50 protein-coding genes and 4 tRNA genes (2 of these 54 cut by a window edge) are annotated in these 56,729 nt (G+C 70.5%); 29 read left to right on the top strand and 25 right to left on the bottom strand.

Annotation, left to right across the window (positions count from 1 at the left end; translation table 11 throughout):
• The 7 genes in view from F0U44_RS23690 to F0U44_RS04455 are tightly spaced (at most 13 nt apart) and all read right to left on the bottom strand, a layout consistent with a single transcriptional unit that may run on beyond the window.
• Positions 1-1,292, bottom strand: partial view of an FHA domain-containing protein gene (locus tag F0U44_RS23690; RefSeq protein ID WP_149727009.1) — the 5' portion only. It extends 331 nt beyond the left edge of the window; only the first 1,292 of its 1,623 coding nucleotides appear in the window; the start codon lies at positions 1,290-1,292; its stop codon lies off the left edge, out of view.
• Complete coding sequence (locus F0U44_RS04480) at positions 1,289-2,128, bottom strand: PP2C family protein-serine/threonine phosphatase (protein WP_149727008.1); 840 nt, start codon at positions 2,126-2,128, stop codon at positions 1,289-1,291. Before F0U44_RS04480 ends, F0U44_RS23690 begins: the two co-directional genes overlap by 4 nt.
• Positions 2,125-2,667, bottom strand: coding sequence for an FHA domain-containing protein (locus tag F0U44_RS04475; RefSeq protein ID WP_149727007.1), 543 nt, complete (start codon positions 2,665-2,667; stop codon positions 2,125-2,127). The genes F0U44_RS04480 and F0U44_RS04475 overlap by 4 nt, the downstream gene beginning before the upstream one ends.
• Complete coding sequence (locus F0U44_RS04470; protein ID WP_149727006.1) at positions 2,664-5,051, bottom strand: transglutaminase-like domain-containing protein; 2,388 nt, start codon at positions 5,049-5,051, stop codon at positions 2,664-2,666. The genes F0U44_RS04475 and F0U44_RS04470 overlap by 4 nt, the downstream gene beginning before the upstream one ends.
• Entirely contained in the window at positions 5,048-6,331 is a 1,284-nt protein-coding gene (locus F0U44_RS04465; RefSeq protein WP_149727005.1) for a DUF58 domain-containing protein, read from the bottom strand. The genes F0U44_RS04470 and F0U44_RS04465 overlap by 4 nt, the downstream gene beginning before the upstream one ends.
• A gap of 11 nt (positions 6,332-6,342) precedes the next feature.
• Entirely contained in the window at positions 6,343-7,314 is a 972-nt protein-coding gene (locus F0U44_RS04460) for an AAA family ATPase (RefSeq protein WP_149727004.1), read from the bottom strand.
• Positions 7,315-7,327: 13 nt separating this feature from the next.
• Entirely contained in the window at positions 7,328-13,474 is a 6,147-nt protein-coding gene (locus tag F0U44_RS04455; protein WP_149727003.1) for an Ig-like domain-containing protein, read from the bottom strand.
• Between the two features lie 213 nt (positions 13,475-13,687).
• Here F0U44_RS04455 and F0U44_RS04450 point away from each other — a divergent pair, with 213 nt between their 5' ends.
• Positions 13,688-14,662, top strand: a complete 975-nt coding sequence (locus F0U44_RS04450; protein WP_149727002.1) for a hypothetical protein — start codon at positions 13,688-13,690, stop codon at positions 14,660-14,662.
• Between the two features lie 2 nt (positions 14,663-14,664).
• Here the strand turns inward: F0U44_RS04450 and F0U44_RS04445 are convergent, their stop codons facing one another.
• On the bottom strand, positions 14,665-15,819 hold the full coding sequence (locus F0U44_RS04445) for an alkaline phosphatase family protein (protein ID WP_149727001.1): 1,155 nt from the start codon (positions 15,817-15,819) through the stop codon (positions 14,665-14,667).
• Positions 15,820-15,962: 143 nt separating this feature from the next.
• Between F0U44_RS04445 and F0U44_RS04440 the strand changes: the two genes are divergently transcribed.
• The gene (locus F0U44_RS04440) at positions 15,963-18,128 is read left to right on the top strand and encodes a serine/threonine-protein kinase (protein ID WP_149727000.1); all 2,166 of its coding nucleotides are present in this window, start codon (positions 15,963-15,965) and stop codon (positions 18,126-18,128) included.
• A gap of 11 nt (positions 18,129-18,139) precedes the next feature.
• Here F0U44_RS04440 and F0U44_RS04435 read toward each other — a convergent pair whose 3' ends face one another.
• Positions 18,140-19,552 (bottom strand): hypothetical protein, encoded by a 1,413-nt coding sequence (locus tag F0U44_RS04435; protein WP_149726999.1) that lies wholly within the window; start codon positions 19,550-19,552, stop codon positions 18,140-18,142.
• A 156-nt stretch (positions 19,553-19,708) separates the two neighbouring features.
• Here F0U44_RS04435 and F0U44_RS04430 point away from each other — a divergent pair, with 156 nt between their 5' ends.
• Entirely contained in the window at positions 19,709-21,460 is a 1,752-nt protein-coding gene (locus F0U44_RS04430) for a serine/threonine-protein kinase (protein WP_188113316.1), read from the top strand.
• Between the two features lies 1 nt (position 21,461).
• Here F0U44_RS04430 and F0U44_RS04425 read toward each other — a convergent pair whose 3' ends face one another.
• Positions 21,462-22,355, bottom strand: coding sequence for a glycerophosphodiester phosphodiesterase (locus F0U44_RS04425; protein WP_149726997.1), 894 nt, complete (start codon positions 22,353-22,355; stop codon positions 21,462-21,464).
• Between the two features lie 70 nt (positions 22,356-22,425).
• Here F0U44_RS04425 and purL point away from each other — a divergent pair, with 70 nt between their 5' ends.
• From purL to F0U44_RS04405, 4 genes are read left to right on the top strand one after another with little or no spacing between them, the layout of a single operon-like run.
• Positions 22,426-24,678 carry a phosphoribosylformylglycinamidine synthase subunit PurL gene (gene purL, locus F0U44_RS04420; protein WP_149726996.1) on the top strand — a complete coding sequence of 751 codons (2,253 nt, stop codon included), beginning with the start codon at positions 22,426-22,428 and terminating at the stop codon, positions 24,676-24,678.
• A 5-nt stretch (positions 24,679-24,683) separates the two neighbouring features.
• Positions 24,684-25,538 carry an alpha/beta hydrolase gene (locus tag F0U44_RS04415; RefSeq protein WP_223163571.1) on the top strand — a complete coding sequence of 285 codons (855 nt, stop codon included), beginning with the start codon at positions 24,684-24,686 and terminating at the stop codon, positions 25,536-25,538.
• 33 nt (positions 25,539-25,571) lie between these two features.
• On the top strand, positions 25,572-26,429 hold the full coding sequence (locus tag F0U44_RS04410; protein WP_246160298.1) for a tryptophan 2,3-dioxygenase: 858 nt from the start codon (positions 25,572-25,574) through the stop codon (positions 26,427-26,429).
• On the top strand, positions 26,426-27,676 hold the full coding sequence (locus F0U44_RS04405) for a kynureninase (protein WP_149726995.1): 1,251 nt from the start codon (positions 26,426-26,428) through the stop codon (positions 27,674-27,676). The genes F0U44_RS04410 and F0U44_RS04405 overlap by 4 nt, the downstream gene beginning before the upstream one ends.
• Here the strand turns inward: F0U44_RS04405 and F0U44_RS04400 are convergent.
• Positions 27,661-28,761, bottom strand: coding sequence for a hypothetical protein (locus F0U44_RS04400; protein WP_149726994.1), 1,101 nt, complete (start codon positions 28,759-28,761; stop codon positions 27,661-27,663). The two genes, F0U44_RS04405 and F0U44_RS04400, sit on opposite strands and share 16 nt — an antisense overlap.
• 39 nt (positions 28,762-28,800) lie before the next feature.
• On the opposite strand from F0U44_RS04400, the gene F0U44_RS04395 reads away from it, so the two are divergent.
• From F0U44_RS04395 to F0U44_RS04375, 5 genes are all read left to right on the top strand, one after another.
• Positions 28,801-29,166: a sterol carrier family protein gene (locus F0U44_RS04395; protein ID WP_149726993.1), complete on the top strand. Its 366-nt coding sequence runs from the start codon at positions 28,801-28,803 to the stop codon at positions 29,164-29,166.
• Positions 29,167-29,199: 33 nt separating this feature from the next.
• Positions 29,200-30,543, top strand: coding sequence for a dipeptidase (locus F0U44_RS04390; protein ID WP_149726992.1), 1,344 nt, complete (start codon positions 29,200-29,202; stop codon positions 30,541-30,543).
• A gap of 122 nt (positions 30,544-30,665) precedes the next feature.
• Entirely contained in the window at positions 30,666-32,162 is a 1,497-nt protein-coding gene (purF, locus tag F0U44_RS04385) for an amidophosphoribosyltransferase (RefSeq protein ID WP_246160343.1), read from the top strand.
• A 12-nt stretch (positions 32,163-32,174) separates the two neighbouring features.
• Positions 32,175-33,257, top strand: a complete 1,083-nt coding sequence (gene purM, locus F0U44_RS04380) for a phosphoribosylformylglycinamidine cyclo-ligase (protein WP_149726991.1) — start codon at positions 32,175-32,177, stop codon at positions 33,255-33,257.
• A gap of 141 nt (positions 33,258-33,398) precedes the next feature.
• Positions 33,399-33,584 carry a DUF3073 domain-containing protein gene (locus F0U44_RS04375; RefSeq protein WP_149726990.1) on the top strand — a complete coding sequence of 62 codons (186 nt, stop codon included), beginning with the start codon at positions 33,399-33,401 and terminating at the stop codon, positions 33,582-33,584.
• Between the two features lie 72 nt (positions 33,585-33,656).
• On the opposite strand, the gene F0U44_RS04370 is transcribed toward F0U44_RS04375, so the two are convergent.
• From F0U44_RS04370 to F0U44_RS04360, 3 genes are all read right to left on the bottom strand, one after another.
• Complete coding sequence (locus F0U44_RS04370) at positions 33,657-34,772, bottom strand: Glu/Leu/Phe/Val family dehydrogenase (RefSeq protein WP_149726989.1); 1,116 nt, start codon at positions 34,770-34,772, stop codon at positions 33,657-33,659.
• 234 nt (positions 34,773-35,006) lie between these two features.
• Positions 35,007-35,381 carry a nuclear transport factor 2 family protein gene (locus F0U44_RS04365; protein WP_149726988.1) on the bottom strand — a complete coding sequence of 125 codons (375 nt, stop codon included), beginning with the start codon at positions 35,379-35,381 and terminating at the stop codon, positions 35,007-35,009.
• Between the two features lie 15 nt (positions 35,382-35,396).
• A complete protein-coding gene (locus F0U44_RS04360) occupies positions 35,397-36,146 on the bottom strand; it encodes a DUF8692 domain-containing protein (protein WP_149726987.1) in 750 nt (249 codons plus the stop codon).
• A gap of 211 nt (positions 36,147-36,357) precedes the next feature.
• Here F0U44_RS04360 and F0U44_RS04355 point away from each other — a divergent pair, with 211 nt between their 5' ends.
• Positions 36,358-37,878 (top strand): DUF1800 domain-containing protein, encoded by a 1,521-nt coding sequence (locus F0U44_RS04355; protein ID WP_188113315.1) that lies wholly within the window; start codon positions 36,358-36,360, stop codon positions 37,876-37,878.
• Positions 37,879-37,892: 14 nt separating this feature from the next.
• Positions 37,893-39,167, top strand: a complete 1,275-nt coding sequence (locus F0U44_RS04350) for a DUF1501 domain-containing protein (protein WP_149726985.1) — start codon at positions 37,893-37,895, stop codon at positions 39,165-39,167.
• 18 nt (positions 39,168-39,185) lie between these two features.
• Here the strand turns inward: F0U44_RS04350 and F0U44_RS04345 are convergent, their stop codons facing one another.
• Together F0U44_RS04345 and F0U44_RS04340 are read right to left on the bottom strand one after the other, a co-directional pair.
• A complete protein-coding gene (locus F0U44_RS04345; protein WP_149726984.1) occupies positions 39,186-39,389 on the bottom strand; it encodes a hypothetical protein in 204 nt (67 codons plus the stop codon).
• 119 nt (positions 39,390-39,508) lie between these two features.
• Positions 39,509-40,291 carry a calcium-binding protein gene (locus F0U44_RS04340; protein WP_149726983.1) on the bottom strand — a complete coding sequence of 261 codons (783 nt, stop codon included), beginning with the start codon at positions 40,289-40,291 and terminating at the stop codon, positions 39,509-39,511.
• 89 nt (positions 40,292-40,380) lie between these two features.
• On the opposite strand from F0U44_RS04340, the gene F0U44_RS04335 reads away from it, so the two are divergent.
• Complete coding sequence (locus F0U44_RS04335; protein WP_149726982.1) at positions 40,381-41,139, top strand: hypothetical protein; 759 nt, start codon at positions 40,381-40,383, stop codon at positions 41,137-41,139.
• A 74-nt stretch (positions 41,140-41,213) separates the two neighbouring features.
• Here the strand turns inward: F0U44_RS04335 and F0U44_RS04330 are convergent.
• Positions 41,214-41,287, bottom strand: a tRNA-Phe gene (locus F0U44_RS04330).
• Positions 41,288-41,399: 112 nt separating this feature from the next.
• Here F0U44_RS04330 and F0U44_RS04325 point away from each other — a divergent pair.
• The 3 genes from F0U44_RS04325 to F0U44_RS04315 all read left to right on the top strand — a co-directional run bounded on the left by F0U44_RS04325 (position 41,400) and on the right by F0U44_RS04315 (position 42,938).
• A complete protein-coding gene (locus tag F0U44_RS04325; RefSeq protein ID WP_149726981.1) occupies positions 41,400-42,611 on the top strand; it encodes an MCE family protein in 1,212 nt (403 codons plus the stop codon).
• 63 nt (positions 42,612-42,674) lie between these two features.
• Positions 42,675-42,747: transfer RNA gene (locus F0U44_RS04320), tRNA-Glu, on the top strand.
• Positions 42,748-42,864: 117 nt separating this feature from the next.
• Positions 42,865-42,938: transfer RNA gene (locus F0U44_RS04315), tRNA-Asp, on the top strand.
• A 66-nt stretch (positions 42,939-43,004) separates the two neighbouring features.
• Here F0U44_RS04315 and F0U44_RS04310 read toward each other — a convergent pair.
• Positions 43,005-44,432, bottom strand: a complete 1,428-nt coding sequence (locus tag F0U44_RS04310; protein ID WP_149726980.1) for an NAD(P)/FAD-dependent oxidoreductase — start codon at positions 44,430-44,432, stop codon at positions 43,005-43,007.
• 139 nt (positions 44,433-44,571) lie between these two features.
• Here F0U44_RS04310 and F0U44_RS04305 point away from each other — a divergent pair, with 139 nt between their 5' ends.
• The gene (locus tag F0U44_RS04305; protein ID WP_223163570.1) at positions 44,572-44,916 is read left to right on the top strand and encodes a metallopeptidase family protein; all 345 of its coding nucleotides are present in this window, start codon (positions 44,572-44,574) and stop codon (positions 44,914-44,916) included.
• On the opposite strand, the gene F0U44_RS04300 is transcribed toward F0U44_RS04305, so the two are convergent.
• From F0U44_RS04300 to F0U44_RS04290, 3 genes are read right to left on the bottom strand one after another with little or no spacing between them, the layout of a single operon-like run.
• Positions 44,907-45,236: a fluoride efflux transporter FluC gene (locus tag F0U44_RS04300; RefSeq protein WP_149726978.1), complete on the bottom strand. Its 330-nt coding sequence runs from the start codon at positions 45,234-45,236 to the stop codon at positions 44,907-44,909. The two genes, F0U44_RS04305 and F0U44_RS04300, sit on opposite strands and share 10 nt — an antisense overlap.
• Positions 45,233-45,628, bottom strand: coding sequence for a FluC/FEX family fluoride channel (locus F0U44_RS04295; protein ID WP_149726977.1), 396 nt, complete (start codon positions 45,626-45,628; stop codon positions 45,233-45,235). The genes F0U44_RS04300 and F0U44_RS04295 overlap by 4 nt, the downstream gene beginning before the upstream one ends.
• The gene (locus F0U44_RS04290) at positions 45,625-46,536 is read right to left on the bottom strand and encodes an ATP-binding protein (protein ID WP_246160297.1); all 912 of its coding nucleotides are present in this window, start codon (positions 46,534-46,536) and stop codon (positions 45,625-45,627) included. The genes F0U44_RS04295 and F0U44_RS04290 overlap by 4 nt, the downstream gene beginning before the upstream one ends.
• 286 nt (positions 46,537-46,822) lie before the next feature.
• Between F0U44_RS04290 and F0U44_RS04285 the strand changes: the two genes are divergently transcribed.
• Positions 46,823-48,307 (top strand): NAD(P)/FAD-dependent oxidoreductase, encoded by a 1,485-nt coding sequence (locus tag F0U44_RS04285; RefSeq protein ID WP_149726975.1) that lies wholly within the window; start codon positions 46,823-46,825, stop codon positions 48,305-48,307.
• 1 nt (position 48,308) lies between these two features.
• On the opposite strand, the gene F0U44_RS04280 is transcribed toward F0U44_RS04285, so the two are convergent.
• Positions 48,309-48,980: a PaaI family thioesterase gene (locus tag F0U44_RS04280; protein ID WP_149726974.1), complete on the bottom strand. Its 672-nt coding sequence runs from the start codon at positions 48,978-48,980 to the stop codon at positions 48,309-48,311.
• 24 nt (positions 48,981-49,004) lie between these two features.
• Between F0U44_RS04280 and F0U44_RS04275 the strand changes: the two genes are divergently transcribed.
• The gene (locus F0U44_RS04275; protein ID WP_149726973.1) at positions 49,005-49,547 is read left to right on the top strand and encodes a GNAT family N-acetyltransferase; all 543 of its coding nucleotides are present in this window, start codon (positions 49,005-49,007) and stop codon (positions 49,545-49,547) included.
• Here the strand turns inward: F0U44_RS04275 and F0U44_RS04270 are convergent.
• Positions 49,525-50,385 (bottom strand): hypothetical protein, encoded by an 861-nt coding sequence (locus F0U44_RS04270; RefSeq protein WP_149726972.1) that lies wholly within the window; start codon positions 50,383-50,385, stop codon positions 49,525-49,527. The genes F0U44_RS04275 and F0U44_RS04270 overlap by 23 nt on opposite strands.
• A gap of 124 nt (positions 50,386-50,509) precedes the next feature.
• Here F0U44_RS04270 and F0U44_RS04265 point away from each other — a divergent pair, with 124 nt between their 5' ends.
• Complete coding sequence (locus F0U44_RS04265) at positions 50,510-50,908, top strand: Fur family transcriptional regulator (RefSeq protein ID WP_246160296.1); 399 nt, start codon at positions 50,510-50,512, stop codon at positions 50,906-50,908.
• 3 nt (positions 50,909-50,911) lie between these two features.
• On the opposite strand, the gene F0U44_RS04260 is transcribed toward F0U44_RS04265, so the two are convergent.
• Together F0U44_RS04260 and F0U44_RS04255 are read right to left on the bottom strand one after the other, a co-directional pair.
• The gene (locus F0U44_RS04260) at positions 50,912-51,679 is read right to left on the bottom strand and encodes an endo alpha-1,4 polygalactosaminidase (RefSeq protein WP_149726970.1); all 768 of its coding nucleotides are present in this window, start codon (positions 51,677-51,679) and stop codon (positions 50,912-50,914) included.
• A gap of 21 nt (positions 51,680-51,700) precedes the next feature.
• Positions 51,701-51,773: transfer RNA gene (locus F0U44_RS04255), tRNA-Lys, on the bottom strand.
• A 214-nt stretch (positions 51,774-51,987) separates the two neighbouring features.
• Here F0U44_RS04255 and F0U44_RS04250 point away from each other — a divergent pair.
• The 7 genes from F0U44_RS04250 to F0U44_RS04225 form a co-directional block, all read left to right on the top strand.
• On the top strand, positions 51,988-54,531 hold the full coding sequence (locus F0U44_RS04250) for a glycosyl hydrolase family 18 protein (RefSeq protein ID WP_149726969.1): 2,544 nt from the start codon (positions 51,988-51,990) through the stop codon (positions 54,529-54,531).
• 158 nt (positions 54,532-54,689) lie between these two features.
• Positions 54,690-54,893, top strand: a complete 204-nt coding sequence (locus tag F0U44_RS04245) for a cold-shock protein (RefSeq protein WP_038681651.1) — start codon at positions 54,690-54,692, stop codon at positions 54,891-54,893.
• Between the two features lie 180 nt (positions 54,894-55,073).
• Positions 55,074-55,226 (top strand): hypothetical protein, encoded by a 153-nt coding sequence (locus F0U44_RS22910; RefSeq protein WP_188113314.1) that lies wholly within the window; start codon positions 55,074-55,076, stop codon positions 55,224-55,226.
• A 36-nt stretch (positions 55,227-55,262) separates the two neighbouring features.
• Positions 55,263-55,577 carry a metal-sensitive transcriptional regulator gene (locus F0U44_RS04240; RefSeq protein ID WP_149726968.1) on the top strand — a complete coding sequence of 105 codons (315 nt, stop codon included), beginning with the start codon at positions 55,263-55,265 and terminating at the stop codon, positions 55,575-55,577.
• The gene (locus tag F0U44_RS04235; RefSeq protein WP_149726967.1) at positions 55,574-55,780 is read left to right on the top strand and encodes a heavy-metal-associated domain-containing protein; all 207 of its coding nucleotides are present in this window, start codon (positions 55,574-55,576) and stop codon (positions 55,778-55,780) included. Before F0U44_RS04240 ends, F0U44_RS04235 begins: the two co-directional genes overlap by 4 nt.
• A gap of 13 nt (positions 55,781-55,793) precedes the next feature.
• A complete protein-coding gene (locus tag F0U44_RS04230; protein WP_149726966.1) occupies positions 55,794-56,651 on the top strand; it encodes a DUF8832 domain-containing protein in 858 nt (285 codons plus the stop codon).
• A protein-coding gene (locus F0U44_RS04225) for a heavy metal translocating P-type ATPase (RefSeq protein ID WP_149726965.1) crosses the window boundary here: on the top strand, positions 56,648-56,729 show its beginning. It continues 2,147 nt past the right edge of the window; the window shows 82 of its 2,229 coding nt (coding positions 1-82); the start codon lies at positions 56,648-56,650; its stop codon lies beyond the right edge, outside the window. The genes F0U44_RS04230 and F0U44_RS04225 overlap by 4 nt, the downstream gene beginning before the upstream one ends.

Here is a 56,729-nt window from a genome sequence, read left to right as displayed (position 1 = left end):
GATGGTGGCGGGATGCGCGTGGGTGCTCCCGTGAGCGCGGACCCGCAGACCCGGCAGCGGGCACGCTGCGGAGGGTTGCCGTGGCCTGACGGGCACAGCACACCGAGGACGCCGTCCTCGGGACCAAGGCCCGGCGCCCCTGCGAGAGCGGCCGGCTGGGCGGGGCCGGCGATCGTGTCGCCGTCGTGGTCGCCGAAGGAAGGTGGCGCGACCTGGGGCGGGAAGGCCGACGACGGCACCGGCGGTGCCTGGGTCGGCGGCGGGGCGGCCGGCGGAGGGATCGGCGGCATCCCGGGCACCGAGCTGATGAAGTCGCCCGGCGGGGGCAAGGTCGGCGGGGGCAAGGTTGGCGGGGTCGGCGGCAGGCCCGCGGCGGGCAGGGGCGGCGGGGCGTCGGGTGCCACCGGTTCGTCGACGACGCGGCTCTCGTCCTCGAGCCAGGTGACCTCGGCAGAGGCCGGTGCCCGGACGTCGGGGGAAGGGGGAGGCGGCGGAGACGCCGGGACCTCGGCGCCGGGGCGTACGGCGGCCCCCTCGACGGAGCCCGCCAACGTGTAGTCGGACCAGACGTCGTCGAAGCCGTTCGGTGCAGGCTCGGGCGGCGGTGCCGCTGCCGCTGCCGGGGCCGGGATCGGCTCGGGGATCGGCTCGGGGATCGGCTCGGCGATGGGCTCGGGCTCCGCGGCGGGCGCGTCGGCCGCGAGGCCGTCGGCGAGGTTGACCCAGTGGCCGGAGTCATCGGCGCGACTGGTGCGGTCGGGATCCTTCGGGTCGCCGAACTCGTCCAGCTCGTCGGCCGGGGCAGGTGACGCTGCTGCAGCAGCGGTCGCCTCGGCGACCACGACGACCTGAGCGCCGACGACGGCGGAGCCGACCGGCAGCTCGTCGCCCTGGGCTGTTGCTCCGCCCGCGGAGATGCGCATCCGCACGACGGACATGAGCTGGCGCTCGCTCCAGGTGGCAACGCCGGTCCCGGTGACGCGAGCCGTGCTGAGGTCAGCCGACGTCGCCTCGATCTCGAAGTGACCGCGGGTCGCCACGTGCGCTGCGGCGGGCCCCGTGGTGACGGCGATCGCGAAGGGGGGCAGGTCGAGCAGTCGCGCGCCGATGGCCTCGGCGACCTCGGTCAGGACGGCGTCCAAGGTGGACGGGACCTGCAGGTTGCGGAGACGCTCCCACGTCGCGGTCGCGACGGCGGCCGACACCGACGAGTCGAGGAGGACGACACCGCCGGGCCAGACGACCGCTCGCAGGTCGCCGGGGACGTAGCGCACGGTGGGGATCGTGGTCACGGCACGACCTCCAGGTCCGGCTGGGTGTCGCCGCTCAGCCGGGCCGTCGTCTCGTCGACCGTGTCGTCGGTCGCCCACTCCCGCTGGTCCGAGCGGTGTCCTTCGACCAGTACGGCGTCCACGACTACCGCGGTCACGTTGTCCCGTCCGGCGCCGGCCACTGCGGCGGCGACGAGAGCGGCGGCCGCGGCCTGTGGATCAGGCGTCGAGAGCAAGGTGACGGCGATCAGCGGGTCGCTGACCTCGCCGCTCAGGCCGTCGGAGCAGAGCAGCACGCGGTCGCCCGGCCGCGCCGGCAGCATCCACAGGTCGAGCTCGGGGTCGGTCGCGAGCCCGCCGCCGATGGCCTGGGTGATCACGTTGCGCTTGGCGGAGGCAGCGGCCGCGGTCGACGTCAGGCCCGCGTCCATCAGGGCCTGTCGCTGGGAGTGGTCGACGGTGACCTGCTCGAGCTCCTCGTCGCGCAGCAGGTAGGTGCGCGAGTCGCCGATGTTGAAGATCAACCAGCAGGGCTCGTCGTCGTGGACCGCGAGGCCCGCACCCGTGAGCGTCGATCCGGGAGCGCCGCTGACCCGTCGGCCCAGGTCGCCGACGGCGGCCGCAGCGGCGGCCGTCGCGTCCTTCAGCGTCGTCGGTGTCACCCACTGCCCCCATCGACGGTGGTCGAACGCCATCGCGACGAGCTCGGAGGCTTCCCGTCCCGACGCGTGCCCGCCCATCCCGTCGGCGACGAGGAAGACGGGCGGGTTGATCAGGTGGGCGTCCTGGTTCTCCGAGCGGAGGTTGCCCGCGTGCGTCGCCGCGCCGGCGCGCACCTCGATGCGGAGTGGGCTCATCCTTGGATCACGATCGAGCGCTCGCCGTAGGTGACCTTGGTGGCGTAGGGGACCGTGACGGCCTGGCCCGGCGTGAGCCGTTGGGGTGCCGCGCCTGGCGTCTCGACGGACACGCCGTTGGTGGAGTGCAGGTCGATGACCCAGGCGCCGCCGGTGGCGGGTCCGAGCGCCAGGTGGGTCTTCGAGACCGACCTCGTGGCATCGACGAGGGCGAACGGAACGGCGTCGCGGTGACCGGCCGGCGCGACGGGGTCGCGCCCGATCACCCAGCTCCGGTCGAGCCGCAGCTCCGAGCCCTGGTCGAACCGGAGGATGCCGACCGGGAGCTCACCGGCCAGGGGTCCTCGCGTCGTCAGGTCGGCGGGCTCGTCCTGGTGCAGGGCAGGGGGCGGAGCGAGCGACATGCCGGGTGGGACCGGCGGAGGCGCAGGTATCGGGGAGGCCGTGCTCGAAGGAGCGAGGAAGGCCGCCGACGGCGGCAGCACGGACGGTGGCGGCAGGGGCGCCGGCACGCGCCGAGTACGCCGGAACAAGCTCATCGACTACCCCCTGACGTTGCTCGGAGCTCTGCCCTCGCCAGCCACTCCGGCCGCCGGACGAGCGACCGCAGGGAGAATCGTTGCCGAATCCGGTCGCGGAAGGAGGCCGATTCCCGGAACTCGGACCGCAGGTTCTCCACGGCGCTCCACACCGCCTCGACATCGACCTCGGTCGGATCCCCGGCCCCGAAGACATGGCCGTCGACGCGGTGGGCGATCGACAGTGTCGTGGCCAACGGCATCCGGTCCTCGAGCATGACCGCTGACTCGAACCGGGTCGCCGGTGCCGGCACCTTCGCCCCGATGTCGGTCGCCAGGTCCATCACCTCGGCCCAGCCCCCGCTGATCCGGTCAGCCAGGTCGCCGGTCGTACGACGCTTGCGCCGGCGCCGGTTCTTGAGCGCTGCGATGAGGAGGAAGGGGCTGACCAGAATGGCGATCGTCCCGGCGGTGATCACCGCGAGCTTCAGGAACCGCCAGACCGTGCCAGCGCCGTCCTCGTCCTTGTCGATGTCGGAATCCGCCGGCGGCGGTGCCTTGGCGTCCCGGTCGTCGGGGATGTCCGGAGGCGGGAGCACCTGCGGGTCCTTGCGGTCCTGCGGTTCGGGCTGCTGGACGTTGGGCTTGTTGTCGTCGTCGGGGGTCGGGTCGAACGGCACCCATCCGAGTCCCTCGAACCGCACCTCGGTCCAGACGTGCGCATCGTCTCCCGTGATCGCCACCTCGTCGCCCGAACCTGCCGTCGGGTCGGGGTAGAACCCCATGACCACGCGAGCCGGCCAGCCGAGGTCGCGTGCCATCAGCGTCATCGCGACGGCGTACTGCTCGTCGTCACCGACCATCTGGCCGCTGTCGTCAGCGAGAAGCCGGGTGATCCGCCCATTCGTGTGCCCGGGGAGCGACGGGAAGGGTTCGCCGTCGGCGAACCGGCCGTCGGTGCTGAGTGCGGAGCGGATGGCGCGCAACTGGTCCATCGGCGTCGCCTTGTCGCCCGCCAGGTCAGGTAGCGCTGCACCGACCGCCTCGACGGTCGCGGTGTTGACGGCGATCGGGAACGTCGCGTCGGGCTGGGCGTCCGAGGGAAGGTCGTCGAGTTCCTCGGGCGTGTAGCTCGGCGCCAGCGCCACGTCGAGGGCGTATTCGTCGCCGTCGCCGAGGCCGTTCGTCGCAAGCGCAGTTCCGGTGGCGTCGTTGTAGTAGACGGTACCGAGCGTGTCGGGCACGGCGAGCCCGCGCAGGTCGCCGCCTCCCGGGATCCACACGCCTTCGTAGGCGCCGATGTGGAAGCTGAGCTCGGTCACGTCGGCGGCGGGGTCGGAGTACCGCGAGGGTTCGACGGACGTGCCGACCCGGGCGAACTCCGCCGAGTCCTCGGAGACGTTGTAGACGTTGCCGTCGTAGACGTCCATCGCGGCGAGCCGGACCCTTGCGCCGGCCGGAAGGCCGCTGACCGTGAAGAGGACGTCGTCGTCGAGCTCGGACTCGAGGTAGCGGTACATCGTCAACGGGCTGGCGTACTGCTGCGGGTCGAACGGTGGGTCGACCTCGTCGCGCAGCACGTGCCGGTCGGGTGACGGAGCGACGACGAGCCAGGCGCCGACGCCGAATCCAGCGGCCAGCGCGAGGGCGAGCCCGGCGCTGACCGCCTGGTGCGTGCGGGCGCTGCGCGGGGTGGAGGCCGAGCGCAAGAAGACGACGTGCGTGTCGATCGCACCGAGCTGCGAGCGCCACGAGGTCCAGGCGAGCGCCGCGACGACGAAGACGGCGCCTTGTCCAGCGGCGGCCGGTGCGCTGTGCGAGCCCCACAGGATCCCGACGACCAGGAGGGTTGCTGCGGGGCTGATCCCGAGGGCGACGGTCAGGCCGAGCCGCCGCAAGCGGAGGACCGCGCAGCCGGCGAGCGTCGAGCACAACAGCGCCGCCAGGAACGGGAGCACAGCCGGGCCGTCGAAGTCGCCGGCAGGAAGCGGCACGGTGAGCAGGTCGCGCCACGACTGCCACGAGAGCAGGGTCAGGCGGCGGATCGTCTCGAGCCGAGGCAGGATCCCGCCGACCGTGGTGTCGGGCAGGGCGAGGGCACCACCCAGCGCGAGATAGACGAGGATCGTGGCGAGAAGGGTGCCGAGCCGGGTCCAGCCACGCCACGTCGACACGAGGGCGAGTCCGAGACCGGCGACAGCGCCGCCTGCCGCTGCGACGTAGCCGACGCTCCCGCCGAAGACGGGCCCGAAGGCCAGGACGCCAGTGCTGAGCAGCAGGGCGACGCAAGCGAGGTCGACGGCGCCGCGGCGAACCGTGGGGGACTGCCAGAACCCGGCGCGGCGGGTCGTGCTGCCCGACGTCGCCTGGGGGAGTCCTGTGCCCGTCACGGGTGCGGCCGTCACCGGATGCTCCTCAGGGCGCGGGGCAGGGCCTGGACGTCGGGCAGGTCGACCAACGTCAGGTCGCCGATCCGGCGCTGGGCGAGAGTCAGGGTGGCATCGCACCGCAGGCCCAGGCAGGTGACCGACAGGGGGATCGACTTGTGCGCGCCGCGGAGGTCACGCGGGTCGGCGTCGCCGCCCGCGATCAGCATCGCGACGGACGCACTCGGGACAGCCCCGATCGCCCTCGAGGCGAGGTCGCGGAGAGTCGTCACCTTGGTCGCCGGCTGCAGCGCGGCGAGGCGGTCGAGCATCAGCGGTGCAGCAGAGCCGGAGATCTCGCCGGAGGACGTGTAGATCGTCACCTGCCGTTCGAGGCTGAACGCGTGGCGCGCGAGTGAGCCCGCGATCGAGATCGCCGACTCGAAGTCGTCCTCGCTGCGGTAGTCGTCGAGGTGCGTCGGCAGGACCACGAGCAGGTGGGCCCGACGGGTCTCCTCGAACTGCCGCACCATCAGGCGACCGGTGCGGGCGGTCGTCTTCCAGTGGATCGCCCGGCGGTCGTCGCCGGGCTGATACTCGCGCAGCGCGTGGAACGAGACGTCGTTGGAGGACAGGTCCTGCGTTGTCACGCCCTCGATGTCGCGGATGAACCCGGTCATGTCGTTGGTGAGCGGCACCGTCACCGGGTGGACGAAGAGGTCGATCGAGTCCGCCCACTGCTGGACCCGTCGGAGGAGCGTGAGCGGGTCGGACCGCACCGACCTGATCGGACCGATCGTGATCACGCCGCGGCGGCGCGTGGGCACGTCGAAGAGCTGTTCGTAGGCCTCGTCGTGGGCGAGGCTCGGCAGGGTGAAGTGCGCGCGTCCGCGACCCACGTTGAGCTCGATGCGGGTGGCGAACAAGGACCGTCGGGCCTTGTTGCGCACCTCGAGCCGCCCGCTGGCGGTTTCCCCGGCAGTGACCCGGGATCGCGGCAGGTCGAAGGTGACGTCGTACGACGTGCGACCAAGCAGCCAGCCCACCGCGATGGTCACGAGCAGCAGGCTGACCAGGCCGATCACGCGGAGCTCGGTCCATCCGGCCGGGATGCCGATGGCGAGCCCGAACCCGGCTCCGGTGACGGCGACCCAGCCCGCGGGCGTGATCCAGTCGTTGACCCGAGCCACGCGCTCGCCGACGGGCGTCCAGACCTCCCGTGCGATGCGCGCACCGCGTCGGAAGCGGGACGTCAGGCCGGGATGTACGGCGCGCGGCGCGCGTCGTACCCAGCCGATCGCCGGTGCTGCGAAGCTCACGTCCGTCGTCCTCAGCTCGCGCCGCGCTGCTGCGGGGCAGGGATCGTCTGGATGACTCGGGTCATGACCTGGCCGGGCGTCGACCCGGCGAACTCGGCCTCCGGTGCGAGCACCAGGCGGTGCGCCCACACCGGGCTGGCCAGTGCCTTGACGTCGTCGGGCGTCACGTAGTTGCGGCCCTGAGCGGCCGCGAGGACGCGAGCCGCGCGGACCAGCGCGATCGAGCCGCGGGTGGACACCCCGAGCGAGGTCTCGGCGTCGTCGCGAGTGGCTTCCGTGAGCTGCTGGACGTAGTCGAGGACCGCGTCGTCAACGTGGTTCTCCTTGACCAGGTCGATCATCTGCGCGACCGCCTCGGCGGCCACGACTGCTTGGAGGCGCTGGGTGCGGTCGGGGTTGGCCGACCCGGCGAGGATCATCCGCGCCGCCGCTCGGTCGGGGTAACCGACCGTCGCCTTGACCAGGAACCGGTCGAGCTGCGCCTCGGGCAGCTTGTAGGTGCCGGCCTGCTCGATCGGGTTCTGGGTCGCGATCACCATGAACGGCCGGCCCACGTCGTGCCGGACGCCGTCGACCGTCACCCGCGACTCCTCCATGACCTCGAGCAGTGCCGACTGCGTCTTCGGGGAGGCCCGGTTGATCTCGTCGGCGAGCACGATCGAGGCGAAGATCGGACCCTTGTGGAAGTCCCAGGTGCTCGTGCGCTGGTCATACATGGTGATGCCGGTGATGTCGGAGGGCAGCAGGTCGGGCGTGAACTGGATCCGGCTGTGCGAGCCGTGCACGGTCGCGGCAATCGCACGAGCGAGAGCGGTCTTGCCCGTGCCGGGTGCGTCCTCGAGCAACAGGTGACCCTCGGCCAGCATGCAGACGAGCGCGAGGCGGATCACGTCAGTCTTGCCGAGGAGCGCCTGCCCGATGTTGTCGGTCAGCTTGCCGAACGTCTGCGCGAACCACGCGGCGTTCTCGGGGGTCATGGGCATCTGATCTCCTCGGTCATCTCTGCTGGCACAGCTGGCCGTCGTAGTTGTTGGGGTTGTACTGCGGAGCGTTGGGGTCCCACTGCCACGTGTCCGGGCGGGCCCAATGGCCACCGCCGCTGTCGCCGACGTGGAACGTGTGCGACCAGTCCGGGGCGGACACGCCGCCGATGAAGCAGTAGACGTTGGAGTTGGGACGCCAGTTGCTCAGCGTCACCTGCGTCCACCGGCAGCTGCCGCCGAAGAGCGCGCAGGTGTCGCCGGTGGTGTCCCAGTCGTCGTAGGACCGCGCCCAGGCAGTGCCGCTGGCGCTGGCCGACTGCGAGCCCACCGCCGGGTCGTCGCCGGAGGTGTTGGTCCGCACCGTCACGGTCAGGCTGGTGCCTCCCCCTTGCGGTGCGCTCTTGGTGACCTGGCCGCTCCCCGAGTTGCCGCTGCCTTGCGGTGCGCCGCCCGGGCCGTCGCCGCTCCAGCTGCACGACCGGCCGTTGGAGCTGACCGACCAGTTGAAGGTGTGGCTCTCGTAGCCGGCCGAACCTGCCGAGACGCTCACCGAGCAGGGCGCGAACGTGTTGACGCGATCGCCCTGCTCGGGCCCAGGCGCGGACTGCTTGTCATTGGCCGTGGTGACCGCCCAGACGGTGACCGTCACGTCGGTCGCGTTCGGCAACCCGCCGATCACTGCGGGGCTCGTGATCGGCTGCGAGCCTCCGCCGCCGATTCGGTAGTAGTACTGGATCGACTGTGCGCCGTGACGGTCCGCCTCGTCGAAAGTCACCCGGGCCTCTCCCGAGTTCCCCGTCGGGGAGACCGTCAGGTTGCGCACGGCGCCCGGCGGTGTCGCCCCGCGTACGGCGGCGGTCGCGCTCGACCAGTCGCCCCAACCGTCGATCGAACCGACCTCGCGGTTGTCACGATTGAAGAGTCGCACCTGGAAGGCGTCGTCCTGGCCCTCGCGCAGCGCGACCCGGCACGAGGTGGCCGAAATCTTCTGGCAGGAGACGGTCGGACCGCCAGCCCGCCGTACCTCGAACTTGCGGACCGGGTCGCCCTTGTCGTCGGGGGCCCAAGTGATCTCTGCGGACGGGTCGGCGTCGGGCCCGTCGGCGACGATCGTGGGAGTCCCGATGACGACCGGCTCGCCGTTGGGGTGCTCGACCACGACGGTCGACCACTGGCTGGCGCCCTGCTGGCCGTCGGTGACCTGCTCGGCATCGTTGATGCCACGGACCTTGATCTGGTAATCCGTGCCGTTGGCCACGTCGGTCAACGAAACCTTCAGCGCCCCGGACGTCGTCGTGGTCTGGCCGTTGTAGCGGATCTGGTAGGTGTGGACCGGAGTGCCGTCGTCCTTGCTGTGCGGCTGGGTCCAGCTCACGTCGATCTTGCCGTCGCCGAAGGAGGCACGGATTTTCGTCGGAGCGAGGGGCACTTGGTCGGGCACGGCCTCGCGGGACCAGTCGGACCACGCGGAGTCGTCGACGTCGTTGGTCGCCTTCACCCTGAACCGGTAGGACTCGCCGTTGTTGAGGCCCTTCACGGTGTAGCTGGTCGTCGCGCCCCGGATCTCCTGGGCCCCGTTGTCACCCCGGCTCTCCCACGCGAGCGTGTAGCGCGTGATCGGCGCGCCGTTGTTGTCGCCCGCGCGCCAGTCGACCTGGACCGTCTTCGACTCCGTCGGGTCGGCGGTCGGCGCGCTCGGGGCCTCGGGGGCACCGCGCACGTGGAGCAGGATCTCGCCCTGCACCTCGCGCTCGTCGAGCTCGGTGAAGTCGCCGACGACGTAGGAGACCACCATCGTCCCGTGGTAGTCGGCGTCCGGGGTGATGGTGAGGTCGAGGCCTGAGAGGTCGATCTCGGCCTCGCCCGGCACGGCGACCGGCTCGCCCGCGACGTAGAGGTCCTTCCCGTCGTCCTCGAAGGGGTTGGTCGTGTAGTCGCCCAGGTCGATCTCGGTCGCCTCGCCGGCGTCGGCGTCCAGCTCGACGGGCTCGGTCGTGATGAGCGGCCGCGTCGACTGGAGCACCTGGACGACGATGGTGCGCCGGACGGGTGCCGTCGACCCGTCCTCGACCACGAGGTCGAAGTGCAGCTGTTTGCCGGGCTCCGCGCCGCCGTCGAGGGCGACCGTCAGCTGGGTGTCGTCCACCTGGACGTCGAGCCCCGAGTCCTCGTTGTCCGCGCTGAACTCGAGATTCTCCTGGTCACCCGGGTCGGGGTCGGTCGCCAGTCGCGACAGGTCGCCGACCCACGGCTCCTCCGCCGAGACGCTGATCTCGGGCACGCGCAGCTGGGGCTGGGTCGATCCGCTCGGCTTGACCCAGATCGGGAAGGTGATGACGGCCGACTGGGCGTCGGTGTCGTCGTCGCCGGTCCCGTCCGTCACGGTCGCGGTCACGGACGTCGGTCCGAAGTAGTCCTCGGCGGCGCCGAAGACGATGACTGCCTCGTCCTTCGGCTTCAGGTCCGATCCGTCGTGGCCGGGGCCGGCGTGGATGTTCTCGCCGAAGGGCAGCGAGGGCTCACGGCCCTGGCGGACCTTCACGTACTTCGCGACAGAGATCTTGACGGTCTTGCCAGCGGTGACCGAGATGGGCAGCCGGGCGTCGGTGTCGAGCACCGGCCGCTTCGCGGCTGCCGAGTCGGTCCCCGGCACGATCACGACCGCCTGACCGGTCTTGGCGTCGTCGTCGGTGAGGCTGTAGACGATCACCTGGCGCTCGGCCTTGAGCGGGATACGCAGCCGTCCGTCGGCGTCGGGCTCGACGCCCGCCACCTCCGTCGTCGGGTCGAGCTCCGACACTGCTCCGTCGGGGTCTTCGTCGTTGGCGAGGACGTCGACCGTGACGTGGTCCTCACCCACGACCTCGGACAGCGGCACACGATCGTCGCGCGCGATGGGCGGCAGGGCGGGAGCGCGCTTGTCGACGGTCACGACCAGCTGCCCCTCGGCGGTGGCTCCGAGGCTGTCCTTGATCGTGTAGCGGACCCGGACGGTCCCGTCCTCGTCCGGGGTGCGCAGCTCGACCCGACCGTCGACGCCCTGGGCGTCGACCTCGCCGTCGACCACCGTGACGTCGGCGAGGCTGACCGGTTCCCCTTCGGGGTCGATGTCGTTGATCGTGACCGGCACGGCGATCAGCCGGTCGGGCTGGACGGTGCGCTCGTCGCTGATCGCGATCGGAGGCTTGTTGGTGGCTGGCTGTGCCGCGATGCCGACGCGTACCTGTCCTTCGCCGACCGCGCCGCCGGGGTCCTCGACGAGGTAGGTGAACGTGTCGGTGCCGAGGTAGTTGGACTCGGTGCGAGAGCTGCCCGGCAGGGTGGCGGTGTAGGTCAAGGTGTCGCCGTCGACCTCGACGGAGCCCTTGGTCGGCGGTTCCTGGATGCCGATGAGGGTGGTGGAGTCGCCGTCGGCATCGATGTCCTCCAGCGGCACCTGGATGACGACGTCGCCGCCCTGGAAGAGCCGAGCCGTCAACGGCTTCGGTTCGGGCGCTGAGTTCGGCCCGTCGGGGCGCACCGTGATCCGCACGATCGCGCTGTCGACGTTGCCGAGCGGGTCGCTGACGTCGTAGCGGATCCGGGCCTCGCCCTCCTTGCCGGTCGCGACGAAGCGCACCTCGTCCTCGGAGACGAAGGCCTGCCCGAGGTTGCCTCCCTGGGTGACCTTGACGTCGTGGGCGACGTGGAGGCGCCTGTCCGAGGGCGAGATGTCGTTGTCGAGCACGTCGACGGTCACGACGTCGCCGGTCCGTACGACGGCGGCGTCGTCACCCGCGACAGGGGCGCCGGTCCGGTCCCGGGTGTCGGGCACGACCGTGACCGTGCCGGTCGCCGTACGCGTCCCGTTGCTCACGGTGTAGGGCACGGTTGCCGGCCTGGTGCCGAGTCCGCGCCCGCGGATCCGGATCAGCTCGTGGTCGAGCACCTCGGCGATGACCCCGCGGACGCCGTCGAGGTTCACGGACTCGACGACGAGCACACCGCCGGCAGGGTCGGTGTCGTTGGCCAGCACGGGGACGACGACGTCACCGCCAGGTGGGAGCACGGCGAGGTCGTCGTCGGGGATCGGTGGAAGAGTCCGCTCGGGAGCGACGACGTCGACGCGGATCACCGCCGTCGATGCTCCGGAGGTGTTGCTCGCCGAGTACTCGACGTAGGCCGTGCCCGCCTTGCGGCCGACGATCGTCAGCGAGCCGTCGTTGTTCTGCTCGACGTCGAGGTCACGCGGGACCTGACGGTTGAGCTCCAGGTAGAGATCGTCCCCGGCAGGGTTGAGGTCGTTGCGGAGCGGACGGACCTCGACCTCCTGGCCGACCAGCCCGGTCACGAAGTCGGCCTGGGCGACCGGCTTGGCCTGGCCGTTCGCGGGCTTCACCGTCAAGGCCAGGTCGACGGTCTCCGTGCCGGTGTCGCGACCGTCGGTGATGGTCACCTTGACGGTCCGGTCGCCGGGCTTCTCCCGACCGTCGTCCACGACCCGGATGTAGCCGTCGGGGCGGAACGTCCCGGTCGTGCCCTTGGGGAAGTCCACGTTGTCGACCCAGAACGGATCGCCGTCCTGGTCGACCCACTCCTGGAGGATGTGGTGCTCACCGGCTCCCCGCTGGCGGATGGTCATCGCGCTCGGGCGCTTCGTCGTGACGAGCCGGACGCCGGCGTTGTCATCTTGCGGCTTGACCTTCACGGTGACGCGGGCCGTCGCCGTACCTTCCGGTCGGCCGTCGTCCGCCGTGTAGGTGAAGGTGTGCGTCCCCGTGGCCTTGGGGTCGACGACCAGCCGGACCGCGCGAGCGTCGCGGACCAGCTGGAGCTCGCCCAGGCCGGGGACTTCGTCCTCGCCGTTGGCCAGGCTGAGGGTCAACACGTCGCCGTCGGGGTCGGTGTCGTTGCCGAGCACCGGGAGGGTCGTCGGCTGGCCCGCGCGGGCACCGAAGCTGTCGTCGGCCGGGTGGGGCGGCTGGTTCTTGTCGGTGCGGTGGAAATCGTCGGACTGCTGGTGCTGGTCGTTCTTCTTGTCCCGCTCGAGCTGGCGAATGGTCTGCCACGGGTCGTCGAGGACCAGCATGTCCTCGTTGACGAGGATGATGTCGCCGTTGTCGACGTTGTTGAGAAGGACAGCACTCCGGTTCGTCCGGAAGACGAGGTCGGAGCCGGTCAGACCGTTGCGGGAGAGCTCCTCGGGATAGGCGTCACTGATGTCGTCGCCCTCGCCGTCACAGTCGCGGACGTACCAACCGGTGCGTGCCCAGGCCGCATAGGTGCAGCTGTCGACCACGACGGGCGCCGCTGGTCGGCCGCCCGCCTGCGCCTCGATCGGCGGGCCGGGCTCGTCGCCGTTGAGCGGGACCTCCAGGAGACCGGACGGCCCGGCGAGGGCGATGACTTCCGCAGGGTCACCGGGCTGCTGGAGCTCGAGGGACTCGGCGTTGTCGAGATCGGCGCGGTGGTCCTCCCACGCGACCCATCCGGCTGTCCGGTTCAGCACGACGCCGGTGGAACCGGCAGCACTGAGGACGACGTCATCGCCGTCAGTGATGTCGGGCGTCTGCCCGGCCTCCTCGACCTGCCACGTGTCGCCCTGCTGCGTCAGGTCGCGGAGGGTGCCGTCGGGGGTGACGGTGTGGATGACGTCGTCCTTGCCGACGACCGCCCGCACCCCGGCCTTTCCCTTGAGCACGGGAACGAGCGTCGAAGGGTCGAAGGAGCTGGTCTGCGATGCGGGGAACGCCCACACGGATCCCGAACGGCCGTCCGCGACGGCAACAACCTTCGTGCCCTGCGTGGCCACGGCGTCCTTGGGGAGCTTGGCCGTCGACGAGGGCGCCCACGTCGCGGTGTCGACGGACTGGATGCCGTGACCGCCGAGGTCGTGCAGGACGACGTCGTTGGCCTCCTGGCTGAGGTCGGAGGTGAAGGAAGCCAGCGGCGTGTAGCTGTCGAGCTCCCGCGACTCGTAGTTGAGATGGGCCGCCACCGGAGCGCCGTCGAGGTCGAGGTAGGTCACCCACACACCGCCGTCGTGGAGATCGAGGTCCTCGACCTTCACGCCGTCGTGCAGGACTGCGAGCGTTGCCAGGCCGACGGTGAGCGCAGCGAAGGTGCTGACGGTGCGCGTGCGCTGGCTCGGGATCGCGCCTGCGAGACGCTTCCTGAGCATCGGCCCCATCGATCCCCCATGAACATGACTGCTGGACATCGCCCGAGTCGCGACCTCCACCTTCAGGGAGGCGACCTCCCGCTGTCGATGGGTCGATCACCCCATCCACAGTCGAGAGCCGCACGCTAGTGGTCCCGGGCCCTCGCCACCCAGGTGATCCACGAATTCGACCCGGCTGACGGCACCCCTCCCGAGAACTAGAGTTCCGCCACCATGAACTGCGCGCTCTGCGGGACGGCTGCCGTCCACGACGACCAACGGTTCTGCGCGCGTTGCGGCGGCGAGCTGGGCACGCCACCGCCCCCACCCGCCGACGTGACCATGCCCGGCTCCATGCCGGTGCCCATGCCGGTGACTCCGCCGCCTCCGGCCGCACCGATCCCGCCCCCGCCCGCCTACTTCCCGCCGCCCCGGGTCAACGGACCGCTCTTCGCCGACGCGGAGGTGACGGTCCGCCCGACGCCACCGCCGGCTCCGCTGCCGGTCGTGGTTCCCCCGGTGCCCCGGCAACCGAAGCGGAGGATGCCGGTGCTGGTGCTGGTGGTGGCCGCGCTGCTCGCGGCGGCCGTGGGTGCCGGAGGCGTCGTACTGGTCCTGAGCGGGCAGGACGACGACCGAAGCACCGCGGCGACTGACTCCCCGACCCGGGATCAGCGCACGACGAGCGCGCCCACCAGCGACGCGGCGCCGACGTCCGACGTCGGCCAGACGAAGTCCGCGACCCCGAAGCCGCGCGACTTCCGGTGCTGGGACGGGGGCAAGCGCGTCGCTGCCCTGGCCGCCTGTGGCCTGCCGACCGGGCAGGACGGTCTGACCTGGGTCTTCCCGTCGGCTGCGGCAAGCGGTTGCTACGGCAACACCGGGGTCCAGCGTGACGCGGAGATCGAGTGCTCCCCGAGCGGGGTCCGGTTCCACTACAGCGAGTGGCGGTCCCGCGGCGCGCTCGAGACCTACTACGGCGGCAACGGCCCGGTGTCGATCGATCCTCCGAGCGGCCGGGCCGACCTGCGCGCCTTCCAGGTGGAGTCGCGCGATCCGGACGTGGGCTACAAGGTCGCCGTCTACTTCGCGGACCCCTCGGCGCTGTGGTCGGTCACGATCTACGCGGCCGACCGCGACCAGTACCTCGCGATCATCCGCGAGCTCGACGTGCGGCCGTTCCGCGACCTCAGGGGCAAGCGGGCCTGACGCTACTTCTCGACGTCGAGGTCGTGGGCGGCGTCGAACTCGCTGCCCTCGACGGCGTCGATCCCGAGCAGGTCGGTCACCAGGTTGGCGACGTCACCGTTGCGGACCGGCTGCGGGCCGTCGTACCCCAGTTGCTGCGTGCCGGGGTCGCGGTAGTCGGGGTTGAGTGCGTAGAGGTCGCCCTGGGCGATGCCCGGACCCCACACGACGAACGGGATCGTGAAGTCCTCGGACCGCGTGCGGTCGAGGTGCACCCGCTGGCCGGGGAGGCCGCCGTGGTCGGCGGTCACGATCACGAAGACGTCGTCTGCCAGCTCGTCGTCGTCGAGGATCGCGGACACGACGCGGTGGATGTCGGCGTCAGCCCGCGCGACGGCGCGGAGGTACGACGGACTGCCCCATCCCTGCGCATGCCCGGCCGAGTCCGGCCCGGCCAGATGCAGGAAGAGGAGGTCGTCGTCGGTCGTGCGGAGCTCCTCGATCGCGGAGGACACGAGTGCGGGCTGGTCCTCGTTGATCGTCAGCGGCTGGATCATGCCGGGCCACGCCCGGCCCCACATCTCGAACTTGTCCTTGCCGGCGAAGACCGAGCTCGTCCCGCCGGCAGCGCCGATCATCGAGAAGACCGACGAGGTGCCGGGCGCGACCGACCGGGTGGACGTGTGGTTCCACGTGACGCCGTGGCCGCCCTGGGCCGCGTCCACTCGTATGCCGGTCACCATCCCAGTGTGGTTCGGCAGGGTGACGGTCTTCTCGACCTCGGTCCGTGCGTTGAGGGTGCCGGCGCCGGTGGCGAGCAGGTCGGCGATCGTCGGTGTCGTCGACGGAGTCACCCACCGCGAGCCCAGCCCGTCGACCGAGATCACGACGACCCGCGGGTCCGACGGCGCCGCCGCCGCGAGGTCCTCGGCCCTGTCGCCGAGCCCGCGGTCGCCGCCGGGCTGGTTGTTGTCGCCCTTCTTCGGGTGCTTCTTCGTCGCCCCGGCGGTGTGACCTAGGGTCCGTTCGCTCGGGGTCGGCGACGCTCCATCGCCGCCGGAGGCCGGATCACGATGCTGCGCCCACCACAGGCCACCCATGGCGATCGCGACGACGAGGGCCACCAGAGCGACGGTCGCCGCCGTCCCCCGTGGGCGGGGCGGCGTCAGGTTGGACATGCCGCCAACCTAGAGGGGCGGCCCGCATGGGGCGATGGCCCCATGGACGATCCTGGCTGCACCGTTCGAACATGGCGTCGTGACCGTGACCGTGTTTTCGGAACTCATCCCAGCGGGCCGCCCGCTCCAGATACGTTGACGCCGTGTTGCCCGGGGTTGGATCTGACTTTGGCCGCTACCGGATCACCGGGCGGCTGGGCCGTGGCGGGATGGGCGTGGTCTTCTCCGCCGTCCACCGCGACCTCGACCGTCCGGTCGCGCTCAAGCTGCTGACCCCGGATCTGTCCGGCGACGACTCCTACCGCCACCGTTTCCTGCGGGAGGCCCGGATCCTCGCCCGCCTCGACTCGCCGCACATAGTGCGCGTCTATGACACCGGCGAGCAGGACGGCTGGCTGTTCATCGCCACCCAGCTGATCAACGGGGGAGACCTCAAGCAGGTCCTGGACACCACGGGCCCGCTGCCGATCGACGCCGGCATCGAGCTGGTCGTGCAGATTGCCGAAGGGCTGGCCGAGGCGCACGAGGCGGGGATCCTCCACCGCGACATCAAGCCCTCCAACGTGCTCCTGCGACAGCGCTCCGACGGTCGGCGCCAGGCGATCCTCTGCGATCTCGGCATCGCCACGGTGGCCGGTTCGGAGAGCACGCTGACCGTCGGCGTCATCGGGACCCCGACCTACATGTCGCCGGAGCGGCACCAAGGTGAGGACGCCACGGCCGCGTCCGACATCTATGCGCTGGGTTGCCTGCTCTGGGCGACCATCACGGGCGGCCCGCCCTACCAGGGCACGCCGGCCGAGATCTTCCGCGGCCACGTGCACGGTGCGGTGCCTCAGCTGGAGCTCGACCAGCCGCACGCGGCCACGCTCAACCAGGTGCTCGCCACGACCATGGCGAAGGACCCGGCGGCGCGCTACGAGTCGGTCGCCGCGGTGCTGACCGCGTTGCGTGGCATCGATCCTTTCGCCTTCGGCGGTTCCTACCGCGACGACACCACGGACACCATGCGCCCGCCGCCAGTGGCCGCTGCCCCGCCCGTCGCTGACGGCACCATCGTGGTGCCCTACGTCGAGAGCCTCGGGGTGCCGCCGTCGGCGCCCCCGGTGCCGCCCATGGACGGCTTCGTCGGGGCGGGCGCCGTACCGCTCGCCGAGCCGTCCCTCGAAGCGCCGGTTCCGGTCTTCGAACCGTCGGTCGAGATGCAGCCGATGTCCCCGCCTCCGCCGCCCCCGCCCGCATTCCCACCTCCGCCGCCGGTCGCCGAGCCCTCGGTCGAGGTGCCGCTGCCGCCCCCGCCGCCGGTGGCTGAGCCCTCCGTCGAGGTTCCGGTCGAGCCGTCGGTCGAGGTTCCGCCTGTCGAGGCCGAGGAGCCTGCGGCGGACACGGCACCAGCAGGGTGGGCTGCGGCCGAGGCCGCACCGCCCGCTCCGCCGGTCGCTCTCCCGACGGTGGCGGTGCCCGGAAGCAACCCCGAGCTGACCAACGCGCGACCGCCCGGCACGCCGCTCCCGCCCCCGCCGCCCGGTGCGTTCACCCCGCCTCCCGATCCTCCGAAGAAGCGACGCAGGGGCGCACTCGTCGTCGGCTTCGTCGCACTGGCGGTCGCAGCCGTCCTCGCAGCGGTCCTGGTGGTCGTCGCTCCGTGGTCCGGCGGTGGCAAGGGAGCCGACGAGGCCAACGCCGACACCCCGACCGGCTCGGGCTCCGTGTCGGAGTCTGCGTCGGAGTCGGTGACCGATCCGACCACGGCGCCTCCCGACCTGCCGCCCAAGCCTGACGCGCCCAAGGTTTCAGTGAAGGCCGGATATCGCTCAGTCGCCTTCAAGTTCGCCAAGGTGAAGTCCCGGGACTACGACGTCGCCTATCAGCGCGTCGAAGGCGCTGAGTGGATCGACTCCGGCCGCGAGTTCAGTCTCCCCACCGTCGAAGGCGGCGACAAGGGGTGCACTTCGGTGCGCGTGGCGTTCACCAACGACGCGGGCACCACCGCGAGTGACGCTGTCCGCGAGTGCGGGAAGAGTGAGCCGAAGGCACTGCGCGTCTTCCGGTCGACGTCACCGTGCGACGCGGAGGACGAGGTCGCTGGCCACATCTGTCGCGTCTACAACGTCGAGATCACCGGGTTCGCTCCGGGCTCGACCGAGTACATGGTCATCCTCCAGCCGTGTGCCTACAACTGCCGCAAGCCGCTCGAGGTCGGCAAGGACGGCCGCTCACTGCTCGACCACGCCGCCATCGCCTACGACGGCAACACCGTCGAGATCCAGGTGGGCAAGCTCACCCAGAGCGTCTTCGTCGGCGGCTGACCGCGAGCGTCTCAGGAAGCCCCGCCCGTCGGCAGCGCCCGCCCGTGAGGAATCGGGTCGGCCGGCGGCGGCGGGGTGTAGGTCGGCGGAATGTAGGGGTCGTTCGGCGGCGGTGTCGGGTCCGGGTGGTGCGGCACAGCGACCTTCTGGCGGAACTCGCGTGAGTAGCCGGTCACCCACGGGTCCAGGCTGTCGAGCTTGATCCGCCAGGTCCACGTCCCAGCAGTCTTGAGCTTGATGGCGATCCGGAAGGTCGAGAAGGGCGAGCGCTCGCCCGTCTTGCAGTCCTCAGCCCGGCCCTTCTGGACGTTCTTCCAGTGGCCGTTGATCTTGCGCTGGAACCAGACGTCGCGGCCTTGGTGGCACGGGGCGATCTTGCCGCCGACGACCAACGTCTGGCCCTTCTTCGGGTGCTGCAGGTTGACCGTCGGCGCGATGTAGGGCTGGGCCTTCCACTCGATCACGTCAGGGAACGGACTCGGCTCGAACCCGTTGCCCCCGTCGAAGAGCACCCACTCCTGCCACCCGGCGTAAGGCCAGGCACGGATCTTCATGGTGGCCTTCTTGTTGACGTACGGCTTGGTGGCGCAGTGGTCCACCTTGCAGGTCTTGTGGACCAGCTCCTGCCGCAGCACCGTGGCCGTCGAGTCCGGGCTCTTGAAGGAGACTTCGAGGTAGGCGGGCTTGAGGTAGGTGTAGACGTGGTCGCGCCCGCCGATCGGCCGGAACTCCACCCGCGTGCGCATCCCCTCGAGGTCCCACGTGGAGTCGTTGTCGGCGATCCCGATCGACAGGTTGTCCACGAAGAAGTCGGCATCGTTGCAACCGAAGAGGATCCCGACCCGGGCCTTCCGCTCGTCGTTGGCTCCCGGTCCGTGGTCGAGGGCGAACTGCTTGATCGTGGTCGTGATCGAGACCGGGTCGGCGTTCTTGCGCCAGTTCAGCAGCACGTTGGTCGCATCGATGGTCCGCCACTGACCGATCGGCACAGCGGGGAGCGCGGCGATGCCGTACCAGATGACGCCGGGGGAGGTCTCGTACATCGCGGCCACGACGCCCACCGCGGCGGCGTCCGGTGACATCACGTCGACCTTGAGGGACGTGAGGTCGCGGAGCTTCAGCATCTGGTCGCGCTTGTACTCGATCTGCGGGCCCACGGCGTAGGTGCGTTCAGCGACGTACTTGAACGACCGGTCGCCCGCGGGAGGCACTTCATCACCGCTGGACGCGTTGACCTTGGGGGAGAACCCCGGGACTTCGTGGTAGTCGTCGCAGTCGGCGGCGCCGCCGTAGTAGAGGGGTGCGACGCGCACCTGGGTGCCGTGCACCGTGATCTCGGCGTCGGCGGCATGCGCCGCGGGAAGCAGGAGGCTGCCCACCATCAGGAGGGCGCCGGCGGCGATCGACAGGCGTCGTGGGCTCATGGTTGTCCCCCATGGTCATCCGGAGAGCGTCGGCTGAGGCTCGGATGCTATCCCCGACGCTCGGCGTGGCGGGCGGGATCCCAGCATCCTGGGATGGGTCCACGGACCCATGCCGGTTCTCCACCACATGGTGGCGCCAGGCGCTACGTTGACGCCGTGTTGCCGGGGGTTGGCTCTGACTTCGGGCGCTACCGGATCACGGGGCAGCTCGGACGCGGCGGTATGGGCGTGGTGTTCTCCGCCGTCCACCAAGGCCTGGAGCGGTCGGTCGCACTCAAGCTGCTGACCCCGGAGCTGTCCAACGACGACTCCTACCGCAGGCGCTTCCTGAGGGAAGCCAAGATCCTGGCGCGACTCGACTCGCCGTTCGTCGTGCGGGTCTACGACGCGGGCGACCAGGACGGGTTGTTGTTCATCGCTACCGAGCTGATCGCCGGCGGAGACCTCGCAGAGCTGACCGCCGCCGGTGGACCGTTGCCGGCGCCCGAGGCGGTGGCGCTCGTCGCCCAGGTCGCGAAGGGCCTGTCGGTGGCGCACGACAACGGGATCCTCCACCGCGACATCAAGCCGTCGAACGTCCTCATCCGGCGGCTCGGGGACGGCAGCCAGCAGGCGGTGCTGTGCGACCTGGGCATCGCGATGGCCGTCGACATCGAGGCGACGTCCCGGACGATCGGCGTCGCCGGCACCCCCTCCTACATGTCACCCGAGCGACTCAACGGGGAGGACGCCACGGTCGCGACGGACATCTATGCCGTCGGCTGCGTCCTGTGGGCGGCGCTCACGGGCTACCCGCCGTACCTGGGCACGCCGGCGGAGATCTATCGGGGGCACGTCTACGAGGCGATCCCGCAGCTCCCTCCCGGCCCGCTCTCCTCGGAGATCAACGCCATCCTCCTCACCGCGATGGCGAAGAACCCCGCCTCCCGTTTCTCCACGGCCGCTGACCTCCGAGCTGCGCTGCTCGCCGCCGGTCGGTCGGGCGGCAGTGACGGCCTGGTGGAGCTGGCCGACGTGCCGGCCGCGGACTCGACGTCCGACACGGTCGTCGCCCCCTTCGTGTTCACCGAGCCGCCGCCTGCGCCGCCGCCCGCCGCGCCTCCGACAGTCGCCCCGCCTGTCGCCGCACCACCGATCGCCGATCCGACGATCGCCCCGGCCCGATGGGTGCCGCCGGTGGTGGCTGCGCCCCCTCCTGCGCCCCCTCCAGTGCCGCCGCCGGTGGAGCGAACTCACGGAGGATCACGCAAGGGCGCGCTTGTCGCCGCCCTGATCGTGGGCGCCATCGTGCTGGGAGGTGCCGTCGCCGGAGCCGTGGTGATGTTGGGCAACGACGACAAGGGCGGTCCGGATCCCGACGCGAGTGGACCCCGCTCATCGACCGCGGCTCCGAGGAAGACCGACCGGCCATCGCAGGCGCCGACGAAGAACGGCGCACCGAAGATCGAGTGCTGGGACGGGTCGACGGCCCGCACCGCTCGACAGTGTCCGGCTCCCGCCGGAGTGCAGGGCATCGCCTGGATGTATCCGAGCTTCGAGCGCAGCGAGTGCGGGCGCGCTCGTCCGACCCTGGCCAAGCTCGCGGTCTGGCAGTGCTACGGACAGACGAGCAGCGGCGACCAGGTGCTGATCCGCTACAACGAGTGGCGCTCGCCTGCACTCGCTGAAGCGAGCTACGCGTCCAAGGACCGCGGGAGCAACCGCGAGCTCGTCCGATCGGGTGGCCGGGTCGTCCAGACCGTGTGGCGCTACGACGGCGTCAACCGCGAAGGCCGGGTGACGTTGAGCGTCGTCTACAGCGACTGGCCGTTCTCCGTCTCGGTGGAGGGCGACTCGGCGCGGGCGATCGAGGACGGCCTGCAGGAGCTGGTGGTCCAACGGGACTCTGCCGACGTCCTCGTCCGCTGACTCAGTGGTCGTCGCGCCAGCGCAGGTAGTCAGCGACGTGGTTGGTCAGGACGCCGTCCATGCCGATCTCGGTGCACTGCTCCCATCCTGCTGTCGTGTCCACGACACGGGAGTACACCAGCTTGTCGTGCCGGTGAGCCCGAGCGACCCAGGCTGCCGTGGTGAGCTCGCCGTCCACGAGGAAGCCGTCGACGGGCATGTCCAGCACGCCACCTGACGACGAGATCCGGCGGGGGACGATCCAGATGCCGGGCAGCTCCGGTATCGCGTCGTGGGCGAGCGCGAGCAGGCGGTCGTCGAAGGACAGGAACACGCTGCCGCGGTGCTCGTTGAGCGGATCGAGACTTTCTCGCAGGTCGCTGAAGACATCAGCGGTCCACCCCGGTCCCATCTTGAGCTCGATCATCAACGGGAGGCCGCCTCGTCGCGCAGTGGCGATGAAGTCGCGCAACGACGGCACCGGGCTCCCGTCGCCGAGCCGGCACTGCTGCTGGATCTCGGCGAGCGTCCGCGCCCAGACCTGCCCCTCGCAGTCGGTGGTCCGCGACAACCCGCCGTCGTGCATGACGACGAGCCCACCGTCGGAGGTGGGGCGGATGTCGAACTCCGCCATCTCGGCGTGCAGTTGTACGGCGTTCTCGAGCGCCGGCACGCCGTTCTCGCTGATCTCGGCGTCGTAGGCGCCGCGGTGCGAGATGCCGATCGAGGTGATCGTCGGAGGCGTCGCGGTGGACGGCTTCCCGTCCTTCGTCTTGCCGTTGCCCGGCGCGCGCCCGGGCTCGGCGGTCGAGGTCGACCGCGCCTCGTCGTTCGTCGCTGCGTCGCCGCCGGTCTCAGAGCACCCGCTGAGAACGGCGACCATGACGACGGCGATCGCGATCCGGCGGTGCAGCATGGCGGCAACCTAGCGTCCGCCGGCCCGACCGCTGCGGGGACGACACCGATCGGCTCGGTAGCCTTACGCCGTGCTGGACACCGTCACCCTTGCCTCCTCCGACCCCGACCGCGAGCAGCCCTGGGCTGATCTCGGGCTGAAGGAGGACGAGTACCAGCGCATCCGCGAGATCCTCGGCCGCCGCCCGACGAGCTCGGAGCTGGCGATGTACAGCGTCATGTGGAGCGAGCACTGCTCCTACAAGTCCTCCAAGGTGCACCTGCGGCAGTTCGGTGAGATCCCGCAGGAGACTCCGATCGGCCCGATGCTCGCCGGGATCGGCGAGAACGCCGGCGTCATCGACATCGGCCAGGGTTACGCGGTGAGCTTCAAGGTCGAGAGCCACAACCACCCGTCGTACGTCGAGCCCTACCAGGGCGCCGCGACCGGCGTGGGCGGCATCGTCCGCGACATCATCGCGATGGGCGCACGCCCCGTTGCCGTGATGGACCCGCTGCGCTTCGGTCCGCTCGACGCCGACGACACCCACCGGGTGCTGCCGGGGATCGTGGCGGGCGTCGGCGGCTACGGCAACTGCCTGGGCCTGCCCAACATCGGCGGCGAGGCCGTCTTCGACCAGACCTACCTCGGCAACCCGCTGGTCAACGCGCTCTGCGTCGGTGTCATGCGCCACGAGGACCTCCACCTCGCGAAGGCGTCCGGCACCGGCAACCTGGTGATCCTCTACGGCGCCCGCACCGGCGGCGACGGCATCGGCGGCGTCTCGGTGCTGGCCTCCGAGACGTTCGACGCCGACGGCCCGGCCAAGCGGCCGAGCGTGCAGGTGGGCGACCCCTTCATGGAGAAGCTCCTGATCGAGTGCACCCTCGAGCTCTTCAGCGCCGGCGTGGTCGCCGGCATCCAGGACCTCGGCGGAGCGGGCCTGTCCTGCGCCACCTCCGAGCTCGCCTCCGCCGGTGACGGCGGCATGCGGTGCGAGCTCGACCGGGTGCCGCTGCGCGACTCGACGCTCGCTCCCGAGGAGATCCTCATGAGCGAGAGCCAGGAGCGGATGATGGCGGTCGTCGAGCCCGCCGACGTCGACGCCTTCATGGCGATCTGCGCCAAGTGGGACGTCGAGGCCGTCGCCATCGGCGAGGTCACCGACAGCGGCCGGCTCGAGATCACCTGGCACGGCGAGGTCGTCGTCGACGTACCTCCGCGCACCGTGGCCCACGACGGCCCGGTCTACGAGCGCCCCTACGCCCGTCCGACCTGGCAGGACGCCCTCCAGGCCGACGCGGCCGAGGCGCTCGCCCGCCCGGAGTCCGGCGACGAGCTGCGTGAGACGCTGCTGCGCCTGGTCGCGAGCCCCAACCTCTGCGACAAGTCGTGGATCACCGACCAGTACGACCGCTACGTCCAGGGCAACACCGTCCTCGCGCAGCCGGCCGACAGCGGCATGGTCCGGGTCGACGAGGACACCCACCTGGGCGTCTCGGTGGCGACCGACTGCAACGGCCGCTTCGCCAAGCTCGACCCCTACGCCGGCGCGCAGCTCGCACTCGCGGAGGCCTACCGCAACGTGGCGACCGGCGGCGCGAAGCCGCTGGCGGTCAGCGACTGCCTCAACTTCGGTTCGCCCGAGGACACCGACGTGATGTGGCAGTTCGCCGAGGCCTGCCGCGGCCTCAAGGACGCGTGCCTCGAGCTCGGCATCCCGGTGACCGGCGGCAACGTCAGCCTCTACAACCAGACCGGCGAGACGGCGATCCTGCCGACCCCGGTCGTCGCGGTGCTCGGCGTGATCGATGACGTACGACGTCGCACGCCGTCGTCCTTCCAGGCAGCTGGCGAGCAGATCGTCCTCCTGGGCACGACGGGCGAGGAGCTCTCGGGCAGCGAGTGGGCCCACGTCGTCCACGGCCACCTGGGTGGCCTGCCGCCGCAGGTCGACCTGCCCGCCGAGCGTGCCCTCGCGCGACTGCTCGCCGACGTCGTCGGCGTCGCCACCAGCGCCCACGACCTCTCCGACGGCGGGCTCGCCCAGGCGCTGAGCGAGGCCTGCCTCGACAAGAGCGTCGGCGCGACCGTGTCGGTCGACGGTGTCGCCGACACGGCCTTCCTCGGCCTCTTCGCGGAGTCGGCCGCCCGGGCGATCGTCACCGTCGCGAGCGAGGACATCGAGGAGCTGCGGGCCCTGTGCGCGCGTCACGACGTCCCGATGGCCGAGCTCGGCACCACCGGCGGCGACGCCCTGGTCGTCGAGGGTGCCTTCGAGCTGCCGCTCGACGAGCTCCGCACCGCCTGGACCGCGACCCTCCCGGCTGCACTCGGCGCCTGATTCCGGTGACCGCCGCCTGGCTCGCGCCGCGGCGTACGGTGCTGGCTGCCGTGGTCGCTGCGACCCTGGCGGCCTGCGGGAAGGACGAGCGGATGGAGAGCACGAGCCGGCCGACCGGTGGTGACGCCGGCACCACCTACGGCGACGACCCGAGCCAGTACGGCGAGCTGCGGCTGCCCGACGGGACGCCCCGCGGCGTCGTCGTGGTGATCCACGGCGGGTTCTGGAAGGCGCAGTACGACCTGTCCTACGGCACGCCGCTGGCCGTCGACCTGGCCGAGCGTGGCTGGGTCACCTGGAACCTCGAGTACCGCCGCGTCGGCTCTGGCGCTGGTGGTGGTGGGGGAGTGCCGGCGACCCTCGACGACATCGCGACAGGCATCGACCATCTCGCCGCCATGGCGGCCGCCGGCCTCCTGCCGGAGGAGAGCCTGCAGCGGGTCGTCGCCCTGGGCCACTCCGCTGGCGGCCACCTTGCGACCTGGGCAGCCTGGCGCGAGGCCCCCGCGGTACCCGTCACCCACGTCGTCTCCCAGGCGGGCGTGCTCGACCTGGTCGCCGGGTCGCGGGATGGTCTCGGCGGCGGCGCCGTCGACGCTTTCCTGGGCCATCCGCCGACCGCGGCCGACGCAGCCGCTGACCCGACCCAGCAGCTGCCGCTCGCCGCGCCGGTCTGGTGCGTGCACGCGCCCGACGACGACATCGTCCCGTTCTCCCAGTCCGAGGACTACGTCCGCCGGGCGACCGAGGCGGGAGCGACCGCGACGCTCGTCGAGGTGATCGGCGGCCACTTCGGTGTCATCGAGACCGACCACCCCGCCTGGTCTCGGATCCGAGACATCTTCGACACGTTGCCCTGACGCGGGAGGACCGCGCGGGGATACGGTGGCGCGGTGGCGATCGAGGAGGGGTACCGGCCGCTCGAGCCGGGCATGCGCACGGACTTCACGCAGGCCCTCGACTACGCGGGCTACCTGCACCTCGACACCCTGCTCGCCGCTCAGCACCCCCTGAGCGACCCGCAGCACCCCGACGAGCTGCTGTTCGTCATCCAGCACCAGACCACCGAGCTGTGGCTGAAGCTGATGGTGCACGAGCTGGTCGGCGCGCGGGGGTTCCTCGACACCGACGACCTGGCGCGGGCCCGTAAGAGCCTGTCCCGGGTCAAGCACATCCTGCGCACGGTCACCGAGCAGTGGTCGGTGCTCGCGACGCTGACCCCGAGTGAGTACGCCGAGTTCCGCGACGTGCTCGGTCCCGCCTCCGGCTTCCAGTCGGTGCAGTACCGCGCGGTCGAGTTCCTCCTCGGCAACAAGAACCCGGGGATGCTCAAGGTGTTCGAGGCCAACCCCCCGGCCCACGCGTTCTTGTCCGACGCGCTCCACGGACACACGGTCTACGACGCCTTCCTGCGCCTGGTCGCCCGCCGTGGCCTGCCAGTGCCTGCCGCCGTACTCGAACGGGACGTGAGCAAGCCGTGGGTCGAGCAACCCGAGCTGATCCCGGTCTTCCGCGAGATCTACGAGGATACGACCGGCCGCTGGGACCTCTACGAGACCTCCGAGGACCTCGTCGATCTTGAGGACGCCTTCCAGCTGTGGCGCTTCCGCCACCTCCGCACCGTGCAGCGCACCATCGGCTACAAGCACGGCACCGGCGGATCGTCGGGCGTCTCCTTCCTCAAGCGGGCGCTCGACCTCACCTTCTTCCCTGAGCTGATCGCCGTGCGCACCGAGATCGGCGTGCCGTGAGCGTCTCCGACGAGCTGGAGGCCCGCGCGGTCGAGCTCGACGCGGCGGACCCGCTCGCCGCCCACCGAGCCGCCTTCGTGTCCGACGACGAGGTCGTCGCCTACCTCGACGGCAACTCGCTGGGCCGCCCCCTGCACGCCACGCGCGACCGGCTGGCCCGGTTCGTCGACGCCCCGTGGGGCGACCGGCTGATCCGCGCCTGGGACGAGGGCTGGATGGACGCCCCGACCGAGCTGGGCGACACGATCGGTCGCGTCTGCCTCGGTGCTGCCGCCGGCCAGACCGTCGTCGCCGACTCCACGACGGTGCTGCTCTACAAGCTGGTCCGGGCTGCAGTCGACGCCCAGGCCCGCGACGACCCCCGCCGCACCGAGATCGTCGTCGACACCGACAACTTCCCGACCGACCGCTTCGTCGTCGAGGGCATCGCGGCAGAGCGCGGTCTGGAGCTGCGCTGGATCACCCCGGGCTCCGACGCCGGGGTCACCGCCGACCAGGTCCGCGCCGTCGCCTCGGACCGCACCGCACTGGTGCTGCTGAGCCACATCGCCTACCGCTCCGGGCAGCTCGCCGACCTGCCGGCGATCACCCGGGTCGCCCACGAGGCGGGCGCCCTGGTGCTGTGGGACCTCTGCCACTCGGTCGGCTCCGTCGAGATCGACCTCGACGTGCAGCATGTCGACCTGGCCGTCGGCTGCACCTACAAGTACCTCAACGGTGGCCCCGGCGCGCCCGCCTTCGCCTACCTCGCCGAGCGCCACCACGGCCGGCTGCGGCAGCCGATCCAGGGTTGGATGGGGGCGGCCGACCCGTTCGCGATGGGTCCGAGCTACGAGCCCGCGACCGGCATCCGCCAGCTCATCAGCGGCACGCCACCGATCATCGGCATGCTCCCGATGCGCGACATGCTCGCGCTGATCGACGAGGTGGGGATGGCCGCCGTACGACGGAAGTCCGTCGCCCTCACCGAGTTTGCCGTCGAGGTCGCCGACCGCCTCCTCGAGCCGTACGGCGTCGTCGTCGCCTCGCCGCGCGACCGGGCGGTGCGCGGCGGACACGTCACGCTCGACCACCCGGACTTCCGCGCGGTCACGGCCGAGCTGTGGCAGCGGGGCGTGATCCCCGACTTCCGCCCGCCGCATGGGCTGCGGGTCGGCCTGTCGCCGTTGAGCACGTCCTTCGCCGAGGTGGCAGCCGGACTAGCGGTCGTGGCAGACGAGCTCAGACGAGCTCAGGCGTCGTCCTGATCTTCCTGCTCGTCCTGCCGATCCAACTTGTCCTTCTTCGCCGGCTTCTTCCAGATCTTGAACTTCTCCTTGGCCACGATCCGCTTGTGCTTGTCGGCGTCGTAACCGTTCCACGACGTGCCGAGCAGGAGCTTGTAGGAGACCTTCAGCTTGAGGGGACCCTGCTCCGGGTCGTCGGCGGGGACGGAGAAGATGAGGGACTTCGACCAGCCGCAGGTGGTCTGCGCGGGCATCGGGCACTTGTCGGCGTCATCGTCGGTGGACAGCTCCTGGTCGGGGTCCTCGCCGGCCAGCTTCGGGACGACCTTCGTCGACGTCGCGCCGTAGCGGGCGCCGCCCCCGAACAGGTTGGTCTCGCCGAAGACGCGCAGCTGGGTGGCCGCGGTCATGACCAGCCAGAGCTCGCCCTCAGGCGCCCACTCGCCCGAGGCGTAAGGCGTGAGGACCGGCCCGGTCAGGTTGCACTCGAACTCCGCCAGCTGCGTGGTGGTGTCGAACCACTTCTCGTCGTCGCTGCAGCTGCGCTGCTTGAGCTTCTCGTCGGTGATGTCGTAGAGGCCCGCCGCGTCGCCCTCCTCGCGTGAGCCGGTCCGGAGGTCGACGGTCTGGGCAACGCCGTCGAACGTGATCTTCAGCGTCCGCTCGGTCCCGTCGCCGGTGACGACGACGAAGAACGACTCCGCTCCTTCGGCCTCCGGCTGCGGCGGCGTCAGGCGGTAGCTGTTTCCGCCGCTGTCGAGCTCGACGATCGGGCTGTCCTCGGTGGCGAAGATCCGGTCGAGCTTGTCGGAGGCCCACGGGTCGTACTGCCACGAGATCGGCACGAGCACCGCGCCGGAAGGCGCGTCGACCACCTCGCGGGTGCGGGTCTGGTCGGCGCTCGCACTCTCGACCGGCTGGCCCGACCGGATGATCAGGCGGCCCGTCGGCAGCTGGACCTCGGACTCCCGCGCCTTCTTGAACTGGTTGTCCAGGCGCGCCCGGATGATGTCTCCCGCCTTGGGCAGGTCCTGGTCGTCGCCGCACGCCGCGAGCAGCGGCGTGAGCACGAGGAGGACCAGGCCGACAACCGCACGTGCACGCATGCCCTCATTGTGACGGACGACCCCGGATACTCTCGCGTTGTGTCATCCCGACTGCGTCCTGGCGACCCTGCGGCGGTCGCGGAAGCGCTGGCCCGGGTCGGCGAGGGCACCGCGGCGCGCGAGGACCTGCGGCTGCTCACCAAGCACTACCTCGCCGTCCTCGAGCTCCAAGCGCCCGGTCGCTCCGTCGAGGTCCGGGTGCCGCCCTTCGCGGCCGTCCAGGTCATCGAGGGGGTCCGTCACACCCGCGGCACCCCGCCGGCGGTCGTCGAGACCGACGCCGCGACCTGGATCGGCCTCGCCAGCGGGCAGCTCGCCTGGGCCGACGCGGTGGACAGCGGGAGCGTGACGGCGAGCGGGGAGCGCACCGACCTGTCGCCGTACTTGCCACTCGCCGCTGGTTGAGGGGGCCGCGCGGTGTCGGGATAAGTTGCGTTCATGACGATGACGAGTGACGAGATCCGATCCCGCGTCGCGGCTGTGCTCCCCGGTGTCCGCGAAGACCTCGAGGCCCTGGTGCGCATCCAGTCCGTGAGTGCCGACCCCGAGCGCCTCGACGAGGTCGAGCGCAGCGCGGAGGCGACCGCAGCGTTGTTCCGGGCGGAGGGCGTCGACGCCCGCATCGTCCGTGCGTACGACGGCGCACCCCCTGCCGTGATCGGCGAGAAGCGCGGTCCCGAGGGCGCCCCGGTGGTGCTGCTCTACGCCCACCACGACGTCCAGCCCGAGAACGACCCGGCCGACTGGGACAGTCCGCCGTGGGAGCCCACCGAGCGTGACGGCCGCCTCTACGGCCGCGGCGCGGCCGACGACAAGGCCGGCATCATGACCCACGTCGCCGCCCTGCGGGTGCTCGGCGAGGAGCTCCCGGTGACCGTGCGGCTCTTCATCGAGGGCGAGGAGGAGGTCGCGAGCGCGACCCTCCCGCAGCTGCTCGAGCAGTACCTCGAGGAGCTCCGCGCCGACGTCATCATCATCGCCGACTCCGGCAACTGGGACATCGGCGTGCCGGCGCTCACCACCAGCCTGCGCGGCCTGGTGCGCGTCAACGTCGAGGTCCGCACGCTCTCCCACGCCGTCCACCAGGGCATGTGGGGCGGCCTCGTGCCTGACGCGGTCATCACCCTGTCGCGCCTCATCGCCTCGCTCCACGACGATGCGGGCAACCTCGTCATCGAGGGCCTCCACAGCGGCCCCGCCGCCGACGTCGACTACCCCGAGGAGCGCCTCCGCGCCGAGTCGGGCGTCGCGCCCGGCGTCGAGTGGATCGGTCACGGCCCGAAGGTCGAGCGGCTCTGGACCCAGCCCGCTCTCTCGGTGATCGGCCTCGACGCCCCCAAGGTCGACGGCTCGTCCAACACCCTGATCCCGGCGGCCCGCGCGCGGCTGGCGCTGCGCACCGCTCCCGGCGAGACCTCCGCCAACGCGCTGGCCTGCCTCAAGGCCCACCTGGAGAAGCACGTCCCGTGGGGCGCCCAGCTCTCGATCGAGGTCGTCGACACCGGCGAGCCGATCGCGCTCGACGTCGCCGGCCCGGCCTACGACGCCGCTCGCTCGGCCTTCGCCGAGGCCTGGGACGGCACCGAGCCCGTCGACATGGGTGTGGGCGGCTCGATCCCGTTCATCGCGGAGTTCCTGGAGGCCATGCCCGGCGCGAGCGTGCTCGTCACCGGCGTCGAGGACCCCGACACCCGCGCGCACGGCCCCAACGAGGGACTGCACCTGGCCGAGTTCGAGAAGGTCCTCGTCGCCGAGGCGATGGTCCTGCGCAACCTGGGCTGAGCCGCTGCAGGAATCCCCGGTGAACCGGGGATTCCTGCACTTATCGGCTGTTGCAAACCCCGATAAGTGCCAGTTTCCCCGGTGAACCGGGGATTCCTGCAGTCCACCCGCCGCGCGAGTTCCTGCCTCGACCACCCGGGCCGTTAGACTCCTGGAACGTGTGCGGAGTCTTCGGCGTGTGGGCACCTGGTGAGGACGTCGCGAAGCTCACCTACTTCGGGCTTTACGCCCTCCAGCACCGTGGCCAGGAGTCGGCGGGCATCTCGGTCAGCAACGGCCGCCAGATCCTCGTCTACAAGGACATGGGCCTCGTCTCGCAGGTGTTCGACGAGACGACGCTCAACTCGTTCCAGGGCCATCTCGCCGTTGGCCACTGCCGCTACTCGACGACCGGTGCGAGCACCTGGCAGAACGCCCAGCCGACGTTTCGCCCCACGGCGCACGGCTCGATCGCGCTCGGTCACAACGGCAACCTGATCAACACCGCCGAGCTCGCCACGCTGGTCCGCGACCTGCCCAGCGACGAGGACGAGCTCGACATCCACGCCCGCGAGCTGGAAGCGTCCACCAACGACACCAGCCTGGTCACCGCGCTGCTGGCGCACCACCCTGACCAGTCGCTCGAGGCGCGCGCGATGGAGCTCCTCCCGCAGGTCCGGGGCGCCTTCTGCTTCGTCTTCATGAACGAGGACACGCTCTACGCCGCGCGCGACCCCGAGGGCATCCGGCCGCTCGTCCTGGGCCGGCTCGACCGCGGCTGGGTGGTCGCGAGCGAGAGCGCCGCGTTGGCGACCATCGGCGCGAGCGTGGTCCGCGAGGTCGAGCCGGGCGAGCTGATCGTCATCAACGAGAGCGGTCTGCGCTCCCACAAGTTCGCCGAGCCGCAGCGCAAGGGCTGCGTGTTCGAGTACGTCTACCTCGCCCGCCCCGACGCCAGCATCGCCGGGCGCAGCGTCCACGAGGCGCGGGTCGAGATGGGCCGCCAGTTGGCGCGGGAGTTCCCGGTGGAGGCTGACCTGGTCATCCCGGTGCCCGAGTCCGGCACTCCGGCCGCGTCGGGCTACGCGCTGGAGAGCGGCATCCCGTTCGGCCAGGGCTTCGTCAAGAACGCCTACGTCGGCCGCACCTTCATCCAGCCCAGCCAGACCCTGCGTCAGCTCGGCATCCGGCTCAAGCTCAACGCGCTCGAGCACATGATCCGCGGCAAGCGGATCGTCGTCGTCGATGACTCGATCGTGCGCGGCAACACCCAGCGTGCCCAGATCCGGATGCTGCGCGAGGCGGGTGCGCTCGAGGTCCACGTCCGGATCTCCAGCCCGCCGGTGAAGTGGCCGTGCTTCTACGGCATCGACTTCGCGACGCGCGCCGAGCTGATCGCCAACGGCATCGACGTCGACGAGATCGCCTCGAGCGTCGGCGCCGACAGCCTCGGCTACATCTCGCTCGACGGCATGATCGAGGCGACCGGGCAGCCGCAGCACAGCCTGTGCACCGCCTGCTTCACGGGCGACTACCCGATCGAGCTGCCCGACGCGAGCCTGCTCGGCAAGCACCTCCTGGAGGCGACGCTGTCGTCGCAGGTCCAGGGTGAGGCCTTGCCTGTCTTCAACAACCCGTGAGGAACCAACGTCTTGTCTGACTCTGCAGCCCCCACGACTCAGGGGGCCTACGCCCGCGCCGGTGTCGACATCCACGCCGCCGACAAGGCCGTCGACCTGATGAAGGCGTCGATCGAGAGGGCACGGCGCCCCGAGATGCTCGGCGGGCTCGGCGGCTTCGCCGGCCTCTTCGACGCGAGCGCACTGACGTCCTATAAGCGGCCGCTCCTCGCCACCTCCACCGACGGGGTCGGCACCAAGGTCGCCGTCGCGCAGATGATGGACAAGCACGACACGATCGGCTTCGACCTCGTCGGCATGGTCGTCGACGACCTGGTGGTCTGCGGCGCAGAGCCGCTCTTCATGACCGACTACATCGCGACCGGCAAGGTCGTCCCCGAGCGCATCGCCGCGATCGTCAAGGGCATCGCTGACGCCTGCGTCGAGGCCGGCTGCGCGCTGGTCGGCGGCGAGACCGCTGAGCACCCCGGCCTCCTCGCTCCCGATGAGTACGACGTCGCCGGTGCCACCACGGGTGTCGTCGAGGCCGACATGCTGCTCGGCCCCGGTCGGGTCCGCCCGGGCGACGTGGTCATCGCCATGGCGGCCAGCGGCCTCCACAGCAACGGCTACTCCCTGGTGCGCCACGTGTTCTTCACCGAGGCCGGCTGGACCGTTGACCGCCAGGTCGACGAGCTCGGGCGCACCCTGGGTGAGGAGCTCCTCGAGCCCACGCGCATCTACACCAAGGCGGGCCTCGCGATCGCGCGCGAGACCCGGACCCACGCGATGGCCCACATCACCGGTGGCGGCCTGGCCAACAACCTGGCCCGGGTCATGCCGGTCGAGCTGCGCGCGACCCTCGATCGCGCGACCTGGACGCCCGGCCCGATCTTCGACCTGGTCCGCAAGGTCGGTGAGGTCAGCCAGCCCGACCTCGAGGCCACCCTCAACTGCGGGGTGGGCATGGTGGCGCTGACCCACGCCGACGACGCCGACGCGGCGATCGCCCGCCTCGCCGACCACGGGATCACCTCCTGGGTGGCCGGCGAGGTCGACGTCGACCCCGACCAGACGGGTACGGTCCGACTCGTCGGCCAGCACCCGGGTTGGTGATCTGGCAGACATTGGTGCCGTAATGGCGGACTCGGTGTGCGGGAACAGCCACTGAGCAGGTAGCGTTGCTCCCACGAGACTCTGATTCAGCAGTCCGGGGCGCGGAGCGTCCCGGCCAAGTGTGCGAGGGGGCTGGACCCTATGGGCCGCGGCCGTGCGAAAGCCAAGCAGACGAAGGTCGCTCGCGACCTGAAGTACCAAACTCACGACACCGACTTCGGTGCCCTGGCGCGAGAGCTCCATGGCGACGAGGGCAAGGCGTCGGAGTCGGTTGACGTAGAGGAGCCCGACCGCTGGTCGGACTTCTCCGCCCCTCCCCGCGACTGAACCCACAGCGCGCGCAAGCCGCCAGTCAGCACTGACCGCTGACTGGATCGACTGCGCGCGCTCGCGGACTCCTCAGCCGAGGTAGATACCGCGGAGTCGGCCGATCTCGAGCATCCGCTGCTCGGCGATCCGGTCGGCCGCCGTGGCGGTCGGCACGCCGTCGCGCTGGGCGCGCTCGAGGATCGCCCGGGTGGTGTCGTAGATCCGGCCTGCCCGGATCTTGGCGCGCTCGAAGCTGAAGCCCTCGAGCTCGTCGGCGACCTGCACGAGGCCGCCGGCGTTGACGACGTAGTCGGGGGCGTAGACGATGCCGCGGTCCTCGACGAGCTTCTCGACGCCGGGGTGGGCGAGCTGGTTGTTGGCGGCACCGCAGACGATGCGCGCGCTCAGCCGGGCCACCACGTCGTCGTCCAGCGCGCCGCCGAGGGCGCAGGGTGCGTAGACGTCGAGCGGTTCGGCGATCAGGGCCTCGGTCGAGGCGACCACTCGTACGCCGGGGTACTCCTGGCGGACTCGCTCGACGGCCGCGGCAGAGACGTCGGTGACGACGACCTCGGCGCCGGCGTCGATCAGGTGGCGCACCAGGTGGCGACCCACCTTGCCCACGCCGGCCACGCCCACCAGACGGCCTGCGAGCACGGCGTCCGGGTCAGCGTCGCTCCACGTGGCCTCGGCGGCGGCCCTGAGGCCGCAGAAGACGCCGTAGGCGGTCAGCACGCTGCTGTCGCCCGCCCCGCCGTGCTCCTCGGTGCGACCGGTGACGTAGGAGCACTCGCGCGCCACGAGGTCCATGTCCTCGCTGTACGTGCCCACGTCGCAGGCGGTGTAGTAGCGCCCGCCGAGGGACTCGACGAAGCGGCCGTAGGCACGGAGCAGCGCCTCGGTCTTCTGCGTGGTCGGGTCGCCGATGATGACCGCCTTGCCACCGCCGAGGTCGAGCCCGGTGACGGCCGCCTTGTAGGACATGCCGCGCGAGAGCGCCAGTACGTCGGCGAGGGCCGCCTGGGTCGAGGCGTACGGGTAGAAGCGGGTGCCGCCGAGGGCGGGGCCGAGAGCCGTGGAGTGGATCGCGATGATCGCGCGCAGTCCGCTGGCCGGGTCGTTGGCGAAGACGACCTGTTCGTGCTCGAGCTGGTGCCCGAGGAGGTCGGTGGCGGGTGTGACGAGCGGGGTGCTGCTGTCGGACATCTGCTGCCGCTTTCTGTTCAGCCACGGGGGTGGTGTGGCGGGAGGTGGCCGGCGCGCGGGGGTGGTGCGTGCCAGTGTCTCAACGATAGGACCAGCCGAAGGTGATCTCCACGTCGGCGGGCGCGTCAGAAAGTACGGCGAAAAATGCGACGGGCTGGGCGAGCAGCTCCCCCCATGGCGCTGGCTCGCCCAGCCACCCGTCTCAACGAAAGAGGACGGTCCGGGATACGGGGATCAGGAGATCGCCATGTCGTCGTTGCTCCAGAACGCCCGCATGCTCGTGATCTTGGCGTCGTCGTCGAAGGTCATCACGTCGATCGGGGCGAGCGTGTAGGACTGGTCGCCGACCCGGGTGACGATCTCGAAGAGGAAGGCGGCCTGGCCGTCGGCGACCTTGGCGGAGATCAGTCGGGTCTCCTGCTCGAGCGGCTCGATCGCGGCGTAGAACTCGCGGATCGACTCACGCGTCGTGCGCACGTCGGTGCCGACCGGGTCCTCGACGGTCGCGCCCTCGGCGTACAGCCCGAGGACGTCGTCAGCGGTGCCCTTGCCGACGAAGTCGATGTAGTTCTGGATGGTCTCGAGGATCCGGACGCGGTCGGCGGCCATGGCTGCTCCCAGGTATTAGAACGTGTTCTTGTTTTCGTCCAGGGTAGCCGCTGCCTCCGCAGACGACAGCGCGACCGTGCCGCCGGCGCCGCCGAGGTCGATCACTGTCCGCGGTTGGACCAGTCGGACGAACGCGAAGAACGCGCCGACAACGAGCAGCATGCCGGCGATCTCGCAGGTCTCCTCGAACGTCAGCACGGTGAGGTACGGCGTCGACTTCCTGCCGTACTCGACCGCGAAACCGCTCACCATCTCCACCACGATGGCGCCGCCGAAGTAGATCCCGAAGGCCGCGAGCAGCCGGTTGCGGATCGCGGCGGGGAGCGTGAGGGCGAGCGGGGCGAAGTACCAGGCGAAGAACGCCAAGAACGCCACGGCCGGGATGAGCCACGCGAAGTAGAAGACGCCGAAGTCGATCTCGAGGCCGCGGCGCAGGGGGCCGGTGAACATGTCGTGCAACTGGGACGCTTCATCCATCGACATCAGCAGCAGGACCGCCGACAGGGCGGTCCACCGGTGGGCGAGCGCCGCGCCGCTCTCGCGCGCGTGTGATGCGAGCAGCAGCACCAGCGCGGCGCAGGTCAGGATGATGAACGACTCGAACCAGGCGGCGAGGTTGGCCTCGCCGTTGAGGTCGAACTGGCGCCACACGCCCGAATCACGGGGCACGTCGCGCTGCACCCACAGCACGAGACCGATCACGTGGCCGACGAGCAGGGCCGCGAACATGGCCCAGAGCCAACGCAACAGAGGGAACTTCAACACCCCCCGACATTAGGTCGCGGGCGCGCTCACAGCCGCCGAAGATGCGTTTTTGATACCGAGCGGTTGGTCACATCGGGCGGGGGCTCCGGGGAGGCAGCCAGGCGCGCTCTAGTCACATCGGGTCACGGGGTCGGGTCCGCGCGGGTGTGCCGGAGGAGACGGTCCCCCGCATACCGTGGCCGCTTCCGGCCTCGTCCCCAGGAGCCCTGTCGTGACCCTTGCACCATCGCGGACCGTCCCTGCCCGTCCCCAGACCCGGCGCGGGCGCCTCGTCGCCACCTACGACGACCGCGCCGGCACCGCAGTGCTCGACGCGTCGAGCAGGCACCTCGTCCGCCGGTTCAGCGGAGGGCTCACCCCGGAGCTGACCGCGGAGGTGAAGGCCGCGGGCGGCGGCCGCCAGTGGTTCGAGCAACAGCTCAAGCCCGGTCGCGTGACCGACGCGCCCGGCGACGAGATCGACTCCTGGTACCCGTGGTTGCGGCTCAGCGCCAAGCAGATGTTCCAGAACGACCAGGCGGAGACACGGAGCGTCTGGGACGTCGCGACGGACCTGAGCCGGTGGACCACCCTGCGGCGGATCGCCAGCAAGCGGCAGCTCCAAGAGGTGATGGTCGACTTCTGGTCCAACCTGCTCAACGTCTCGCTGTTCCACGACGACGCCATCTTCTGGCGGATGGACTACGACCGGGTGATCCGAGCCCACGCGCTCACGACGTTCGACGAGCTCCTCAACGCCGCGATCACCCATCCGGCGATGGGTCTCTACCTCGACAACGCCTTCTCGTCGAAGGAGTCGCCCAACGAGAACCTCGGCCGCGAGCTGCTCGAGCTGCACACGGTCGGGGTGGACGCGGGCTACACCGAGGACCACGTCAAGGCGTCGGCGCGGATGCTCACCGGCTATCGGGTCGACATCTGGGACCCGTCGTTCCGCGCCTTCTACGACACCTCGTGGCACGACACCCACGCGGTCCAGGTCCTCGGCTTCCACCACGCCAACCGGGAGCGGGACGGCCGCGCGGCCACGAAGGCCTACCTGACCTACCTCGCGAAGCATCCCGCCACGGCCAACCGTCTCGCCCGACGGCTGTGCATGAAGTTCGTCTCCGACCAGCCGTCCCCGGCGATCGTGAAGGCCGTGGCGAAGGCCTACCTGGCCAACGGCACCGCCATCAAGCCGACGCTGCGTGCCCTCGTCGACCACCCGGACTTCATCGACGGAGCCGGGCTCAAGGTCCGGATGCCGACCGAGGACTACGTCGCCACGGTCCGCGCGCTCGGCATCAAGATCCTGAAGCCGACCGCCGACGAGTCCTTCGCCAACGCCATGTACTGGCAGTACAGCGACAACGGCCAGCCGCCCTACGAGTGGCCGGCGCCCAACGGCTACCCCGAGGTGGACGGTGCGTGGGCCAGCGCCGGCCGGGTGCTCACCAGCTTCACGGTGCACCGCGACCTCGCTGCGCGGTGGTGGCCCACGGATCAGGCGCAGTTCCCCAAGTTCGCCTCGCTCCTGCCGCCGATGCCGGCCACCTTGGCCGAGGTGATCGACCACAACGGGCTCCGGATGCTCGGACAGCGGCCCTCCGCCGCCTGCCGCAACGGGATCGCCGAGCTCCTCGGCATGTCGCTGACCAAGCGGCTCACCAAGGACCAGGCGCTCGACTACTGGACGATCCGCGGCATCCTCGCGTCCCTGCTCGACTCGCCCCAGCACCTGCACCGCTGATGAGAGGAGTACCGATGAACAACGCAGCATGCGGGTGCCCCGACTTCGGTCGCGCACGACTGACCCGCCGCCGCCTCCTCGGCAGCACCGCCGCCGGCGCCGGTGCGCTGATGGGCGCCCAGCTGATCGGCGACGCTTTCCTGCAGGTGGCCTACGGCGGCGAGCCCGGCGGCAACGTCGTGGTCGTGCTCAGCCTCCGTGGCGGCGCCGACGGCCTGTCGATGGTCGTGCCCCGCGGTGTCGACCACGACCACCTGGTGTCGTGGCGGCCGACGATCGCGATCCCGGAGAGCACGCTGCTCGGCGCCGACCCGCGCTTCGGGCTCCACCCCGCACTGGGTGACCTGATGCCGATGTGGAACGCCGGGACCTTCGGTGCCGTGCACTCGGTCGGGCTGCCGGCACCCAACCGCAGTCACTTCGACGCCATGGAGGAGGTCGAGGACGCCGACCCCGGGTCGAGCACGCGCGTCGGCTGGATCAACCGCCTCATCGGCCTCGACCCCAGTGCGCTCCCTCAGGACGCCGTGTCCCTCGGCACCACGCTGCTGCCGACCTCGATGATCGGCCCCGCGTCGGCGCTCGGCGCCTACCAGCTCGGCGACCTGAGCATCGCCGACCTCGAGACGACCGGAGCCGTACGCCGGGCCTCGCTCGGCACGATGTGGGCGGGGGACCAGACGGTCCTGGGCGACGGCGTACGCCTGGCCGTGCAGGCGACGACCCTGCTCGCGCCGCTGGTCGACGACGTCGACAACCAGGTCCACGCCGCCGCCTATCCCGAAGGCCCGCTCCGCGACGTGCTGGCCAACACGGCCGCGCTGATCCGCGCCGACGTCGGCACCCGGATCGTCGCGGTCGACTACGGCGACTGGGACATGCACGAGGGCGTCGGCCGGGTCGATGACGGCTGGATGAACAACCACCTCGGCCACTTCGCCTCGTCGCTCAAGGCCTTCTTCGCCGATCTCGGGTCACACGCCAGCCGGGTCACGGTGGTCACCATCAGCGAGTTCGGCCGACGCCTGGAGGAGAACGGCGACGGCGGCCTCGATCACGGCTACGGCAACGCGATGCTGCTCCTGGGCGCGGGCGTCGCCGGCGGCACGGTGCACGGCGCCTGGCCGGGCCTCGCCGAGGCCGACCTGGAGGACGGCGACCTGGCGATGCGCCAGGACTTCCGCAGCGTGCTGTGGGAGGTCATGTCCGACCGGTTCCCGGCCATCAGCGGCGACCGGGCGCAGCTGTTCCCGGGCTTCACGCCCGAGGACGTCGGCGTGATGGGCTGAGGGTCGACCAGGGAGCTGTCAGGGCACCTGGATGCCGGGCACGTAGTGCGGCAGCGTGAAGAGCGCGAAGAGCCCGATCGACATCAGCAGGCAGGCGGCGAGCACGCGGTCGGCCTGAACGGTCACGTTGCCCTGGACCGCGACGACGCGCCACGCTGTCAGGCCCATCGTGGCTGCCATCAGCACGCCGGTGTAGATCACGCCCGTAGCTGCATCAACCATGGCCACTACCTCCTCGTCGCGGAACCTGTCCGACTGCTTCAACGACGGGGTGGCGGGCAGGGCACGGTCGCACTTCTGGACCGGGACCATGGTCCCGGTGGTCTAGAACTTGTGTGGGCTCAGGGCGCGACGTGCTCGCAGTCGAAGCGGTGTTCGTCTGCGGGGTCGACGTCGGCTGAGTCGGAGCCCGGTCCGCACTTGAGCGTGTCCGCGCCCGCGTCGCCGTACATCGTGTCGTCGCCAGGGCCGCCCTCGACGGAGTCGTTGCCGTCGCCCCCGTGCAGCACGTCGCCGACCTCGCCGCCGACCAAGCGGTCCTCGCCGCCCTCGCCGAAGACCAGGTCGGATCCCTCGCCGGAGCGCACCCAGTCGTTGCCGTCGCCCGCCCAGATCTCGTCGTGGTCGAAGGCGCCGTTGATGAAGTCGTCGCCCGGGCCGGTGCGGATGACGTCGCGGCCGGCATCGGCGAGCACGCTGGCCTGGAACTCGGCGGGCAGGGCGGAGGTGGTGACGGTGTCGTCGCCGAGCCGCATCTCGAAGTCGATCGTCAGCGGGTTCGCCACGCTCACACCGGGAGGCACCGGGCAGATCGCGGCGACCCCGCGTCGTACGGGCACGTTGGTGCACACCCGGGCCAGCAGCTCCCAGCGCGCGGTGCGGGCGTCGCGGAACTTGAGGCCGTCCTCGACGAGAGTCACGGTGACCTTGCTGTTCTGGCCCCAGGCGCCGAAGTAGTAACCGTCGTCGGTCCGCTTAAGGGTGGCCGGCCGGACGATCCGCTCCTGGCGCTCCGCGCGGGTCGGACGGGCATCGGCCCCGTCAGGCAGGACGACGACGGCCAGGGCTGCCGCCATCACCACGGACGCGAGGCAGGTTCCCACGAGTGGTCGTCGGGGCGTCATCGCACCAGTTTCAGCCGATGCGCGACCCTCCGCAAGCGTCCGTGCCTCGGGTACGTTCTGCGCATCATCATCCGATCCGGGGAGAACGCATGGGCGACGGTCGACGACGTACCGGCCTGCGGGCGGTGCCTGCCGCGATCGGCCGCGGCCGGGACCGGGTGGTCGGAGTCTTCGGACACCGCTACCCGATCGTGGCGGTGACCGGGATGACAGGGGTCGGCAAGAGCGAGCTGGTGGATCACCTGTCGGGGCGTCCTCGGCGCGGTGGCGCCCCTGACGCCGGATCGGCAGTGATGGAACGGCGCACTCGCCGCGATCGGCGGCTCCGCGGGTTCAGGTTCCGGGTCGTCCCCGGGGAGAACGCAGCGACGCGGCTGGGGGCCCTCGACGAGGTTTTCCACGACGCGCCGGTCGACGGCGTGCTGCACGTGGTCGCCAACGGCTACGCGACGGGTCGACGTCTGGCCGGCACGACGGGGGCGGTCGAGGCGATCAGGGAGGAACAGCTCGAGCGTGAGCTGGAGGACTGGACGGTGACCGCCCATCGGATCGCGTCGATGGCGGTGCGCCGTCCGCATCCGACGTGGCTCATCGTGGTGGTCACCAAGGTCGACCTCTACGCCGCCGATGTCGATGACGTGGTGCGGTCCTACTCGCCGGGCAGCGGCACGCCGTTCGGCGACCGACTCGACGACCTCCGTGCGCTGGCCGGAGGGGCGAAGCTCTCCATCGACGTGTTGCCGGCCTGCAGCCTGCTGGAGAAGGGCAGCGTCGTCACGGCCAAGCGCCGAGACGCCTATCTCGAGGCCCTCGAGGCCCGGATGGCGCAGCTCTCCGGTCACGTCTGAGGTGCCGCCACGTCCTCGAGTGACGGCCGAATGCCGACGCCCTCGCCGGTGACCGGCGAGGGCGTCGTGCTCGGTGGGCAGGGGCGGGGTCGAACCGCCGACCTATCACTTTTCAGGCGATCGCTCGTACCAACTGAGCTACCTGCCCGAGCAGTCGCACACCTTACCGGAGGTGGTCCCATCCGGCGAAAGCGGCGTCGGTGGCGGACGTCACTGCGGTTCAAATGACCTGATAGCCGCGGACATGACACCCTTCGGGGGTGGTCACCCGTCGCACCAAGGTCCAGCTGCTGATTTTTGCTGCGATCACCCTGTTCGGTGTCTCGTTCGTCGGGGCCCGCTACGCCCAGCTCGACCGGGTGATCCTGGACCAGAGCTACACCGTCGTCGCGCACTACCCGGAGTCCGGGGGCATCTTCGCCGGCGGCGAGGTCACCTACCGCGGCGTGGGGATCGGGAAGGTCTCCAAGCTCGAGCTGACCCGCGAGGGTGTCGATGTCTTCCTCGAGATCGACAACGAGTGGGACGAGATCCCCGCCGACACCCGGGCGCTGGTCGGCAACCGGTCTGCGGTGGGGGAGCAGTACGTCGAGCTCCAGCCCCAGGTCGACGACGGGCCCTACCTCAAGGACGGCTCGGAGATCACCGACGTGGCGGTCCCGATCCGCACCGAGAAGCTGCTCGGCGACCTGGCTCAGACCGTGAGCAGCGTCGACCGCCAGGCGTTGAAGACCACGGTCCGCGAGCTCGGCATCGCGTTCAACGACACGGGCGACGACCTGCAGAAGATCATCGACACCGGCAACTCGTTCGTCGAGGCCGCCAACGACAACTTCGACATCACCACCGCGCTGATCCGCGACTCCAACACCGTGCTCCAGACCCAGGTCGACTCGGAGAGCTCGCTGCGCACCTTTGCGACCCAGCTGCGCGTCTTCACCCGAGGGATGGTCGGGTCCGACAAGGACCTGCGGAAGGTCATCGACTCCGGCTCGTTCACCGCCAACCAGCTGCGGACCTTCCTGGAGCAGAACGAGGCCGAGCTCTCCGACCTCCTCAACAACGCAGTGACGATCGGCCGCGTCGTGGTGGCCAACCTCGACGGCGTGAAGATGCTCCTCATCCGCTACCCCGACATGCTCGAGGGTTCGTTCGCGGTCACCGCCAAGGACCCCAACACCGGCCTCTACGACGCACACATCGGTCTGGTCATCAGCACCGGCAGCCCGTGCCACAAGGGTTACGAGGGGACGGTGCGCCGCAGCCCGAGCGACCGCGACGACATCCCGCTCAACCTCGACGTCAAGTGCACCGAGCCGCCGACCAAGAGCAACGCCCGCGGCTACCAGAACCTGCCGAGGGTCGGCTACTCGTTCCAGCGCCCCACGCACAGCGACGTCACCTCGCCCTCGCTCGCCGAGGACTCCTGGAAGTGGCTCTACCTGCAGCCGCTCATGGGCCACGCCGGTTAGGCGTCCGCCCCACTGCCGCGTCTATGCTGTTCCGCGCTGCATCGGCTTGGTCGATGCAGCGGGGCCCCCTTCGTCTAGCGGCCCAGGACCCCGCCCTTTCACGGCGGTAGCGCCGGTTCGAATCCGGTAGGGGGTACAGAGTCGGTGGATCGTCACCGTGGATGTCCGGGGAGGCCCCTCGATTGGGACCGCCCGGTGACCATGGGTTAGAGTTCCACCCGCTTCACCCGGTGTCCGCACCTGGGTTGCACGAGGCCCCGTAGCGCAGTTGGTTAGCGCGCCGCCCTGTCACGGCGGAGGCCGCGGGTTCGAGTCCCGTCGGGGTCGCAGAAGAGCGAAGCCCCTGCCGAACGGCAGGGGCTTCGCTCGTTTTCGAGCTGACTTCTCGCCGCGTCAGGCGCTGGCCGACACGCCGCGCTTCTGCTGGTCGGTGAGCCGCGCCTGCTCGGCGGCCTGCTCCTCGAGCTCCATGCGGACCTTGTTCCACTCCTCGGGGGAGGAAGCAAGTGACTTGGTGCCGCCCTCGATGCGTTGGATCGCCCGCCGGGCGTAGACCTGTTGCTCGGTGACCGCGCGCTCGGCGCGGCCACGGCCGAGGAAGCTGACGAGCCAGTGCCCGAGTGCCGTGACCCGGTTCTTGAAGCCCGTCAGGTAGACGAGGTGGAGGGCCAGCCACATCAGCCACGCGATGAAGCCCGAGATCTTGATCTGCTTGACGAGCACCACGGCGCTGAAGCGGGAGATCGTGGCCATCGAGCCCTTGTCGAAGTACTTGAACGCCTTGCCCGGCGCCTTGCCCTTGACCCTGCCGTCGATGGCGGCCGCGGCGTACTTCCCGCCCTGGATCGCGACCTGGGCGACACCGGGCAGGTTGTCGAGCGCCATCATGTCGCCGATGACGAAGACCTCGGGATAGCCCGGGAGCGTGAGGTCGGGGTTGACCCCGATCCGTCCGGCACGGTCCAGCGGGGCACCGCTCTGGTCGGACAGCGTGCGGGTCAGGGCGTTGGCCTGGACGCCGGCGGCCCAGACCTTGCAGGCGCTCTCCACCCGCTGGGTCGTGCCGTCCTTGAACGCGAGCGTCACGCCGCGCTCGTCGAGCTCGGTGACCATCGCCCCGAGCACGACCTCGACGCCGTGCTTCTCGAGCGACTTCTTCGTCACCTCTCCGAGCTTGGACCCGAAGGGCGGCAGCACCTGCGGCGCCGCGTCGACGAGGAGCACGCGTGCCTCGCGGGTGTTGATGGCCCGGAAGTCGTGACGGAGCACCCGCTGGGCGAGCTCGGCGATCTGGCCCGCCATCTCGACGCCGGTCGGGCCCGCGCCCACGACGACGAAGGTGAGCTGGCGGTTGATCTCGTCCTCGGTCTCAGCGAGCTCGGCGAGCTCGAAGGCGCCGAAGATCCGGCCGCGCAGCTCGAGGGCGTCGTCGATGCTCTTCATGCCCGGGGCGAACTCGGAGAAGTGGTCGTTGCCGAAGTAGGACTGACCGGCGCCGGCCGCGACGACGAGGGAGTCGTACTTGGTGTTGGTGATCCGGCCCCCGATGTGGGAGGTGACGGTCTGCGACGCCAGGTCGATCGTGTCGATCGTGCCGAGGATGACCCGCACGTTCTTCTGCTTCGCGAGGATCTCCCGTGTCGGCGGGGCGATCTCGCCCTGGGAAAGGATCCCGGTCGCCACTTGGTAGAGCAGCGGCTGGAACAGGTGGTGCGTGGTCCGCGAGATCAACGTGACATCGACATCGGAGCGCTTGAGCGCCTTCGCGGTGAAGAGGCCACCGAATCCCGATCCGATGACGACGACGTGGTGCCTGGCCATGTGAGTCCTTCCGCCGGTGGAGCGAACCGGTGCCTGCGACGCAGTGGTGCCTGTGACGCAGTGTGCCGAAAAGTCGGCCGCCGTGGGGATCGGATCGAAATCTGGCGCGTCACGGCACAATGACGAGGTGCCTGTCGCGATGAGTCCGGAACGCTTCGACGCTCTCGTCGAGGAGGCGCTCGACGCGATCCCCGACGAGATCGCCTCGCTCGTCGACAACGTCGTGGTGCTGGTGGAGGAGGAGCCACCCGAGGACGAGCCCGACGACCTGCTCGGTCTCTACGACGGCGTCGCGCTGACCGAGCGCGACAGCACCTGGCTCCCCGAGCTGCCCGACCGGATCTTCCTCTTCCGTGGACCGCTGCTCGACATGTGCGACGACGAGGCCGACCTGATCGAGGAGATCCGGATCACCGTCGTCCACGAGATCGCCCACCACTTCGGCATCGACGACGACCGCCTGCACGAGCTCGGCTACGCCTGAGCGAGCAGATATCCCCCGGTCGCGGCCAGCAGGCCGAGGGCGAGGGTGGCGCCGACGTACGCCGTGCCGAGGCGCGGGCCCTGGTCGCGCGCCTGCACGGCGAACGAGGAGTACGTCGACATCCCGCCGCAGAAGCCGGTGCCGACCAAGGCGTACGTCGACGCGCCGGCTCCCCAGCCGACGCAGAGCCCGAGCGCCAGCGACGCCGCAGTGTTGGCGACGAGCGTGCCGGTGTGGAACCTGCCGTCGAACAGCTGGCCGAGCGCGTAACGGGTGGGCGCTCCGACGGCGGCCCCCAGCGCCACGAGGAGAGCGGTCACCGTTCCTCCTCGGGGCTGAGCGGTGGGGCGTGGCGGCCGACCAGGTTGACCGCGACGAGGCACGCGGCGAGGGTGCCGAAGGCGTAGGCGCCCGCCAGGGCGGCGTCGCCGGCGTCGAGGAGGGCGCGGGTCTGCTCACTGGCGGTCGAGAAGGTGGTGAAGCCGCCGAGCACGCCCGGGCCGAGACCGGCGGCCCAGGTCGCCGAGCGGCGCACGACCGGCAGGAGGCCGAGGCCCGCCAGGAGGGTGCAGCCGACGACGTTGACCCCGAAGGTGGTCCAGGGGAAACCGTTGCCGTCGGGCGCGAGCTCGCCGAGCAGGTAGCGCGCCACTGCGCCGACGGCTCCGCCGACCGCGACCGCGCTCAGCAGTCGCGGACTGAGGCGGGTCACGAGTGGATCGTAGAGCTCGATTGATCGTTGCCGGACCAGGGCTGCGGTGCGGCACCCGCGGCCTGGCGACGGAACTCGCTGAGGAACCAGATCTGGAAGGCGCGTTGGTCGTTGGTGCGCGGTGCGGTCAGCAACCGCTCGGCCCGGCTGAAGTCGTCGGCGGCGTCGAGCAGGTCGATCAGCTCGCCGATCTGACGGGCGATGTGGGGCGGCATCCGCAGCCGCAGGTCGGTGGACTCGCGGCCGGCCTCGAGAGCGTCGTCGACCTGCTCGCGCCCCATCCCGGAGCGCAGCGGGCCCTCGAGGGCGTTGAAGTGCTCCGAGAGCACCTTGGCGAGCGGGTAGTCGTGCTCGTGGGCGAGGGCCAGGAGCCGGATCTCGCGGCGCAGGTCGCGGTAGTGGCGCTGGAAGCGCGAGAACGCGTGCACCGGAACGCCCTGGATCTGGATCGCGATCTCGCCCAACAGGGTCGCCACGACAGCGCCCGCCGGGGGAGCCATCAGCTGGAACTCGGCGCCGGCATCGTCGGAGAAACCTGCTGCGGGCTCGAACCACACGGTCTTGCCGTCGTCCTCGATCACGGCACCCCAGGCGGCCGCCGCCCGCGCCACGATGTCGAGGCCGCGACCGAAGCCGGTCAGGTCGGTGATGTCGATGTCGCCGGCCTTGCCCGAGTCGAACGCGTCGAGGTCGAAGGCGTCGAGGTCGATGCCACCAGCGACCGAGCCGGGCTGGGGCGCGACGACCGAGCCGTCGCTCACCTCGATGCGGGGGTGCTCGGCGGTGCCGCGGAGCTGGACCCGCACCGGCGGGGTGGCGTGCAGCACTGCGTTGGTCACGAGCTCGGAGATCCCCAGCTCAGCGCACTCGGCCAGGTCCTGGCGACCGATCCGGTCGCACGTCTGCAAGGCCCATCGGCGTGCTTCCTGCACACCACGGGGACCCGCAGTCAAGGTGAGGCCCTGCCGGTGCGGCAACATGACCCCTTTCCGTGGTCGAGCTCCCGAGGCCGATGATGGATCGTCGTGACAGCAATCCCGGGACATCTACCCGCGACCGCCCGACGCAAACCTCGCAGTTTCCCGCGATTCAGACGGACCAACGCGCCGCTGTGACGGAGGTGACGTCCACGGCCTTTTGGGGGCGGGTGTGCCGAGCCGGAAAGATGGAGACCAGGTTCACCAGGAGGACTCCATGACCGCAGAAGCACCGACTCTCGACCGAGCGCTCGTCCCGCGCTCCGACCGCCACCAGGTGGTCGTCGTGGGGTCCGGCTTCGGCGGGCTCTTCGGCACCAAGGCGCTGCGTGACGCCGACGTCGACGTGACCATGATCGCGAAGACCAGCCACCACCTGTTCCAGCCGCTCCTCTACCAAGTCGCGACCGGCATCTTGTCCGAGGGCGAGATCGCGCCGCCGACCCGTGAGGTGCTCGCGCGGCAGAAGAACGCCCAGGTGCTGCTCGGCGAGGTCACCGACATCGACCTCGCGGCCCGGACCGTGACCTCCCACGTCCTCGGCCGCGAGCTGGTGACGCCCTACGACTCCCTGATCGTCGCTGCCGGCGCCGGCCAGTCCTACTTCGGCAACGACCACTTCGCCGAGTTCGCGCCGGGCATGAAGAGCATCGACGACGCCCTCGAGCTGCGCGGCCGGATCTTCGGCGCCTTCGAGATGGCCGAGCTCGGCGCCGCCCGTGGCGAGAACGTCGACCACCTGCTCACCTTCGTCGTCGTCGGCGCCGGACCGACCGGCGTCGAGATGGCGGGCCAGATCGCCGAGCTCGCCCACCGCACGCTGACCCGCGACTTCCGCGCGATCAGCAGCCGCCGCGCCCGCGTCATCCTCGTCGACGCCGCTCCGCAGGTGCTGCCGCCGTTCGGCGCCCGCCTCGGCACGTGGACGAAGAAGAAGCTCGAGGACCTCGGCGTCGAGGTCATGCTCGGCGCCCTCGTCTCGGAGGTCGACGAGCGCGGCCTCGTCGTGAAGTACAAGGACGGCAGCGAGGAGCACATCTCCGCGGTCACCAAGGTGTGGGCCGCCGGCGTGCAGGCCAACCCGCTCGGCAAGACCCTCGCTGCCCAGACCGGCGCGCCGCTCGACCGTGCGGGCCGGATCGGCGTCAACCCCGACCTCACGCTGCCGGGCTACCCCGAGGTGTTCGTCGTCGGCGACATGATCGCGCTCGACAACCTCCCGGGTGTGGCCCAGGTGGCCATCCAGGGCGCCAAGTACGCCGCCAAGGTGATCGACGGTCGGCTCAAGGGCAAGGCCCCGCAGAAGCCGTTCAAGTACTTCGACAAGGGCTCGATGGCCATCATCAGCCGCTTCCGCGCCGTCGCGGTGGTCGGCAAGCTGCGGCTGACGGGTTTCGTCGCGTGGCTGATGTGGCTCGGCGTCCACCTCGTCTACATCACCGGCTTCAAGAACCGCGTCACGGCGGTCCTCCACTGGCTGATCTCGTTCCTCGGCCGCGGTCGCTCCGAGCGCACCTCGACCGAGCAGCAGATCTTCGCCCGGGTCGCGCTCCAGCGCCTGACCGGCGGCACGTCCGACCTGGTCTCCCAGCCGGGCGAGTACGACGCGGAGGCCGAGCGCCGTCGCCGCGACGAGCTCGAGCAGCGGGCGGCCGAGGAGGTCCGGCTCACGGACACCCAGGTCCGCGGCGTCAAGGCCTGACTCAGCCAGCCTCGGTCGCTTCGGCCGCGGCCCGGAGGGCGTCGAGGTCGCGTGCCCATCGGGGCAGGATGAAGATCCCCTCGGCCTCGGCCGTCAGCTCGCCCTCGGCGTTGAGGATCCGGCCCTTGCCCCAGGTCTTGATGCCCTCGCGGCGGTCGACCCAGGCCTCGCAGCGCAGGTCGCCGAGCGGGGTGCCCTGGCGGTAGGTGATGGTCAGCGTGCCGGTCATGCCGGGGCGACCGCTCGTGCTGACGGCGTGGCCGAGCACCTGGTCGAGCACGAGGGCGACGACGCCGCCGTGCACGAGCCCCGGGGGTCCTTCGTAGGGCGCCCCGAGGTGGAAGTCGCTCCACGCCTGCCCCTGGCCGTCGTTGACGATGTGCAGCGGCGGCGCGATCGGGTTGCGCAGACCCATCACCGTGTTGCCCCAGTTGCGGCCGCGGGTCCCGTCGCGGCGGAAACGCACGCCGTACGACCCGGGGATCTGCTTCTTGCGGAGCCGCTCGACGATGGCCTCGATCTCGACCTGCGCGGCGCGGATCTCGTCGGGGTCGACCTCGGTCCGGATCGTGACGTCGACCAGTGCCCGCACCGCGTCGGTGAACGGGGTGTAGAGCGCGGCCTCGGCCGCGATCTCCTCGTCGGTGGCGGTTTCTTCCTGGAAAGCGGTCACCGCTTCAGGGTAGAACAGGTTCTTATGACTGCACTCGTGCTGCCCGACGTCCGGTGGTTCCCCAGCTGGGCCGCGACCGTCGTCGACTTCGGCGACGGTGTCAGGCACGGCTCGGGTGACTGGAACCTGCCGGCGCCACTCGAGCCGACGGAGGAGTCGTGCGCTGAATTCGTCGCCGTACTGGCTGCCAAGTCTTCGGCCGATGTGGAGTCCGGGCGGGTCGCATCGACGTACTTCTGGATCACCGCCGGGGACGGCGGGCCCGACGACGAGGTGATCGGCTTCCTCAACCTGCGCCACGAGCTCAACGACTGGCTGCGCGAGGAGGGTGGCCACATCGGCTACTCGGTGCGCCCGTCCCACCGACGGCAGGGCCACGCGGTCCGCGCGCTCGCGCTGGGAGTACGACGCGCTGGCGAGCTCGGCATCGACCGGGTCCTGGTCACGTGCGACACCGACAACGAGCCGTCGGCGCGCACCATCGAGTCCGGCGGGGGAGTCTTCGAGGACGTCCGCAAGGACAAGCGTCGCTACTGGATCCCGGTCACGGAGCCGGCTGGGCCGTAGGGGCCGCCGGCTCGCGCAGGTCGGGCCGGAGCCGCTCGAGGACAGCCATGAAGATCCGCGGGTCCACCATCGACTTGTCGAGGATGAGCAGCGGCTGGTCGTGGCGCTCGATGAGCACCTTCCACCCGCGGTGCCCGGGCCTGCCCTCGACCAGGACCGGTGTGTAGGGGCTGGCGAGGTCGACGATCTCGAACTTCCCGTTGTGGATGATCTCCAGCTGCCCGCGGATCACGGCCATCTCGGTCACCGAGGTGGTCGCGCGCACCGCCCACACGATGATCAGCAGCAGGCCGCACAGGGCCGCGAGGCCGTAGGCCATCGTGGTGCGGTCGAGGTAGGCCTGGTAGCCGGTGAGGGCCGTGGCCGCTGCCACCGCCACGAGGATGACCGTCGTCATGTGGTGCGGCCAGTTGCGTGGCTTGAAGACGGCGTTGGTGGAGCGACTCGAGGTCAGCTCCTCCTCGTGCTCGGGCGTCGAGGCGTAGGGCGAGCGATGGCCAGGCGTGGTGCCCGTCCGCGGGGGCGGGTTGGCGTGGACCGCCTTCACCTGCTCCTCGCCCGCGGGCTCGACGACCGGCTCCGCCTTCTTGTACGGCGTCGGCCACCGGGTCGCGATCGGTGGCGTCGGTGCGATCAGCGCCTCCAGCACGTCCTGCCCGGCGTCGCGGGCGTTGGGCACCGCGAGACTGAGCGGATCGACCGTGCTCGGTGGGTCCACCCGGTGCCGGGCACCCCCGTCGGGGTCGCCGAGCTCGTTGGCGTAGGTCGCCCGCTTGGCCAACCATCGCCGGATGCTGTCGGTGTCCGCGCCGAAATCGATCTCGTCAAGCTCCCCCATGACGAGGCCTCCCTTCCTCCCGAGAAGAAATGTACGCCGCTTGGCGTCCGCGCGGGCAATGTTGCCGGGCTCGGCCGTGTACCCAGCCGGTAGATTGGGACCGATCTCAAGCCAGGAGGAGACCGTGCCCGAGCAGGCGACCACGCTGCGGCCGACGCGTCAGCGGCGCGCGATCTCCGAGGCTCTCGAGGGAGCGACCGACTTCCAGAGCGCCCAGGACATCCACGACGCGCTCCGCCACGCGGGCGAGAAGGTCGGGTTGGCCACGGTCTACCGCACGCTGCAGGCGATGGCCGACGCCGGCGAGGTCGACGTGCTCCAGGCAGCGAGCGGCGAGGCCGGTTACCGGCGCTGCAGCACCCACCACCACCATCACCTCGTGTGCCGCTCCTGCGGTCGCACCGTCGAGGTGACCGGCCCGGCGGTCGAGTCCTGGGCCGACGCAGTGGCGCGTGAGCACGACTTCGCCGAGGTCAGCCACAGCCTGGAGCTGTTCGGGATCTGCGCCGACTGCCGGGCCTGATCCTCAGCACCACTCGTGCACGCCGCGCGGCGTGAGGTCGAGGTCGCGCAGCACCACCGGCCACAGGTCGCCGTGGCTGGCACAGGTGCGGTCGAAGTCGGACCGGCGGTACTCGATCGCGAGCACCTGGTCGCCGTACGACTGCTCGTAGAGGCGGCACTCCCGCCACCGCCCGCACTCCTCGGAGACGGCGAAGTCGAAGCCGACGGCAGTGCCGTCCCAGTCGGCGAGGTTCTTCTGGCCGGCAGTGAGACCGGCGTCGTGCGCGCGGTCGACGAGGAGCCGGGCAAAGGCGATCGCGTTGCGGCGGGTGAGCAGCCGGTGGCTGCGGGTGAAGGAGTCGAGGTTGTCGTACTCGACGGCGTCGTAGCCGTCGCTCGCGCAGCCCTCGGTCCAGCCGCCGACGATCCGGGCGAGCGCGCGTCGCTTGTCCGGCGTGCGGATGTCGAGCAGCCACTCGCCCCAGACCTCGTCCACGACGGGCCGCCCGGCCTGCTTGAGCACGAGGTCCCAGTGGTTGCGGCGCCAGAAGCGGCGTTCGTCGGGCTGGGTCTGGAAGCCGTTGACGTAACAGACGTTGAACCGTCCGGGCATCGGCGGTGACGTGCGGTCGCGGACGACGATGCCGACGGTGTCCGGGATGGCGTCGTTGTCGCCGCCCAGCTGGTAGTCGAGATCGGTGTCGGGCGGCAGCGGGTCGGCCGCCGCTGGCCCGGGCGACCCGAGCGCGCCCAGGAGTACGGCGACGACAAGTGCCACCCGGATCCGCATCCCGCGAGGGTAGGTCGGCGGTAGGCCCCGTGGGACTCGAACCCACAACCTAAGGATTAAAAGTCCTCAGCTCTGCCAATTGAGCTAGGGGCCCCTGGAGAGATCCGAACAATAGTCGCGCGCGTGCCGCCAGCCACAATGCGGTGCCGTCCACCAGCCGTGACGGCCGTCACCGATCGGCGGCATTGTCGTCGGCAGGGACCGGCGGCTACGTTGCGAAGACCTTGACCGTCGCGCTGCGACGCAGCGGTCAGTTGCCTCGGCGTTCGGGCGCCTTCTACCGCTCCCGTCGACAACACGAGGTCCCGATGAAACCCACGTTGGCCCTGGCTGGATCCGTGGCCGTTTCCCTGCTGGTCTCGGGACTGTCAGCCGCGACGAGTGCTGATGCGGCTCCGTCGGCCCCGCTCGCGTCGCCTCCCGCGGCAGGTGACGTGGTCGTGGCGGCCTTTGACGGCACGGTGACGGCGATCAGCACTGCATCTGGCGCGACCCACCAGGTCGCAGGAGCAGGCGGTCTGACCGACGGCGGGTTCGCGATCGCGCGCGAAGCCAGCGGGGCGCTCGTCGTGGCCTCGCGCGTCGAGGCGGGAAGCGTCGGCCGGGTGACCCGGGTGAGCCCCAACGGCGCCAAGGCGCAGATCGCCCAGGGGCCGGCCGGATACTTCGTCCTCTCTGCGGCGGTCAGCCCGACCACGTCGGAGATCGTCGTCGGCGACGAGTCGATCGGGGCCTGCCCCGGCAGCGACCCGGTGGGCATTGCGACCGGCGTCATCTGGGTCTACTCCGCCGACGGCAGCGAGGTCCGTTGCCAGGACAACGCGCTGTCCGAGGCAGAGGGGGGCCTGATCCAGAACAACGGGGCGCAGGGCATGGTCTTCGATGACGCCGGGCACCTCTTCGTCGCCTCCTCCTACGGTGGCGACGACACGCGTGGCGCGATCATCGAGGTCGATGTCGCCACCGGTCGCCAGCTGGAGATCGTGTCCGACAACGCCACGTCGGACGGCGCCGGAGGCGCCTCACTCTTCTACGACCTGCGGGGGCTGACCCGAGCGCCGAGCGGCATGCTCTACGTCGTCGACGACCGCAACATCAACGGTCACGCGTCCTGCAACCCCTGCAACGGCGACGACACCCGGATCGTCGGCGTCGACCCGGCGACGGGACGCCAGACGCTGGTCTCCGACAACGACCGCTCCGCCGCCGCCGGAGGGCAGCGCCTCTTGACCCGCCCCTTCGCGGTGACGGTGGCCGCCAACGGGCGGCTCTACGTGGCTGACGACGACGGCCAGGTCATCGAGATCAACCCGTCCACGGGCGCCCAGACCCTCCTCGCCTCCGGCCTCGGGAGCATCCACGCGATCGTCGGGGTGCCTGGCGGAGCGTGCGCGCCGGTTCACGAGAGCTCCGCGACCGTGCAGTCCCGGACCCAGTCCGCGTCGATCACGGAGTCGTCGACGAACGTCGTCAAACGGACCAGCGCCGGCGTGACGGTGCGAGCCCGGGTGGGCGTCGAGACCTCGGTCCAGTCAGAGGCCGAGGGTGTTGCGACGGTCGACAACTGCCCGGGCGGCGTGAGCGCGCCGTACACCGCGACGGAGTCGCGCACCCGGGACGGCGCTGCGACCGGCACCGCCAGCCGGAAGGCGACCCGGGCGACCCTCAAGGCGGCCAAGAAGGCGGCCAAGTCGAGCGCCAAGAAGGCGGCCGTCAAGGCCACGGCCCCCTCTGCGCAGCAGGAGGCGGACACCGCGGCGATCGCCGCGGCAGCGGCTGCCGCCCTCGCCGCCGCTGAGGCCGGGGCAGAAGGCGGCTCGGCTGCTCGCTGGAGCATCGGCTATTACGCCGGCTACGAGTCCACCGACTACCCGCCCAGCGCCGTGGACTGGTCCGGCCTGACCGACGTCGCGATGGCGTTCTACCTACCGACCGGCACCGGAGCGCTGGACGGGACCCTTTTCCAGGGCAGCCCGGCGCAGGGCGCCGACCTCGCCAGCAGACTCATCAACGCGGCCCACGCGCACGGCAAGCGGGCGCTGGCCTCGATCGGTGGTGCCGACACCAGGGCGTCCTTCCGGTCCTCGATGCTCGACCACCGCGCGGCCTTTGTGCAGTCGATCGTCGCGTTGCGTGACCAGGGGTACGACGGGATCGACATCGACTGGGAGCCGGCTGAGGCTGAGGACCTCCCGTTGATCGCGCAGCTCGGGCGGAAGATCCACCAGGCGTGGCCCGGGGCCGTCCTGACCTCCACGCACTACTCGGTCAACACCAACTTCATCCCTGACCTCTCCGGGATGGCAGAGGTGGCCGGCGTCTACGACTTCATCAGTGTGCAGACCTACGGGATGGCGGGTGCCTACTCGGGCTGGCAGTCATGGCACTCGTCGGCGCTGATGGGGAGCACCTCGAGCACCCCGACCTCGGTCGAGACCTCGGTCGAGGCTTACCTCGACGGCGGAGTCCCCGCCGCGAAGCTCGGGGTCGGGATCGGCGCCTTCGGCCTGTGCTACTCAGGACCGGTCTCCGCTCCGAGCCAGTCGCTCGGCGGGTCGACGATCATCAAGTCCGACTACGACCTGCAGTTCCGCGCGGTGCGCACCGTCTACCAGCCGGCGATGACCCGGCACTACGACAGCACTGCCAAGGCGCCGTACCTCTCGGGGAGCAAGAACGGCTGCTCCTACATCAGCTATGAGGACGAGCAGTCCGTGGCGGCCAAGCTCGCCTACCTCGAGGCAGAGGGCCTGGCCGGGGTCGTGATGTGGACGATCAACCAGCAGTTCGTGCCGTCGGCGACACCGAAGAATCCGCTCCTCGACACGATCGCCACGGCCTGGCTCAGCTGAGTTCTTCGGCCTGTCGCACGGGCGTAGCAGAACCTTCATGCCGATCACCAAGACGCTGTGCACTTGTCAGTCCGCAATGGGGATGCCCTTGGTAATGTCGCTCGCGCGTGAGCCGCCGAGGTGGCGGCTCCCGTCGAGACAAGAGGAGTAACGAGCACATGGCTCAGGGCACCGTGAAGTGGTTCAGCGCCGAGAAGGGCTTCGGATTCATCGAGCAGGAGGGTGGCGGCGACGACGTCTTCGTCCACTACTCGGCGATCCAGTCCAACGGCTACAAGTCCCTTGAGGACAACCAGAAGGTCGAGTTCGACGTGACGCAGGGTCCGAAGGGTCCGCAGGCGGAGAACGTTCGTCCTCTCTGACGACAAGGGGTTCGTCCGGGGCTGAGTCCTCGGAGATCTCGGGAGACAACAGTCTTCATACGAGGCCCTGCCGGGCGACCGGCAGGGCCTCGTGAAATTTTTCTGGGCTTTCGTGGTTTGGGCACCCAGGCATTGGGCACGATGGAACCGGAAGAGCAACCTCGGGAGGCGTGATCAGACGTGGCGGACCCGTTCGACGTGGCGCTCGAGGACTCTGACCTGCTCAGCGAGGTCGAGCTCACGACCAACCTCATCATTGCCGCGACCGCCTCTGACGGCCCGCTCCCGGTGGAGGAGATCGACCGCATCCTTGGTGTGCTGTCGGACGACTGATCTGTCCGCGCTCTTGATTTCATACCCTAGGGGGGTATGGTTTCTGGTGTGGAAGACGAAACCGAGCACCACCACGGCTACATCGGCCGCAAGGACGACCACCTCAAGAGGCTCCGCCGCATCGAAGGGCAGGCGCGCGGCCTGCAGCGGATGGTCGAGGAAGAGAAGTACTGCATCGACATCCTGACCCAGGTGTCGGCGGTGACGAGCGCGCTCCAGTCGTTCTCGCTCCAGCTCCTCGAGGAGCACATGAACCACTGTGTCGTCGATGCCGCGCGCGTCGGCGACGCCGAGGCCAAGGAGAAGGTCTCCGAGGCCATGGCCGCCATCAACAGATTGGTCCGGAAATGAGTGAGCAGAGCACCTGGCAGGTCACCGGCATGACGTGCGGCCACTGCGCGGCATCGGTGTCGGAGGAGATCCGCGAGATCCCCGGCGTCGAGGACGTGCAGGTCACCGTCGAGACCGGCGCCGTCGTCGTCACGAGTGCCGCGCCCCTCGAGCGGTCCGCGGTCGACGCCGCGGTCGCCGAGGCCGGCTACACGCTGGTCTGAGCGGGGAGCACGGATGAAGGTCTGGCAACGGGTCCTCGCCTACCTCGCGGCGCTCGCGTTGGTCCTGGTCGCCGCGATCGGGATCGGCCGCGCGCTCGGCCCGATCTCGGGGAGTGACGAGGGTGGTGGTCACGGGGTCTCGCACGACGAGGCTTCGGCCGACGATCACGGGGCGCACGACGGTCACGGCGACCACGACGAGACCCCGACGCCTGCTGGCGCCTACCAGCTGGTCGTCGCCGACACCCTGCTCGCGCCGGGGCGCCGACGGGTCGCGTTCACGATCTACGGCGAAACGGGCAAGCCGCTGACGGCGTACGACGTGCAGCACGAGAAGGAGCTGCACCTCATCGCCGTGCGTGCCGACCTCGCTGAGTTCCGCCACGTGCACCCGACCCGCGACACCACGACAGGGGAGTGGAGCGTGCCGGTCGCGCTCAGCGCAGGGCCCTGGCGGATCTACGCCGACTTCGTGCCGGCGGGCGGCGAGCAGACGGTGCTCACGGGTGACGTCAGCGTGAGCGGCGACTACACCCCGGCGGCCGTGGGGTCTGACCGGCTGGTCTCCCGGGTCGCCGGCTACCAGGTCGGTCTCGAGACCACTGACGGGATGGTGACCGCCCGCGTGACCCGCGGTGGCCGCGACGTCACCGACCTCGAGCCCTACCTCGGTGCCTATGGACACCTGGTCGTGATCCGCGCCGGCGACCTGGCTTACCTGCACGTGCACCCCGAGGACGGCGCTCCGGGCCCGGAGGTCGCTTTCCACAGCGAGCTCGCGGACGCCGGCACCTACCGGCTGTTCCTCGACTTCAAGCATGGCGGGAAGGTCCACACCGCTGACTTCACGCTGACGGTGGACGGGTCATGACCGTCGAGCTCGACCTCGACATCACGGGGATGACCTGCGCGTCGTGCGCCAACAGGATCGAGCGCAAGCTCAACAAGC

It is taken from the genome of Nocardioides humilatus, assembly GCF_008373755.1.
GTDB classification, from domain to species: Bacteria; Actinomycetota; Actinomycetes; order Propionibacteriales; family Nocardioidaceae; genus Nocardioides; species Nocardioides humilatus.
Note: the sequence above shows the minus strand (reverse complement) of the source record. Positions and strands in the feature narration are given on the sequence as shown.

Coding starts and splice junctions, on each gene's coding strand:
- F0U44_RS04245 (WP_038681651.1), top strand. CDS start 54,690: ATGGCTCAGGGCACCGTGAAGTGGTTCAGCGCCGAGAAGGGCTTCGGA.
- F0U44_RS04230 (WP_149726966.1), top strand. CDS start 55,794: ATGAAGGTCTGGCAACGGGTCCTCGCCTACCTCGCGGCGCTCGCGTTG.
- F0U44_RS04285 (WP_149726975.1), top strand. CDS start 46,823: ATGACCGCAGAAGCACCGACTCTCGACCGAGCGCTCGTCCCGCGCTCC.
- F0U44_RS04260 (WP_149726970.1), bottom strand. CDS start 51,679: ATGCGGATCCGGGTGGCACTTGTCGTCGCCGTACTCCTGGGCGCGCTC.
- F0U44_RS04240 (WP_149726968.1), top strand. CDS start 55,263: ATGGTTTCTGGTGTGGAAGACGAAACCGAGCACCACCACGGCTACATC.
- F0U44_RS04270 (WP_149726972.1), bottom strand. CDS start 50,385: ATGGGGGAGCTTGACGAGATCGATTTCGGCGCGGACACCGACAGCATC.
- F0U44_RS04480 (WP_149727008.1), bottom strand. CDS start 2,128: ATGAGCCCACTCCGCATCGAGGTGCGCGCCGGCGCGGCGACGCACGCG.
- F0U44_RS04310 (WP_149726980.1), bottom strand. CDS start 44,432: ATGGCCAGGCACCACGTCGTCGTCATCGGATCGGGATTCGGTGGCCTC.
- F0U44_RS04450 (WP_149727002.1), top strand. CDS start 13,688: ATGAACTGCGCGCTCTGCGGGACGGCTGCCGTCCACGACGACCAACGG.
- F0U44_RS04475 (WP_149727007.1), bottom strand. CDS start 2,667: ATGAGCTTGTTCCGGCGTACTCGGCGCGTGCCGGCGCCCCTGCCGCCA.
- F0U44_RS04365 (WP_149726988.1), bottom strand. CDS start 35,381: ATGGCCGCCGACCGCGTCCGGATCCTCGAGACCATCCAGAACTACATC.
- F0U44_RS04460 (WP_149727004.1), bottom strand. CDS start 7,314: ATGCCCATGACCCCCGAGAACGCCGCGTGGTTCGCGCAGACGTTCGGC.
- F0U44_RS04425 (WP_149726997.1), bottom strand. CDS start 22,355: ATGCTGCACCGCCGGATCGCGATCGCCGTCGTCATGGTCGCCGTTCTC.
- F0U44_RS04305 (WP_223163570.1), top strand. CDS start 44,572: ATGAGTCCGGAACGCTTCGACGCTCTCGTCGAGGAGGCGCTCGACGCG.
- F0U44_RS04400 (WP_149726994.1), bottom strand. CDS start 28,761: ATGCGTGCACGTGCGGTTGTCGGCCTGGTCCTCCTCGTGCTCACGCCG.
- F0U44_RS04345 (WP_149726984.1), bottom strand. CDS start 39,389: ATGGTTGATGCAGCTACGGGCGTGATCTACACCGGCGTGCTGATGGCA.
- F0U44_RS04390 (WP_149726992.1), top strand. CDS start 29,200: ATGACGATGACGAGTGACGAGATCCGATCCCGCGTCGCGGCTGTGCTC.
- F0U44_RS04235 (WP_149726967.1), top strand. CDS start 55,574: ATGAGTGAGCAGAGCACCTGGCAGGTCACCGGCATGACGTGCGGCCAC.
- F0U44_RS04370 (WP_149726989.1), bottom strand. CDS start 34,772: ATGTCCGACAGCAGCACCCCGCTCGTCACACCCGCCACCGACCTCCTC.
- F0U44_RS04445 (WP_149727001.1), bottom strand. CDS start 15,819: ATGTCCAACCTGACGCCGCCCCGCCCACGGGGGACGGCGGCGACCGTC.
- F0U44_RS04275 (WP_149726973.1), top strand. CDS start 49,005: ATGACTGCACTCGTGCTGCCCGACGTCCGGTGGTTCCCCAGCTGGGCC.
- F0U44_RS04250 (WP_149726969.1), top strand. CDS start 51,988: ATGAAACCCACGTTGGCCCTGGCTGGATCCGTGGCCGTTTCCCTGCTG.
- F0U44_RS04455 (WP_149727003.1), bottom strand. CDS start 13,474: ATGCTCAGGAAGCGTCTCGCAGGCGCGATCCCGAGCCAGCGCACGCGC.
- F0U44_RS04350 (WP_149726985.1), top strand. CDS start 37,893: ATGAACAACGCAGCATGCGGGTGCCCCGACTTCGGTCGCGCACGACTG.
- F0U44_RS04340 (WP_149726983.1), bottom strand. CDS start 40,291: ATGACGCCCCGACGACCACTCGTGGGAACCTGCCTCGCGTCCGTGGTG.
- F0U44_RS04335 (WP_149726982.1), top strand. CDS start 40,381: ATGGGCGACGGTCGACGACGTACCGGCCTGCGGGCGGTGCCTGCCGCG.
- F0U44_RS04375 (WP_149726990.1), top strand. CDS start 33,399: ATGGGCCGCGGCCGTGCGAAAGCCAAGCAGACGAAGGTCGCTCGCGAC.
- F0U44_RS04435 (WP_149726999.1), bottom strand. CDS start 19,552: ATGAGCCCACGACGCCTGTCGATCGCCGCCGGCGCCCTCCTGATGGTG.